This is a genomic window from Streptomyces sp. NPDC026575, from assembly GCF_055567415.1.
The window spans coordinates 55938-112103 of record NZ_JBVHQM010000006.1; the positions used below are offsets into that span (position 1 = coordinate 55938).

General features: G+C 73.7%; 51 protein-coding genes (2 of these 51 running past the window's edge). 20 read left to right on the forward strand and 31 right to left on the reverse strand.

Features of this window, described 5'->3' with window-relative positions; genetic code table 11:
* The 4 genes from ACZ4NB_RS10075 to ACZ4NB_RS10090 all read right to left on the reverse strand — a co-directional run.
* Nucleotides 1-1057: the 5' portion of a dipeptidase gene (locus ACZ4NB_RS10075; RefSeq protein WP_467659906.1), read on the reverse strand. The gene continues 344 nt to the left of window position 1, outside the view; only the first 1057 of its 1401 coding nucleotides appear in the window; it begins with the start codon at nt 1055-1057; its stop codon lies off the left edge, out of view.
* A 10-nt stretch (nt 1058-1067) separates the two neighbouring features.
* Nucleotides 1068-4775, reverse strand: a complete 3708-nt coding sequence (locus tag ACZ4NB_RS10080; RefSeq protein ID WP_467659908.1) for a UvrD-helicase domain-containing protein — start codon at nt 4773-4775, stop codon at nt 1068-1070.
* 90 nt (nt 4776-4865) lie between these two features.
* The gene (locus ACZ4NB_RS10085) at nt 4866-8342 is read right to left on the reverse strand and encodes an ATP-dependent helicase (RefSeq protein WP_467659910.1); all 3477 of its coding nucleotides are present in this window, start codon (nt 8340-8342) and stop codon (nt 4866-4868) included.
* Nucleotides 8343-8557: 215 nt separating this feature from the next.
* Entirely contained in the window at nt 8558-9025 is a 468-nt protein-coding gene (locus ACZ4NB_RS10090; protein WP_467659912.1) for an MGMT family protein, read from the reverse strand.
* A 221-nt stretch (nt 9026-9246) separates the two neighbouring features.
* Here ACZ4NB_RS10090 and ACZ4NB_RS10095 point away from each other — a divergent pair, with 221 nt between their 5' ends.
* Nucleotides 9247-12270 carry a lysylphosphatidylglycerol synthase domain-containing protein gene (locus ACZ4NB_RS10095; protein ID WP_467659914.1) on the forward strand — a complete coding sequence of 1008 codons (3024 nt, stop codon included), beginning with the start codon at nt 9247-9249 and terminating at the stop codon, nt 12268-12270.
* A gap of 88 nt (nt 12271-12358) precedes the next feature.
* Here ACZ4NB_RS10095 and moeZ read toward each other — a convergent pair whose 3' ends face one another.
* The 8 genes from moeZ to ACZ4NB_RS10135 form a co-directional block, all read right to left on the reverse strand.
* Nucleotides 12359-13537, reverse strand: a complete 1179-nt coding sequence (gene moeZ, locus ACZ4NB_RS10100; protein ID WP_467659916.1) for an adenylyltransferase/sulfurtransferase MoeZ — start codon at nt 13535-13537, stop codon at nt 12359-12361.
* Nucleotides 13538-13611: 74 nt separating this feature from the next.
* The gene (locus ACZ4NB_RS10105) at nt 13612-14379 is read right to left on the reverse strand and encodes a spherulation-specific family 4 protein (RefSeq protein ID WP_467659918.1); all 768 of its coding nucleotides are present in this window, start codon (nt 14377-14379) and stop codon (nt 13612-13614) included.
* Nucleotides 14367-15323: an NAD-dependent epimerase/dehydratase family protein gene (locus tag ACZ4NB_RS10110; protein WP_407287844.1), complete on the reverse strand. Its 957-nt coding sequence runs from the start codon at nt 15321-15323 to the stop codon at nt 14367-14369. The genes ACZ4NB_RS10105 and ACZ4NB_RS10110 overlap by 13 nt, the downstream gene beginning before the upstream one ends.
* A 256-nt stretch (nt 15324-15579) precedes the next feature.
* On the reverse strand, nt 15580-16788 hold the full coding sequence (locus ACZ4NB_RS10115) for a hypothetical protein (protein WP_467659920.1): 1209 nt from the start codon (nt 16786-16788) through the stop codon (nt 15580-15582).
* A complete protein-coding gene (locus ACZ4NB_RS10120; protein WP_467659921.1) occupies nt 16785-17030 on the reverse strand; it encodes a hypothetical protein in 246 nt (81 codons plus the stop codon). Before ACZ4NB_RS10120 ends, ACZ4NB_RS10115 begins: the two co-directional genes overlap by 4 nt.
* Nucleotides 17031-17089: 59 nt before the next feature.
* Nucleotides 17090-18871, reverse strand: coding sequence for a DUF3492 domain-containing protein (locus ACZ4NB_RS10125; RefSeq protein ID WP_467659923.1), 1782 nt, complete (start codon nt 18869-18871; stop codon nt 17090-17092).
* A 232-nt stretch (nt 18872-19103) separates the two neighbouring features.
* Nucleotides 19104-20471, reverse strand: a complete 1368-nt coding sequence (locus ACZ4NB_RS10130) for a DUF3152 domain-containing protein (RefSeq protein ID WP_467659924.1) — start codon at nt 20469-20471, stop codon at nt 19104-19106.
* Between the two features lie 8 nt (nt 20472-20479).
* Nucleotides 20480-21514 carry an alpha/beta fold hydrolase gene (locus ACZ4NB_RS10135; RefSeq protein WP_467659925.1) on the reverse strand — a complete coding sequence of 345 codons (1035 nt, stop codon included), beginning with the start codon at nt 21512-21514 and terminating at the stop codon, nt 20480-20482.
* Nucleotides 21515-21698: 184 nt separating this feature from the next.
* Between ACZ4NB_RS10135 and ACZ4NB_RS10140 the strand changes: the two genes are divergently transcribed.
* The 4 genes from ACZ4NB_RS10140 (at nt 21699) to ACZ4NB_RS10155 (ending at nt 23675) form a co-directional block, all read left to right on the forward strand.
* The gene (locus ACZ4NB_RS10140) at nt 21699-21917 is read left to right on the forward strand and encodes a hypothetical protein (protein WP_467659927.1); all 219 of its coding nucleotides are present in this window, start codon (nt 21699-21701) and stop codon (nt 21915-21917) included.
* 148 nt (nt 21918-22065) lie between these two features.
* Entirely contained in the window at nt 22066-22707 is a 642-nt protein-coding gene (locus ACZ4NB_RS10145; protein WP_384439077.1) for a TetR/AcrR family transcriptional regulator, read from the forward strand.
* A gap of 140 nt (nt 22708-22847) precedes the next feature.
* Nucleotides 22848-23075 (forward strand): DUF3107 domain-containing protein, encoded by a 228-nt coding sequence (locus tag ACZ4NB_RS10150; RefSeq protein ID WP_467659929.1) that lies wholly within the window; start codon nt 22848-22850, stop codon nt 23073-23075.
* Nucleotides 23076-23384: 309 nt separating this feature from the next.
* Nucleotides 23385-23675 (forward strand): hypothetical protein, encoded by a 291-nt coding sequence (locus tag ACZ4NB_RS10155; protein WP_393489111.1) that lies wholly within the window; start codon nt 23385-23387, stop codon nt 23673-23675.
* A gap of 31 nt (nt 23676-23706) precedes the next feature.
* Here the strand turns inward: ACZ4NB_RS10155 and ACZ4NB_RS10160 are convergent, their stop codons facing one another.
* The gene (locus ACZ4NB_RS10160; RefSeq protein WP_467659930.1) at nt 23707-24444 is read right to left on the reverse strand and encodes a ferritin-like fold-containing protein; all 738 of its coding nucleotides are present in this window, start codon (nt 24442-24444) and stop codon (nt 23707-23709) included.
* A 210-nt stretch (nt 24445-24654) separates the two neighbouring features.
* Between ACZ4NB_RS10160 and ACZ4NB_RS10165 the strand changes: the two genes are divergently transcribed.
* On the forward strand, nt 24655-27111 hold the full coding sequence (locus ACZ4NB_RS10165; protein WP_467659932.1) for a DEAD/DEAH box helicase: 2457 nt from the start codon (nt 24655-24657) through the stop codon (nt 27109-27111).
* A 99-nt stretch (nt 27112-27210) separates the two neighbouring features.
* Entirely contained in the window at nt 27211-28077 is an 867-nt protein-coding gene (locus ACZ4NB_RS10170; protein ID WP_467659934.1) for an alpha/beta fold hydrolase, read from the forward strand.
* Between the two features lie 24 nt (nt 28078-28101).
* On the opposite strand, the gene ACZ4NB_RS10175 is transcribed toward ACZ4NB_RS10170, so the two are convergent.
* Nucleotides 28102-29268 carry a hypothetical protein gene (locus ACZ4NB_RS10175; RefSeq protein ID WP_467659935.1) on the reverse strand — a complete coding sequence of 389 codons (1167 nt, stop codon included), beginning with the start codon at nt 29266-29268 and terminating at the stop codon, nt 28102-28104.
* Between the two features lie 157 nt (nt 29269-29425).
* Between ACZ4NB_RS10175 and ACZ4NB_RS10180 the strand changes: the two genes are divergently transcribed.
* Complete coding sequence (locus ACZ4NB_RS10180) at nt 29426-29887, forward strand: SRPBCC family protein (protein ID WP_467659937.1); 462 nt, start codon at nt 29426-29428, stop codon at nt 29885-29887.
* Nucleotides 29888-29932: 45 nt separating this feature from the next.
* Here ACZ4NB_RS10180 and ACZ4NB_RS10185 read toward each other — a convergent pair whose 3' ends face one another.
* Nucleotides 29933-30862: an NYN domain-containing protein gene (locus ACZ4NB_RS10185; protein WP_467659939.1), complete on the reverse strand. Its 930-nt coding sequence runs from the start codon at nt 30860-30862 to the stop codon at nt 29933-29935.
* 202 nt (nt 30863-31064) lie between these two features.
* Between ACZ4NB_RS10185 and ACZ4NB_RS10190 the strand changes: the two genes are divergently transcribed.
* Nucleotides 31065-31217 (forward strand): hypothetical protein, encoded by a 153-nt coding sequence (locus ACZ4NB_RS10190; protein WP_099871903.1) that lies wholly within the window; start codon nt 31065-31067, stop codon nt 31215-31217.
* A gap of 88 nt (nt 31218-31305) precedes the next feature.
* On the opposite strand, the gene ACZ4NB_RS10195 is transcribed toward ACZ4NB_RS10190, so the two are convergent.
* From ACZ4NB_RS10195 to ACZ4NB_RS10205, 3 genes are all read right to left on the reverse strand, one after another.
* Nucleotides 31306-31911, reverse strand: a complete 606-nt coding sequence (locus ACZ4NB_RS10195; RefSeq protein ID WP_393489635.1) for a MarC family protein — start codon at nt 31909-31911, stop codon at nt 31306-31308.
* 115 nt (nt 31912-32026) lie between these two features.
* Complete coding sequence (locus ACZ4NB_RS10200; protein ID WP_467659941.1) at nt 32027-32881, reverse strand: PHP domain-containing protein; 855 nt, start codon at nt 32879-32881, stop codon at nt 32027-32029.
* A 157-nt stretch (nt 32882-33038) separates the two neighbouring features.
* The gene (locus tag ACZ4NB_RS10205) at nt 33039-33677 is read right to left on the reverse strand and encodes a DUF6758 family protein (protein ID WP_467659943.1); all 639 of its coding nucleotides are present in this window, start codon (nt 33675-33677) and stop codon (nt 33039-33041) included.
* Between the two features lie 253 nt (nt 33678-33930).
* On the opposite strand from ACZ4NB_RS10205, the gene ACZ4NB_RS10210 reads away from it, so the two are divergent.
* The gene (locus ACZ4NB_RS10210) at nt 33931-35187 is read left to right on the forward strand and encodes an MFS transporter (protein WP_467659945.1); all 1257 of its coding nucleotides are present in this window, start codon (nt 33931-33933) and stop codon (nt 35185-35187) included.
* A 101-nt stretch (nt 35188-35288) separates the two neighbouring features.
* On the opposite strand, the gene ACZ4NB_RS10215 is transcribed toward ACZ4NB_RS10210, so the two are convergent.
* On the reverse strand, nt 35289-35873 hold the full coding sequence (locus ACZ4NB_RS10215; RefSeq protein WP_467659947.1) for a suppressor of fused domain protein: 585 nt from the start codon (nt 35871-35873) through the stop codon (nt 35289-35291).
* Nucleotides 35874-36413: 540 nt separating this feature from the next.
* Here ACZ4NB_RS10215 and ACZ4NB_RS10220 point away from each other — a divergent pair.
* Together ACZ4NB_RS10220 and ACZ4NB_RS10225 are read left to right on the forward strand one after the other, a co-directional pair.
* Complete coding sequence (locus ACZ4NB_RS10220; RefSeq protein WP_467659949.1) at nt 36414-37544, forward strand: magnesium and cobalt transport protein CorA; 1131 nt, start codon at nt 36414-36416, stop codon at nt 37542-37544.
* Nucleotides 37545-37631: 87 nt separating this feature from the next.
* Nucleotides 37632-38174, forward strand: coding sequence for a hypothetical protein (locus ACZ4NB_RS10225; protein ID WP_467659951.1), 543 nt, complete (start codon nt 37632-37634; stop codon nt 38172-38174).
* A 20-nt stretch (nt 38175-38194) separates the two neighbouring features.
* Here ACZ4NB_RS10225 and ACZ4NB_RS10230 read toward each other — a convergent pair whose 3' ends face one another.
* Nucleotides 38195-38980: a hypothetical protein gene (locus ACZ4NB_RS10230; RefSeq protein ID WP_467659953.1), complete on the reverse strand. Its 786-nt coding sequence runs from the start codon at nt 38978-38980 to the stop codon at nt 38195-38197.
* Between the two features lie 197 nt (nt 38981-39177).
* On the opposite strand from ACZ4NB_RS10230, the gene ACZ4NB_RS10235 reads away from it, so the two are divergent.
* The 3 genes from ACZ4NB_RS10235 to ACZ4NB_RS10245 are packed head-to-tail and all read left to right on the forward strand — an operon-like array spanning nt 39178 to nt 42256.
* Nucleotides 39178-40485: a magnesium transporter MgtE N-terminal domain-containing protein gene (locus tag ACZ4NB_RS10235; protein ID WP_467659955.1), complete on the forward strand. Its 1308-nt coding sequence runs from the start codon at nt 39178-39180 to the stop codon at nt 40483-40485.
* Nucleotides 40475-41053 (forward strand): DUF1003 domain-containing protein, encoded by a 579-nt coding sequence (locus ACZ4NB_RS10240; protein WP_467659957.1) that lies wholly within the window; start codon nt 40475-40477, stop codon nt 41051-41053. The genes ACZ4NB_RS10235 and ACZ4NB_RS10240 overlap by 11 nt, the downstream gene beginning before the upstream one ends.
* Nucleotides 41054-41095: 42 nt before the next feature.
* Nucleotides 41096-42256 (forward strand): Mrp/NBP35 family ATP-binding protein, encoded by a 1161-nt coding sequence (locus ACZ4NB_RS10245; protein WP_467659959.1) that lies wholly within the window; start codon nt 41096-41098, stop codon nt 42254-42256.
* A 201-nt stretch (nt 42257-42457) separates the two neighbouring features.
* Here the strand turns inward: ACZ4NB_RS10245 and ACZ4NB_RS10250 are convergent, their stop codons facing one another.
* From ACZ4NB_RS10250 to sigE, 5 genes are all read right to left on the reverse strand, one after another.
* Nucleotides 42458-43102 (reverse strand): hypothetical protein, encoded by a 645-nt coding sequence (locus ACZ4NB_RS10250; RefSeq protein ID WP_393489152.1) that lies wholly within the window; start codon nt 43100-43102, stop codon nt 42458-42460.
* Between the two features lie 121 nt (nt 43103-43223).
* The gene (locus ACZ4NB_RS10255; RefSeq protein WP_467659961.1) at nt 43224-43706 is read right to left on the reverse strand and encodes a sec-independent translocase; all 483 of its coding nucleotides are present in this window, start codon (nt 43704-43706) and stop codon (nt 43224-43226) included.
* 116 nt (nt 43707-43822) lie between these two features.
* Nucleotides 43823-46009 (reverse strand): S1C family serine protease, encoded by a 2187-nt coding sequence (locus ACZ4NB_RS10260; RefSeq protein ID WP_467659963.1) that lies wholly within the window; start codon nt 46007-46009, stop codon nt 43823-43825.
* A 123-nt stretch (nt 46010-46132) separates the two neighbouring features.
* Nucleotides 46133-47089, reverse strand: coding sequence for an anti-sigma factor family protein (locus tag ACZ4NB_RS10265; RefSeq protein WP_467659965.1), 957 nt, complete (start codon nt 47087-47089; stop codon nt 46133-46135).
* The gene (gene sigE / locus ACZ4NB_RS10270) at nt 47086-47781 is read right to left on the reverse strand and encodes an RNA polymerase sigma factor SigE (protein WP_467659966.1); all 696 of its coding nucleotides are present in this window, start codon (nt 47779-47781) and stop codon (nt 47086-47088) included. Before sigE ends, ACZ4NB_RS10265 begins: the two co-directional genes overlap by 4 nt.
* A 286-nt stretch (nt 47782-48067) precedes the next feature.
* Between sigE and ACZ4NB_RS10275 the strand changes: the two genes are divergently transcribed.
* Nucleotides 48068-48751 (forward strand): O-methyltransferase, encoded by a 684-nt coding sequence (locus ACZ4NB_RS10275; RefSeq protein ID WP_467659968.1) that lies wholly within the window; start codon nt 48068-48070, stop codon nt 48749-48751.
* Between the two features lie 153 nt (nt 48752-48904).
* Here ACZ4NB_RS10275 and ACZ4NB_RS10280 read toward each other — a convergent pair whose 3' ends face one another.
* A complete protein-coding gene (locus tag ACZ4NB_RS10280; protein ID WP_003985072.1) occupies nt 48905-49072 on the reverse strand; it encodes a DUF3117 domain-containing protein in 168 nt (55 codons plus the stop codon).
* Between the two features lie 334 nt (nt 49073-49406).
* On the opposite strand from ACZ4NB_RS10280, the gene chcB reads away from it, so the two are divergent.
* Nucleotides 49407-50207 (forward strand): 2-cyclohexenylcarbonyl CoA isomerase, encoded by an 801-nt coding sequence (gene chcB, locus ACZ4NB_RS10285; RefSeq protein ID WP_467659970.1) that lies wholly within the window; start codon nt 49407-49409, stop codon nt 50205-50207.
* A gap of 51 nt (nt 50208-50258) precedes the next feature.
* Here chcB and ACZ4NB_RS10290 read toward each other — a convergent pair whose 3' ends face one another.
* Together ACZ4NB_RS10290 and ACZ4NB_RS10295 are read right to left on the reverse strand one after the other, a co-directional pair.
* A complete protein-coding gene (locus tag ACZ4NB_RS10290; RefSeq protein WP_467659972.1) occupies nt 50259-50864 on the reverse strand; it encodes a DNA-3-methyladenine glycosylase I in 606 nt (201 codons plus the stop codon).
* Nucleotides 50861-51301 (reverse strand): DivIVA domain-containing protein, encoded by a 441-nt coding sequence (locus tag ACZ4NB_RS10295; protein ID WP_467659973.1) that lies wholly within the window; start codon nt 51299-51301, stop codon nt 50861-50863. Before ACZ4NB_RS10295 ends, ACZ4NB_RS10290 begins: the two co-directional genes overlap by 4 nt.
* 92 nt (nt 51302-51393) lie before the next feature.
* Here ACZ4NB_RS10295 and folP point away from each other — a divergent pair, with 92 nt between their 5' ends.
* Nucleotides 51394-52254, forward strand: a complete 861-nt coding sequence (gene folP / locus ACZ4NB_RS10300; protein ID WP_467659975.1) for a dihydropteroate synthase — start codon at nt 51394-51396, stop codon at nt 52252-52254.
* Between the two features lie 55 nt (nt 52255-52309).
* Here the strand turns inward: folP and ACZ4NB_RS10305 are convergent, their stop codons facing one another.
* Together ACZ4NB_RS10305 and dapE are read right to left on the reverse strand one after the other, a co-directional pair.
* Nucleotides 52310-53059, reverse strand: coding sequence for an LOG family protein (locus ACZ4NB_RS10305; protein WP_467659977.1), 750 nt, complete (start codon nt 53057-53059; stop codon nt 52310-52312).
* Nucleotides 53060-53183: 124 nt separating this feature from the next.
* Nucleotides 53184-54275: a succinyl-diaminopimelate desuccinylase gene (dapE, locus tag ACZ4NB_RS10310; RefSeq protein WP_467659979.1), complete on the reverse strand. Its 1092-nt coding sequence runs from the start codon at nt 54273-54275 to the stop codon at nt 53184-53186.
* Nucleotides 54276-54315: 40 nt separating this feature from the next.
* Here dapE and ACZ4NB_RS10315 point away from each other — a divergent pair, with 40 nt between their 5' ends.
* Nucleotides 54316-55245, forward strand: coding sequence for a VldE C-terminal domain-containing protein (locus tag ACZ4NB_RS10315; protein ID WP_467659981.1), 930 nt, complete (start codon nt 54316-54318; stop codon nt 55243-55245).
* A 310-nt stretch (nt 55246-55555) separates the two neighbouring features.
* Nucleotides 55556-55990, forward strand: coding sequence for an ATP-binding protein (locus tag ACZ4NB_RS10320; RefSeq protein WP_467659983.1), 435 nt, complete (start codon nt 55556-55558; stop codon nt 55988-55990).
* A 79-nt stretch (nt 55991-56069) separates the two neighbouring features.
* On the opposite strand, the gene dapC is transcribed toward ACZ4NB_RS10320, so the two are convergent.
* Nucleotides 56070-56166, reverse strand: partial view of a succinyldiaminopimelate transaminase gene (gene dapC / locus ACZ4NB_RS10325; protein WP_467659984.1) — the 3' end only. It continues 1037 nt past the right edge of the window; 97 of the gene's 1134 nt are visible here — the last part of the coding sequence; the start codon falls outside the window, past its right edge — the gene reads right to left on this strand; it ends in the stop codon at nt 56070-56072.

A 56166-nucleotide genomic window follows, 5' to 3' on the forward strand; every position in this document is an offset into this window, starting at 1 on the left:
AGTCGCGCACGGACTGCTGGACGGCGGCGGCGTCCTGCCCCGCGACCAGCCGGAAGGAGAGCTTCAGCTGCGCGGAGGACGGGACGATGGTCTTGCCGCCGGGGCCCTGATAGCCGCCGCCGATGCCGTTGACCTCGGCGGTGGGGCGGGCCCAGATGCGCTCCAGGGTCGTACTGCCGGCCTCGCCGAGCGCGGCGTGGGAGTGCGCGGTGCGCAGCCACTCCGCCTCGTCGAAGGGCAGCTCGGCGAAGAGCTCGCGCTCGCGGTCGGTGAGCTCGATCACACCGTCGTAGAAGCCGGGCACGGCGACGCGGCGGTCGTCGTCGTGCAGCGCGGCGGCCAGCCGGGCGGCCTCGGTGGCGGGGTTGGGCACCGCGCCGCCGAACGAGCCGGAGTGGATGTCCTGGTCCGGGCCGTGGAGATCGATCTGGCAGTCCGTCAGTCCGCGCATGCCGGTGCAGACCGTGGGGGTGTCCCGGGACCACATGCCGGTGTCGGAGACGATCACCGCGTCGCAGGCGAGGCGGTCGGCCTGCTTGTCGATCAGGGCCGGGAAGTTCGGGGAGCCGGACTCCTCCTCCCCCTCGATCAGCAACTTGAGGTTGACGGCGGGGGCGGTGCGGCCGGTCGCGGCCAGATGCGCGCGCACGCCCAGGGTGTGGAAGAACACCTGGCCCTTGTCGTCGGCGGCGCCGCGGGCGTAGAGCCTGCCGTCGATGGTCTGCGGTGAAAAGGGGTCGGTGTGCCAGCCGTCCTCGCGGGCGGCGGGCTGGACGTCGTGGTGGCCGTAGACGAGCACGGTCGGCGCCGCGGGGTCGCCGGAGGGCCACTCGGCGAAGACCGCGGGCAGGCCGTCGGTCTCCCAGATCTCGGTGGTCGGGAAGCCGGTGTCGGTGAGCTTCGCGGCGAGCCATTCGGCGCTGCGCCGCACATCGCCGGCGCGCTCCGGGTCGGCGGACACCGAAGGGATCCGCAGCCAGTCGGCGAGGTCGTCGAGGAAGGCTTCGCGGTGGTCGGTGAGGTACGCGCGGACGGCGTTGTCCGGGGTTGTGCTCATACGGCCGAGCCTATCGGCCTTCCGGGGGAGGCCGGTCGGCGGTCTCACCGAGCAGGATCCGTTCGAGACCGGCCCGGCCGGGCAGACGGGCGGGTCTGACCAGCTCGCCGCTGCGGACGTAGAGGAAGGCGGCGCCGACGGCGGACGGGGGCAGGCCGTAGCGCTCGGCCCAGGCGAGGCGGTAGACGGCCAGCTGGAGGGGGTCTGCGGTCCGGTCGCGGCCGGTCTTCCAGTCGATGATCTCGAAGCGGTCGCCGTCGGGGCCGCGCTCCTTGTAGACGGCGTCGATGCGGCCGCGGATCACCCGTCCGGCGAGCATCAGCTGGAAGGGGGCCTCGATGCGGAACGGCGTGCGGTGGGCGTACGGGGTGCGGGCGAATGCCTCCTTCAGGGCTTCCAGGTCCCGTTCGTCGGCGATCGGGGCTTCCTCGCCCTCCTCGGCACCGGGGAGTTCGTCGGGGCCGAGCAGCGGGAGGGTCAGCTCCTCGAAACGGGACTCGACCCAGGCGTGGAAGCGGGTACCGCGGCGGGCGCCGGGCTGGGGCGGGCGCGGCATGGGACGGGCCAGCTCCCGGGCGAAGCCGTCCGGGTCGGCGGCGAGGCGGAGCAGCTGGGTGGCGCTGAGCGCGGCGGGCAGCGGCACCTCGCGGACGGTCGCGCGCGAGCGGCGCAGCTCGGCGGCGAGCGCGTCCAGATCGCGGTCCCAGGAGCCGAGGATGCGGCGCTCCTCGGGGAGGAGGGTGTGCGGCGACGCACCGCCGCCGCCGGGGGCGGGGACGCCGGGTCCGACGGGGGCGGGTTCGGTGCGGGCGGGCTCGTCGGGATCCGGTTCGGCGCGGCCGGGCGGCTCGGTGCGATCGGGCTCGGCGGAGCGTTGGGCGACGATGCGGGGGCGGGGCGGGGCGGCATCGGCGCCGGGGGCGCCGAACGGCGGAGCCCCGTCGAACGGGTCCGCTTCGAGGGGCCCGCCGGACGGGTCGGTGTCGAGGGGCTCGTCATACGGGTCGGCGTCGAACGGGTCGGCTTCGGGAGCCTCGTCGTACGGCGGGAGCTCGTCGAACGGGTCGGGCTCGGGCAGCTCGTCGTACGGGTCGCCGCTCTCCTCCGCCACGTCGTGAGCCGGGGGCGGCGGCCACTCCGGGTCGTGCGCGGCGAGCGGTGCGGGCGCGGAAGCGGGGGCGGGTGCCGACGGGCCGGCACGGCGCGCCAGATGGGCGCGCACCCTGGCCGCGGCCTCGCGGCGGCGGGCCATGGCGGTGGGGTCGAGGGGCAGCGGCCATGCCTGTTCCGCGGCGGCCTCGGCGAGGGCGGGGTTCTCGGCACCGTCCTCGGGGGGCTCGGCCCAGAACTCGATCTCGCCGTGCCCCGCCTCGCAGTGCTCGCGCAGCGCCTCCAGGAACGCCGACGGACCGCGGGGGCGCTTCTGATGGGGGCCCCACCAGTGGCCGGAGCCGAGCAGCAGGGAGCGGGGGCGGGTGAAGGTGACATAGCCGAGGCGGAGTTCCTCGGTCTCCTGGTGGTGCTTCATCGCCTCTTTGAAGTCCTTCAGGCCGCGGGCGTCCCACTCCTCGACGTCCGGGAGGGTGGCGGCGTCGCCGCGCAGGGCGTGCGGCAGGACCTTGGCGCGGGCGGTCCAGGACTCGCGGGCCTGTTCGCTGGGGAACTGCTTGGCCACCAGGCCGGGGACGGCGACCACGTCCCACTCCAGGCCCTTGGACTTGTGGGCGGTGAGCACCTTGACGGTGTTGTCGCCTCCGGGGAGGGAGCTGTCCAGGCCCTTCTCGTACTGGACGGCGGTGCGCAGGAAGCCGAGGAAGGCCAGGAGGGAGGCGTCGCCGTCGAGGGATTCGCCCCCCTGCTTGGCGGCGAAGCCCGCGGCGATGTCGAGGAACGCCCCGAGCGTCTCGCGGCGGCGGGCGGCGAGGGCGTGCGGCGACGCGGAGAGCTCGACCTCCAGGCCGGTGACGGCGAGGATCCGATGGAGGACGTCCATGAGCGGATCGCCCAGGGAGCGCCGCAGGTCGCGCAGCTCGGTGGCGAGGTAGGCGAAGCGCACCCGCGCCTCGGCGGAGAACGGGAGGCCGTCGTCCGGCCCGTCGGCCTCCAGGAACGTGTCGAGGGCGTCGGCGAGCGAGACGGTCTCGGCCGGGTCGACGCCCTCGACGGCCTCGGCGAGGCGCTGTGCGGGATCGTCGGACGGACCGCCGTGGTGGACGAGCGCGCGGGCGCGGCGGCCGAGCAGGGCCAGGTCGCGGGGGCCGATCCGCCAGCGCGGGCCGGTCAGCAGCCGGACCAGGGCGGCGTTGGCGGTGGGGTCCTGGAGGACCTCGCAGACGGCGACGAGGTCGGCGACCTCGGGCAGATGCAGCAGCCCGGAGAGGCCGACGACCTCCACGGGGATGTCCCGGGCGACCAGTTCGCCCTGGATGCGGGCGAAGTCGGCGGCGGTCCGGCACAGTACGGCGATCTCGCCGGGCGGGGTGCCGGTGCGGACGAGATGGGCGAGGGAGTCGGCGAGCCACCCCAGCTCCTCGGCGTGGGTGGGCAGCAGGGCGCAGCGCACGACGCCGTCGCGCTCGGCCCCGGGGGCGGGGCGCAGCGCCTCGACGCCCTCGTGCATCCCGCGCAGGGGCGCGGCGAGGCCGTTGGCGAGCGCGAGGAGGCGGCCGCCGCTGCGGCGGTTCTCGCTCAGGGCGTACCGGCGGGCGGGCGTGCCGTCCTCGAAGGGGAAGTGCTCGGGGAAGTCGTCCAGGTTGGCGACGGAGGCACCGCGCCAGCCGTAGATGGCCTGGCAGGGGTCGCCGACGGCGGTCACCGCATGGCCGGTGCCGGAGCCGAACAGGCCGGACAGCAGCAGCCGTTGGGCGACGGAGGTGTCCTGGTATTCGTCGAGCAGGACGACCCGGAAGGCGTCGCGCAGGATCCGGCCCACCTCGGGGCGGGTCGTGGCGAGGGTCGCCGACGAGGCGATCTGGTCGCCGAAGTCGAGCAGATCGCGGCGGCGCTTCTCGCTGCGGTAGGCGGCGACGAGGTCGAGCAGCTCCAGGCGGCCGCGGGCGGTCTCGGGGACCTTGCGCAGGTCGGCGTTGCTGAGCCTGGCCCCGTCGAGGGCGGCCAGGAGGGCGGTGTCGTACGCGCGCAGGCGGGCCGGGTCGACGAGGTGCTCGGCGAGCTCGGCGTCCAGGGCGAGGAGGTCCTCCACGAGGGAGGGCAGCGAGGTCGTGAGGGACGGATAGGGGCCGGGGGCGGCGCGCAGGGTGCGCGCGGCGAGCTGGAAGCGGGTGGCGTCGGCGAGCAGCCGGGCGCTGGGCTCCAGGCCGATGCGCAGGCCGTGGTCGGTCAGCAGCTGGCCGGCGAAGGCGTGGTACGTGGAGATCCGAGGCTCTCCGGGGGGCTGGTCGGCGGGGGCGCCGCCGTCCTGCGGGAGGGCGTCGGGGTCGGTGACGCCGGCGGCCAGCAGCGCGGCCCGCACCCGCTCGGCGAGCTCACCGGCCGCCTTGTTCGTGAACGTCAGCCCGAGGACCTGCTCGGGAGCGACCTGGCCGGTGCCGACCAGCCACACCACCCGCGCGGCCATGACCGTGGTCTTTCCGGAACCGGCTCCGGCCACGATGACCTGCGGGGCGGGCGGGGCGGTGATGCACGCCGTCTGCTCCGGTGTGAACGGGATGCCCAGCAGCTCCTTGAGCTGCTCGGGGTCGGTGATGCGGGCTGACACAGCGAAAACCGTAACGGGCGGCACTGACAATCGCCGCCGGCGGTGGCGTCCGCGCAGGTCACAGCCCGCTCCCCGGCGGCCGCGGCCGGCTCACTCCACCACGTGCCGGCCCTCCGGCTGCGCGCTGCACGAGGCGCGGAAGGTGCAGTGGGCGCAGTGCGTCCCGGTCGTGGGCGTGAACCGCTCCTCCAGCACCCGCCCGGCCGCGGTGGCGAGCAGCTCGCCGACCCACTCGCCGCTCTCGCCGTTCCCGCCGCTCTCGCCGTGCGCGGCGCCGCCGTCCAGCGGCGGCTGCGCCTGTACGGCCGGCAGCGCCTCGCCGCCCTCCTTCCGGGGCGCGCCGAGGCGCAAGTGCACCAGCTCGGCGCCGCCCGCCTCGGGGGTGCGCCCGTCGAAGACCTCGTCGACGGCGCCCTCCCGCACCGCGAGCTGGTAGACGGCGAGCTGGGGGTGGCGGGCGACCTCCGGCCCGGTCGGCTTCTGCTTGCCGGTCTTGAAGTCGACGACGTACGCCCTGCCCTGCGCGTCCCTGGAGACGTGGTCCATGCTGCCGCGGATGCGGACCTCGTAGGCGCCGGCCCGCAGGGCGACGTCGAAGCCGTGCTCGGTGGCGACGGTGTCGCGGCCGCGGGTCTCGCGCTCCATGACGTGCCAGCGCAGGAACCGCTCCAGGGCGGCGCGGGCGTTGTCCTTCTCCTGGCGGGACTTCCAGGGGGCGTCGAAGGCCAGCGCGTCCCATACGGAGTCCAGCCGCTCCATCAGGACTCCCAGGTCGGCGGGCGTGCGGCCGGAGGCGACCTCGTCGGCGAGCACATGCACGACGTTGCCGAAGCCCTGGGCGGCGGTGGCGGGGGCGTCCGCCTTGACCTCGCGGCCCAGGAACCACTGCAGGGAGCAGGTGTTGGCGAGCTGGTCGAGGGCGCTGCCGGACAGCACCACGGGCCGGTCGCGGTCGCGCAGCGGCACGGCGGCGCGGGTCGGCTCGGCAAGGCCCCACCAGTTGTCGGGGTGGGCGGCCGGCACCAGGGGCCGGTGGTCGTCGTCGTGCAGAGCGGCCAGCTTGGCGAGGCGCTCGGCGGCCGCCTCGCGCAGCGCGGGGCCGGCGGCGGGATCGACGGTGGTGGCGCGCAGCTCGGCGACGAGCGCGGCGACGGCCAGGGGGCGGCGCGGCCGGCCGGTGACGTCCTGGGGGGTGACGCCCAGCTCGGTGAGGAACCGGGAGGGCTGGTCGCCGTCGTCGGCGGCGGCCTTCACGGCGGTCACCACCAGGCGCTCGCGGGCCCGGGTGGCGGCCACGTAGAACAGCCGGCGTTCCTCGGCGAGCAGCGCGCCCGGGGTGAGCGGCTCGGCGAGGCCGTCGCGGCCGATCCGGTCGGCCTCCAGGAGCGAGCCGCGGCGGCGCAGGTCCGGCCAGAGCCCTTCCTGGACGCCGGCGACGACGACGAGCCGCCACTCCAGGCCCTTGGACCGGTGTGCGGTCATCAGCCGTACCGCGTCGGGCCGCACCGTGCGGCGGGTGAGGGTGTCGGCGGCGAAGTCCTGGGCGTCGAGCTCCTCCAGGAAGTTCAGGGCGCCGCGGCCGCCGGTGCGCTCCTCGGCGCGGGCCGCGGTCTCGAAGAGGGCGACCACCGCGTCGAGGTCCCGGTCGGCGTTGCGCCCGGCGGCGCCGCCGCGCAGGGCGGCCCGCTCCAGGCGCTGCGGCCAGGGGGTGCCGTCCCACAGCTCCCACAGCGCCTGCTCCGCGGTGCCGCCGCCGACGAGCAGCTCGACGGCCTTGCGCAGCAGCAGGCCGAGCCGCTGGGCGCCACGGGCGTACGCGGGGTCGTGGGCCACCAGGCGCTCGGGTTCGGCGAGCGCCCGGGCGATCAGCTCGTCGGAGGGGCGCGGCAGCGGCTGCCCGGCGGCGCGCTCCTCCTCGCGCAGGGCGCGGCCCAGGCGGCGCAGGTCGGTGGCGTCCATCCCGCCGAGCGGGGAGGTCAGCAGGTCGAGGGCGGTTTCGGCGTCGAGCCAGCGGGGGGCGGCGGCCTCTTCGGCGGCCGCGGCGACCCCGTCCCCGGTGGCGCCGGACCCCCCGGTGACGGTCCCCAGGGCCGCCCGCGCCGCCGCCCGCAGCGCCGTCAGCAGCGGGGCGACGGCCGGTTCGTGGCGCAGCGGCAGATCGTCGCCGTCGATGTCGAGCGGCACCCCGGCGGAGGTGAGCGCACGGCGCACGGCGGGGATCGAGCGCCCTCCGGCGCGTACGAGGACGGCCATCTCGCCCCAGGGCACGCCGTCCTCCAGGTGGGCGCGGCGCAGGATGTCGGCGACGTTGTCCAGCTCGGCGCCGGGCGTCGGGTACGTGAACACCTCCACCCGGCCGCCGTCGCGCACGGCGGCCGGCTCGCGGTGGGCGCGTACCTGCCGGGCCGGGAGGCGGGTGAGCGGCATCCGGCGGGTCAGCGACCGGGTGGCCGCGAGCAGCCCGGCGCCCGAACGCCGGGAGGTGCCCAGGACCGCCACCGGGGCGGGGGTGCCGTCGCCGCGGCGGAAGGACTCGGGGAAGTCGAGGATGCCGTTGACGTCCGCGCCCCGGAAGGCGTAGATCGACTGGTCGGGGTCGCCGAAGGCGATCAGCGTGCGGCCCGGGGAGCCCGGCCGCCCGGCCGCTCCGTGGTTGCCGGCGAGCGCCCGCAGCAGCCGTACCTGGGCCACGTCGGTGTCCTGGTACTCGTCGACGTACACGGCGTCGTAGGCGGCGGCCAGCTCGGCCGCGACGTCGGTGCGCCCGGCGAGCAGGACCGCGCGGTGCACCAGCTCGGCGTAGTCCAGGACGCCCTGGCCGTCCAGGACGTCGAGGTACTCGGCGAGGAAGTCCGCCGCGGCGCTCCAGTCGGGGCGTCCCGTGCGCCGGGCGAAGTCGCCCAGGGCGTCCGGGCCCAGGCCCAGTTCGCGGCTGCGGGCGAGCACCGCGCGGACCTCGTCGGCGAAGCCGCGGGTGGTCAGGCAGGCCCGCAGCTCGTCCGGCCAGCCGATCCGGCCGCGGCCGGCGCCGGCCAGCTCCGCCTGCCCTTCGAGCAGCTCGCGGACGACCAGGTCCTGCTCGGGTCCGGACAGCAGCCGCAGGGGGTCGGCGAACAGGTCGGCGTCCTGATGGGCGCGGACCAGGGCGTAGCAGAACGAATGGAAGGTCGTGGCCTGCGGGATGCCCGCCCGTCGCCCACCACCGCCCTTCCCCGGAAGCCCGTCGGGCTGCCCCTCCAGATCGCACAGCCGCGCCGCGAGCCGGTCGCGGAGCGCCACCGCGGCCTTGCGGCTGAAGGTCAGGACGAGGATGCGCTCGGGGTCGCCGCCGGCCCGCACCCGGCGCACCACCGACTCCACCAGCGTCGTGGTCTTGCCGGTGCCCGGCCCGGCCAGCACCAGCAGCGGCCCTTGGCGGTGGTCAACCACAGCGCGCTGGTCTGCGTCCAAGGCAGGAGGATCCACCCGCCCCGGAGGCGTACGCACCAGTCGGTACGCGCCGGAGGCGTCCCGCCGCTGCGCCCGGTAGGGCTGCGTCGGCGGAACGGCCGAGAAGGAGGAACTCACGTGGATCGCCGGTCCTGAGGAGGGTGCTGGTCGTGGTGCGGATGCGGTGCGGGGCGCGCCGCGGTGCGGGGAGCCGGCCGTTCGGCCGGTCCGGCCCGGTGCCGTACGGCGGGGCGGCGGGGGCGGCCCGTGCCGTGGCGGCAGTGCCCGACGCTACGCCAGGAGCCGGGCGGACCGAAGTCCGTCCCCCGGCCCGGCGCCCGCTGCCGCCGGGGCTACGGTTCCCCGGCGCCGTCCCGCCCGTCCCACCGGGCGCGCCGGAGGTCGAGCCTCGGTATGTGGTCGTCGGCGGACCCGGGGGCCTCGCGCAGCGGCGTGGCCTCGTCCCGGTAGTGCGCGAGCGCGCGCAGTTCGCTGCCGGGCAGCAGTCGGCCGTCCGCGCGCACGACGCGCCACCAGGGCACCGCGCCGCCGTAGAGCGCCATCACCCTGCCGACCTGCCGCGGTCCTCCCACCCGTCGCCCACCACCACCCTTCCCCGGAAGCCCGTCGGGCTGCCCCTCTTCATGTCGCCCACCACCCCCCTCCCCCGGAAGCTCCTCGGGCTGCTCCTCTTCATGGAGCCACTCCGCGACATCGCCGTACGTCATCACCCGGCCCGCCGGGATCAGCTCGGCGACGGCCAGGACCCGCTCCGCGTACTCGGGCAGCTCACCCGCCACCCCATCTCCGGTCCCACTCATTCGGTCCATCCTGCCGCACGGCGCCGACAATGGGACCGGACACACGGTCCCGCACCACCCTGGAGGCCGGCGGCACGGTGCCGCCCGCCGCGGCACGGGCGGGGTGACACCCGCTCCCGGACGGCAGCGGGGGACGAGGTTCCGCTTCCCGTACCCCCGAAATGCACCCTGATGCCCTCCTCCACCGGTCGGTCGTGCCACCATCTTCCGGACGGTGACTGGTGATACGAGATCAAGAAGAGACGGCCGAGCAGGGTGCAGCGCCTCCACGGGAGGCGGGCGCCCCTGACGCTCTGCCCGTCGACGCCACCGACACCGCCCCCGACCCGGCCGCACCGACCGAGCGGCCGCAGCGGCGGCAGGTGGCACCGAAGGGGAAGCACCAACGGAGGCCGGCCACGGCTTCCGCTACCGAAAAGGCGAGCACGATCAAGAAGGCCGAACGACCCGGGGCGTCTGAGAGGCCACAAGGGCCCGCTGAGCCCGAACCACCCGAGGGGAACGAGGAGGAGCGGCAGACCGAGCAGCGAGCCGACCAGGACGAGCGGGTCGAGCACGGCAAGGACGCCGAACCGGTCTCCGGCGCGGCCCGGGCCAGGGCCCGTACGGGCTCGCACCGCGCCGATCTGAGCGCCGACGAGCACGGCGAGTTCCACGTCGACCGGGTCTCCGGCGACGAGCCGCTGCTGCCCGCCCGGGTCCACCGGCCCGCCGACCTGCTGCGGCTGCTGCTCGGCATCGCCGGGATCGCCCTGGTCCTCGGGCTCGCCACCTTCGCCCACGGCACCACCGCGGGCCTGGCGCGGGACATCGGCACCGGCGCCAAGGCGGCGCCGCCCCTGCTGATCAATCTGGCCGGGCTGGCCTCCAGTGTCCTGGTGCTGATCGTTCCGGTGGCGTTCGCCGTCGAGCGGCTGATCAAGCGGGACGGGCTGCGGATCGCCGACGGGGTGCTCGCCGCCGTCCTCGCCCACGGGGTGTCGCTCGCCACCGACCTGTGGGTGGCCGAGTCCGCCCCCGCCTCCATCCGGGTCGCGCTGACCCAGCCGCTGGCGAACGGTTCGCTCTCCGCCCCGGTGCACAGCTATCTGGCGCCGGTGATCGCCTATATGACGGCGGTGGGGATGTCGCGGCGGCCGCGCTGGCGGGTCGCGATGTGGGTCGTGGTGCTGCTGGACGTCGTCGCGGTGCTGGTCGGCCGGTACACCACCCCGTTCGCGATCATCACCACGGTGCTGATCGGCTGGACCGTCGCCTACGGCACCCTCTACGCCGTCGGCTCCCCCAACGTCCGCCCCACCGGCCAGAACCTCCTCGCCGGGCTGCGCCGGGTCGGCTTCCACCCGGTCAGCGCGATGCGCGCGGAGGACGCCCACCACGCCGACCAGACCGAGCAGAGCGACCGCGGCCGCCGCTACATCGTCACCCTGGAGGACGGCCCGCCGATCGACGTCACCGTCGTCGACCGCGAGCAGCAGGCCCAGGGGTTCTTCTACCGGGTCTGGCGGCGGCTGTCGCTGCGCGGCATCAACCAGCGCCGCAGCCTGCAGTCGCTGCGCCAGGCGCTGGAGCAGGAGGCGCTGCTGGCGTACGCGGCCATCGCGGCCGGCGCCAACGCGCCGAGGCTGATCGCCACCTCCGAACTCGGCCCGGACGCGGTGATGCTGGTCTACGAGCACATCGGGGGCCGCACCTTCGACTCGCTGGCCGACGAGGAGATCACCGACGCGCTGATGCACAGCGCCTGGCGGCAGGTCGAGGCGTTGCAGTCGCGGCGGATCGCACACCGTCGGCTGGTCGGCGACGCCCTACTGGTGGATCGTTCCGGCAGCATCGTGCTGACCGAGCTGCGCGGCGGGGAGATCGCGGCCGGCGATCTCGTCCTGCGGATGGACATCGCCCAGCTGCTGGCCACCTGCGGGCTGCGGGTGGGCGCCGAGCGCGCGGTGGCCGCGGCCGTCGAGGTGCTCGGTCCGGACGCGGTCGCCGACAGCCTGCCGCTGCTGCAGCCGATCGCGCTCAGCCGCACCACCCGCGCCACCCTGCGCCAGCTGGCCCGGGAGCGCTCCAAGCGGGAGCGGGAGGCGGTGCTGGCCGCGTCGCAGGCCGCCAAGGAGGCGCGGGAGGCACGCGAGGCGGAGGGCCCGAAGGACCGCAAGGCGATACGGGCCGAGCGGCATGCGGAGAAGAACGCCGAGAAGCGGGCCCTGGACGAGGCGTCCGAGGAGGCCCGCGAGGAGGATCTGCTCGCCCAGATCCGCCGGCAGGTACTGCTGATCCGCCCCACCGCGGTGATCGAACCGGCGAAGCTGGAGCGGCTCAGCCCGCGGATCCTGATCAGCTGGATCGCCGGGGCGTTCGCCGCGTATCTGCTGCTGTCGCAGCTGACGCACTTCAACCTCGACGACGTCTTCAGCAAGGCCCAGTGGTGGTGGGTGCTGGTGGCGATGTTCTTCTCGGCGCTGACGTACATCGCGGCGGCGATGAGCCTGCTGGGCTTCGTCACCGAGAAGGTCGGCTTCGTCAAGACCGTCGTCGCGCAGATCGCCGGCAACTTCGTGAAGCTGGTGGCGCCCGCGGCGATCGGCGGCGTCGCGCTCAACACCCGCTTCCTGCAGCGCGCCGGGGTCCGGCCGGGCCTGGCGGTGGCGAGCGTGGGCGCCTCCCAGCTGTTCGGCCTGGGCAGCCACATCCTGCTGCTGCTGACCTTCGGCTATCTGACCGGCATGCAGAGCAGACAGGACCAGTTGTCGCCGTCCCGTACGGTCATCGCCGGTCTGCTGACGGTGGCGGTGCTGGTGCTGGTGGTGACGGCGGTGCCGGTGCTGCGGAAGTTCGTGGTGACACGGCTGCGGTCGCTGTTTGCCGGTGTGGTGCCGCGGATGCTGGACATCCTGCAGCGCCCGGGGAAGCTGATCACCGGCATCGGCGGAATGCTGCTGCTGACGGCCGCGAACGTGATGTGCCTGGACGCCTCGATCCGCGCGTTCGGCGGCGGCGACCAGCTCAGTTACGCCAGCATCGCGGTGGCCTTCCTCGCCGGCAACGCGCTGGGGTCGGCGGCGCCGACACCGGGCGGTCTGGGCGCGGTCGAGAGTGCGCTCATCACGGCGCTGACGCTGGGCGGCCTGGGCGGCGACATCGCCTTCCCCGCGGTGCTGCTGTTCCGCCTGATGACGTTCTGGCTGCCGGTGCTGCCGGGCTGGCTGGCCTTCACCCACCTGACGCGCAAGGGCGAGATCTGAGGCGGCCGCGGGCGGCGAGTTGCGCGCACCGCGAAGGCGCCGGTCCGTACCGCACGGACCGGCGCCTCGATGCTTGCGTGGCAGGGGTCTAGTAGACCGGCTTCTCCGGCTCGACCGTGTTGACCCAGCCGATGACGCCGCCGCCGACGTGGACCGCGTCGGCGAAGCCGGCGGACTTCAGCACGGCCAGTACCTCGGCCGAGCGGACGCCGGTCTTGCAGTGCAGGACGATCTTCTTGTCCTGCGGGAGGTCCTGGAGGGCGGTGCCCATCAGGAACTCGTTCTTCGGGATCAGGCGCGCGCCGGGGATGGAGACGATCTCGAACTCGTTCGGCTCGCGGACGTCGATGATGTCGATCTTCTCGTCGGCGTCGATCCACTCCTTGAGCTGCCGGGGAGTGATCGTCGAGCCGGCCGCCGCCTCCTGGGCCTCCTCGGACACGACGCCGCAGAACGCCTCGTAGTCGATGAGTTCGGTGACGGTCGGGTTCTCGCCGCAGACCGCGCAGTCGGGGTCCTTGCGGACCTTGACCTGGCGGTAGGTCATCTCCAGTGCGTCATAGATCATCAGACGGCCGACCAGCGGATCGCCGATGCCGGCGAGCAGCTTGATGGCCTCGTTGACCTGGATGGAGCCGATGGAGGCGCACAGCACGCCCAGGACGCCGCCCTCGGCGCAGGAAGGCACCATGCCCGGCGGCGGGGGCTCGGGGTACAGGCAGCGGTAGCAGGGGCCGTGCTCGGACCAGAAGACCGATGCCTGGCCGTCGAAGCGGTAGATCGAGCCCCAGACGTACGGCTTGTTCAGCAGCACGCAGGCGTCGTTGACCAGATAGCGGGTGGCGAAGTTGTCCGTGCCGTCCACGATCAGGTCGTACTGGCTGAAGATGTCCATCACGTTGTCGGCTTCGAGCCGCTCCTCGTGAAGGACCACGTTCACGTACGGGTTGATGCCCTTGACGCTGTCCCGCGCGGACTCGGCCTTGGAGCGGCCGATGTCCGACTGGCTGTGGATGATCTGGCGCTGGAGGTTCGACTCGTCGACCTCGTCGAACTCCACGATGCCGAGCGTCCCCACGCCCGCCGCGGCCAGATACATCAGCGCGGGCGAGCCCAGGCCGCCGGCGCCGACACACAGCACCTTGGCGTTCTTCAGCCGCTTCTGCCCGTCCATCCCGACATCGGGGATGATCAGGTGGCGGGAGTACCTGCGGACCTCGTCGACGGTGAGCTCCGGAGCGGGCTCGACCAGGGGTGGCAGCGACACGGATGACCTCAACAAGGGGGTTGGTCGGTATCTGAGGACTGACTTGTCTTCCCGTAACACTGCCACGCCCCTGTTCATTCCGAGACACCCGGTCCGATGCGCGAGACGATTTCGTCCCAGTAGCCGGGCAGCGACGCCCAGGCGTCCGCGGCCTCGCCGGCCCCCGCGGCGGCCCGGCGGTCGGTGAAGCAGACCGTGCCCGCCCCCTGCCAGCGGGCGATCCGCAGCGCCTCGTCCAGGTGCGTGCGCGGCACGCCGTGGACGAGGTGGCAGAACCGCTCCGGAGCGTAGTCGGCCGTCCACTCGGCCACCTGCGACCAGCGGTAGTCGGCCCAGCGGCCGGAGAACGTGACGAGCTGGTCGGCGGACTCGGCGTAGCCGGGGTGGGGGTGGGTGCCGTGCCCGAAGACGAGGTGACCGCGGTCGCACAGGGTACGCAGGGCACCGGCGAGCCGCCGGGTGGCGGGCAGCAGCGCCCGGTCGGTGGGGCAGTTCGCCAGCCAGAAGCCGTCGGTGCGGTACCACTCCAGATAGCGGTGCGCGTCGGAGATCAGCTCCGCGAAGGGGCGCGCCCCCAGGCGCAGGTCCAGGTGTCCCAGCACTCGGACACCCGTCTCACGCAGCCGGGCGGCGGCCGGCAGGCAGTGCGGGTCGGGACGGGTCCCGGGGCCGTGGGACACATCGAGCACCGCCCAGTGCACCAGCCCCGGGGGGCAGCGCAGCAGCCCGGCCCATTCGGTGGCCGCCAGCAGCGGATGGGCCAGGCCCGGGACGCCGACGCCGAGCGGCGCGGGCCCGGTCGGGGCGCGGGTGGCGCCGGCCGGAGTGATCAGATACGACATGCGGCCTCCATCCAGATGTCGGCGAGGGACTCCTCCAGACCGATCCGGGGGCGCCAGCCGAGCCGGTCGCGGGCGGTGCGCACGTCCGCCTGCTGCCAGGTGCCGCAGCCGTCGGGGTAGGGGTAGGTGGCCGGCGGCGAGCCGGCCGGGTGCTCGGCGGTCGGCGCGGGGATGACCAGCCGGGCCGGCGGGGAGTCCAGTTCGTGCAGCGCTCCGCCGAAGCCGGCGACCCGGGCGAGTACGGAGGCCGCCTCGCGCAGCCGTACGGCGCGGCCGGTGCCGATGTTGACCACGCCCTGCGCGGCCGACAACGAGGCGGCGTGCACCGCCCGGGCGACATCCCGGACGTCGACGAAGTCCCGCTGCACCCCGAGCCCGCCGAGCTTGAGTTCGCTGTCCCCGGACTGCATGGCGCGGCGCATCGCCTCGGCGAGCCGGCCGAGCGGCGAGCCGGCCGGGGTGCCGGGGCCGACCGGGGAGAAGACCCGCAGGACGACCGCGTCGAGCCCGGAGCCCAGGACCAGTTCGGTGGCGGCCAGTTTGCTGACGCCGTACGGCCCTCCGGGGCGCGGCACCGCGTCCTCGGCGGTCGAGGAGCCGGGCTGGGAGGGCCCGTATTCGGAGGCGCAGCCCAGGTGGACGAGCCGGGCCCCGCAGCCGCTACGGCGCAGCGATTCGCAGATGGTGGCGACCGCGACGGTGTTGTGCCGGGTCAGCTCGCGGGCGCCGCCGCGGGTGGCGCCCGCGCAGTTGACGACCACCCCGGGGTGCACCGCGTCCAGGAAGCGGGTGAGCGCCCCGGGGCTGCCGGTGGCGAGGTCGAAGCGGACGTCCGCGTCGTCGCCCCGCCCGAGGGCGGTGAGCTGGACGGCGGGGTCGGCGAGCAGGCGGTCGGCGACATAGCGGCCCAGGTAGCCGTTGGCACCGATGAGCAGCACCCTCATCGTGCGACCCCCCGGTCCGCGGTACGTGTGGTCGGGTGGACGTTCATGTGTCGCGCTCCTAAAGCGGATCGAGGGAAGTGCGTCGACTTCGGCCGCGGGGACGGCCTCCGCCCCGGGGGCGGCGGCCACGTGGGGGTGGGGGTCCGCGGCGAACCGTCCGAAGGGGCCGTTTCGGGGTGCCTCTTCGGGGGTGGTGCGTGGGTGGGATGCCCGCGTGGGGGTGCGGGGAGACGGGCGCCCGGCGTGGGCCGAAGGGTCACGGCCGAGGTGGCCTTGCCGGTCCGGCGGGGCCGGGCGAGTGCGCGCAGGCCCCGGTGAGCGCCCGCAGCCCGTAGGCGAGGAGGCCCAGGGCGGCGGCCGTACAGGCCACGGCGGGTACCGCGGCCGGTCCCGCGGGGGCGGTCAGCGCCTCCACCGGGGCGACGAGCGGGGCCAGGCCGGGGAGCCGCGCGATCAGCACCAGGGCCGGGGCGAGCGCCTCCAGGGCGGCGGCCGAGGCCAGGCCGGCGGCGGCCGCCTCGGGGAAGCCGTGGACGGCGAGCAGCCGGGCGAGGAAGAGCAGCACGCCCAGCGCGGCCGCCGCGGCCACCGCGGCCGCACCGCCGCTCGCGAAGACCGCCCCCGCGCCCAGCAGCAGCGCGACCAGCGCGCCCAGGAAGAGCGCCGTGGCGGCGAGCAGCAACGGCCGGGTGCGGGCGGCGAGCTCCCCCAGGCCGCGGCTGGCGGCCAGGCCGCGCCGCCCGCGTACCGCGAACCACCGGGCGCAGCCGGCCGCGGGCAGGACGGCGCAGGAGAGCGCCACGGCGGTGGCGACGGCGGGCCGCGGGTGCGCGTACGGCAGGTCGGGGCCGTTGGCCAGCAGCTCCGCGAGCAGCCGGTCGCCGAACACCGCGTACCCGACCGTCCAGCAGACCCACAGGCCCGCGGTGCGCGATCCGGCGCCCTGGTGGCGCGCCCGCAGCGGCCCGGACCGTACGGCCAGCCGGACGGCGAGGGCCAGCAGCACGACGCCGGCGGCGGCGACGGCCATACGGGAGGCGGGGGCCGCCGTCTCCCCCACCGAGGCCAGCGCGGCGACGGCCGCGCCGCAGACGGCGCCGGGGAGCAGCTGCAGTACGGCGCCGCAGCGCCCGCCCCACCCCCGGCCCCGCCCCGCGCCCGCCTCCGGCGTGCCCTGCTCCGCGCGCGGCACCCGGGCGTAGAGCTCCTCGGCGAGCGAGAAGACGTCGCGGTGCCGGAAGCGGGCGGCGGTGCGGTCGGTGACGCCGTGCGCCTCCAGGCCGGCGGCGATCTCCAGCGCGTCGACGGCGTGTGCGCACAGCTTCTGGTGGCGGTGCATCAGGGCGCGTACGGGGTCGGCGGGGCCGCGGCGGGCGGGGCGGGCGGTGGCCCGGTCGCCCGTGGCGGGGCGGTCCTCCCCCGTGGTCGCGGGGGCGCGGGTGGTGCCCCCTTCGGGCGCGGTCATGCTCCGTCCCCCTTCGCCGGGGCCTGCGTACCGGCGCCCTGTCCGGCGGGCTCCCGGGACGGGCGGCCGGGGGCGGCCGCGGCGGTGCGCTCCCGCGCGTACGCCGGACGGCCCGGGCGGTCGCGGCGCCGGAGCCCGTCGCGGTTGCCGGCGTGCGCCACATCGGCCATGCCGGTGACCAGTGCCACGCCCACCACACCCATCGCACACATCACGTCCAGCACACCCATCACCACTGCCATCTCCCTCACGCTGATCTCGCCTGCCTCATCGCCCTTCGCTCCCCGTCTCACCGGCTGTCTCATGTCTCGGACATCACCGGAACACCGGCCGGCCGCTTCCCGTCCGGCACCGCCCAGCTCGGCGTGCGGCCGGCCGGCGCGTCCGCCTTGGCGGCGGTGGTCGCGGCCCAGCGGCCGGGGACATGGGACTCGGCGGGGCGGGCGAAGGGCTGCGGTACGCCCTGGGCGTCCAGCGCGCGGTGGTCGGCCGGGCGGGCCGGGGTGCGCGAGATCAGCTCCAGGTAGATGCCGCGGAACGCCGCGATGTTCTGCTCCACGGTGAACAGTTCGAGCGCCCGCGCCCGGGCCGCCGCGCCCAGCCGGGCCCTGCGGTCCGGGTCGCCGAGCAGCGCCCGGCACGCCTCGGCGAGGGCGCGGGGGTTGCGCGGCGGGACGACCAGTCCGGTGCCGCCGATGACTTCGCACACCGCGCCGGCATCGGTCGACACCGTGGCCCGGCCGCAGAACATCGCCTCCACCAGGGAGCGCGGAAAGCCCTCGACGACGCTGGAGAGCACCACCACCGCGCCCGAGGCGTAGGCGTCGGCCAGGCTCGGCACCTCGGGGCTGCCGATCTCCTCGAAGCTGACCGGGTTCTCGCCGACGGTCCGGGCGTCGGCCGCCTCGTCGGGGAAGAGCTGGGCGGCCAGCGCCCGGCACTGCTGGAGGTAGCCGGGCGCCTGCGGATCGCGGCCCACCCCGCCGATGATCCGGAGCGTCGCCTCCGGCTCGGCCCTGCGGACCTCGGCGAACGCGTGCAGCAGCGCCACCAGGTCCTTCGCGGGCTCGACGGCGCCGACCCACACCAGCGTCTTGGAGTCGTCGGCCGGGGCGTCGGCCACCGCGGCGAAGGGGGCGGCGTCCATGCCCGGGTAGACCGTGCGCAGCCGGGCCCGGTCGGCGCCGCAGTGCTCCTGCCAGCGGCGGACGTGGGTGTTGCCGGGCGTGATCAGGGCGGCCTGGGCGTAGGTCTCGGCGGCCAGCGCGCCCTGGAAGGCGGCCAGCAGCGCGCGCACCGGAGCGCTCAGCGGCGCCGCGGCACGGGCCAGGTAGTGCTCGCGCAGCCGTACGCCGCACTCCGTGACCAGCAGCGGAGTACCGAAGAAGCGTTTGGCCAACAGCCCGGGGAGGGCGGCCGCACCGCCGGAGGTGGCGTGGCAGAGGTCCACCCCGTCGAGGCCGGGGGTGTCCCGGTCGCCGTACCAGTCCAACGACAGCGGGCGCAGCGCGAGTTCGAGCTGTGCGACGACCGCCAGCAGATCGTTGACCTGTGCGCCGTGGCCGGCCGGCAGCGCGCGGGGGCCGTGGCAGGCGGCCTCCAGGGTGCGTACTGCGTCCTCGGAGCGGAGCAGGGCGGGCAGTCCGCCGTGCTCCCGGGCACGTTCGGCGAGCCCGTAGAGACCGCTGGCGAAACGGTCCGCCTTGCTGGTCAGAGAGTTCTCGGCGGTGCCCTCGGAGTCCGGTTGCCGGTCACCGGACGGGGCCGTGGCGAAGGCCGTCACCAGATCGCCGAAGTGCTCGGCGAAGCGGCGCCTTTCGCGCCGGCCGGGCGCGCGGCCCCGGCGCTCGTCCGCGCCCCGGAGGTGCTCGGCGGGGAAGTCGCCCCACAGGGGCGCACCGCGCACCAGCCGTACGTGATCCGGAAGGGCGGGTCTCTCCCCCGCCTCCTGCCGCGGCTGCGTACTCAGGGCGTAGACCTCGAAGTCATGGCCGGTGAGCCCGCACACGAGCCGGTCGCACCACGCGTGCGATCCACCGGACGCATACGGATAGCCACCCTCGGTGAGCAGTCCAACGCGCACGACTGCACCCCCGTCCTCCCATATCGACGACCCCGGCGCGACGGCAGGGCCGTCACCTGGCAGGAATGAAGCTATGCAAAAGGGCCGGTGGCGCGATGGACGGTTGTCCGTCGCGCCACCGGAAGGGGTGAAAGCACGTAACTTTCCCCCCACAAGGGCGTTTCGCCGCGCTATGTGATCGCTACGCCACGGCGCGTAGCGCACGGGCCGGCAGTGCGGCACCGCGGTCCGGTCAGCGCTGGGTGGGGAACGGCCAGGAGTTGGGGCGGCAGGTCGCGCCGTCCGTCGTCAGGAACTTCGTCTGCTGCATCATCACCGGGGCCAGCGCGCCCTGCCGGGAGCATGCCTCGTGGTCGTGGCCGAGCCGGTGGCCGACCTCGTGGTTGATCAGCATCTGGCGGTAGGCGAGCATCTTGTCGGGCCCGTAGGTCTTGGCGCCCTGCGCCCAGCGGTAGGCGTTGATCATGACCCGGTCGGTCGCCGCCGAGTCGCAGGAGACGTTGTCCTCGGTGGTGTCGAGACCGGACTTGGCGCACCACTTCGCGGTGGTCCCCGGGCTCGCCAGCGTGATCACGAAGTCGGCGGTGCCGGACGCCACCCGCTGGAAGGTCCGCTGCCCGCCGTGCGCCCAACTGCGGTCGTCGTTGAGGGTCTTGTGCACCGCCTCGGCGAACAGCCCGCCGTCCAGCGGCAGTCCCTCCTCGACGTCGACGCGGTAGCGCAGCACCTTGCCGCGGCCCGGCGCCTTGGCGTCGCCGCCGGTCGGCTTGAACCGCCCGCTGCCCGTCAGGTCCGCGGCCAGCGGGAAGACCTGCGTCATCTTCTCGTCGTAACCGGCCGGCTTGGCGTCCTGGGTGGGCCTGGTCTGCGACCGGGATGCCTCGTCGCCGACGCCGTCGGTGCGGTCGTTGCCGCTGCTGGCCTGCGGGTCGCCGCCGTCCTTGTGCTGTTCGGCGACCTGGCCGGCGATGACGACGGCGAGCACGGTGGTCACCGCCGCGGCCGCGGCCCCGGTGAACGTCCGGCCCTTGCCGCCCTTCTTGGCGCCGTCCGGCTCCCGCTCCTCGGGCGCGTCGTCGAACTCCTCCTCCGGGCCCGGGCCGTCGGGGCCGCCGAGCGCGTCGCCCGGTGCGCCCGCCGCGTCGCTCCCGTCGCGCTCGAAGACCACCGAGCGCCCGGTGAACCGGCCGCCGGGCGGCGCACCGCGTCCGCCGGGCGCCCCCGCCCGGAACACGTCGTCGTCGGCCTCGTACGGGCCCTGCGCGTCGAAGGCGTCCAGATACTCGCGGCGCGGTGCCGCGGCGCGGCCCGGTACGGCCATCGGCTGCGTACCGGACATCTCCGCGCGCGGCCGGGGAATCCTGGGCGCGGCCGCTCCGGGCGCCATCGGGGAGGCCGGCGCGGCGGGGAACGCGCCCCAGCCGCCGCCCGGCTCGCGCTGCTCGGGGTGCCCGCCGCGCACCGTGTCGCCCTCGGCCGGCTCGCGTCTGCGGCGGCCGGAGCCCGGCCCCGGCGGGGGCGTTCGGCCGCTACCGGGCGGCGCGGCCGTCGGCGAAGGTGCTTCGGTCTCCGGCCGGCTACGGCGGCTATGGCGTCCCACGGGGCGTGTCAGCTCCTGCCCGCTTCGGCGGTCACATCGGTCACTTCACAGTCGAGCAGGTCGCGGACGGCCCGCGCGACCGCCTCCGGGTACTCCATCATCGCCACGTGACCCGCCTCCGGAAGCGTCAGCAGTCGCGAACCACGGAACGCCGCGGCCGCCCGCCGCGCCATCCGGAAGGACACCAGGCGGTCGCGTCCACCGTAGACGAGAAGCGTCGGGGCGAGCACGCGCTCTGCCTGACGCCACAAATTGTGCTGCCCGCCGAGCGTGTAGGAGTTCACCAGGGCCCGCGCCGAGCGCTCCATCACCTCCCAGAAGTAAGGGAGTTCGAGCCGCCGGGCGAATTCGTCGACCGCGGAGTTGAAGCCCTCCGGGCTGACCCGTCCGGGGTCGCCGTAGCAGAGCGCCAGCACCTCGCGGGTGCGGCGCTCGGGGGTCCAGTCCCGGGTGAGCCGGCCGAAGAGCCGGCCGGTGCCGGGGACGGCGAGCAGCGCCGTCGGCACCGCGGCCAGCTGCGGGCGCAGCTCGGGCAGCGCCGGCGAGATCAGGGTCAGGGTGCGGACCAGGTCCGGGCGCGCCGCCGCGACCCGGGTCGCCACGGCGCCGCCCATGGAGTTGCCGATGAGGTGCACGGGGCCGCGCCCGGCCGCGTCGAGGTAGCGGATGACCACCCGCGCCTGCGCGGAGACGGAGTAGTTGCCGTCGGCGGGCGGCGGCGACTGCCCGAAGCCGGGCAGATCGATCGCCTCGCCGTCGACGCGGTCGGCGAGCAGCGGCATCAGACCGGACCAGTTGAGCGAGGAGCCGCCGAGGCCGTGGACGAACAGCGCCGGCTCGCGGCCGGGCCCGGCACCGTCCTCGCCGGCGCCGTCCGCGTCGCCGTCCCGTCCCGCGGGCCGTCCGACCGGCGCCCGCACGGTCAGCGTCAGGCCCGTCAGGGTCACGGTGCGCACCGTCTCCGCCGCGCCGCGCCGACCGGGGCCGGCCGGGGGCACCGGGAGGGCTGCGGTCGCGGTGTCCGGCGACTCGGTCGAAGACATGGAGTCGATGTTACGAGACGATCACGCCCCCGATTGTGTGTTCGCGGTCACACACCGCATCGCGCTGCCGCGGCGGCTCTCCTAGGCTCGTAGGCAAGGGCAGTCGCCCCGAGGCCCTGCTGTCACATCCGGCACCGGCCGACGAAGCGAGTCCACGAGGAAGTCCGCGAGAAAGGGAGCCACCATGCGCGTCGACCCGACAGACCCGGACACTTTCGAGGACGAGGGAGCCGCCACCGAAATTGACGTGGAGGCTCCGGAAGCGGACGCCGCGGAGCAGTACACCGACCTCTCGCCGCACCGCGACGACCCGCTGACCGGCGCCGACCCGGACGCGGCGAACGAGGCGGACCGCGCCGAACAGGCCCGCGTCGTGGAACTCAACGAAGACGAATACCGATGACCTGGGGCGTTATGTCGGGTTGCGGAAGTCGTGCCGGACAGAAATTCTCACCCCGGACCGCGCACAGCCGGGTTACCCAAAAGTACGATGGCGGGCGCGGTGCACCACCTTGTACGGACCGCGTACGGAACGATTTCTGGGAGGCAGCGTGAGCGCCATCGAGCAGACCGAGGCGGCGCGCCCGCGGGGCACACGCCTGCCACGCCGAGCCCGGCGCAACCAGCTTCTGGGCGCGGCACAGGAGGTGTTCGTCGCCCAGGGCTACCACGCGGCCGCCATGGACGACATCGCCGAGCGGGCGGGCGTCAGCAAGCCGGTGCTCTACCAGCACTTCCCGGGCAAGCTGGACCTGTACCTGGCGCTGCTGGACCAGCACTGCGAGGCGCTGCTGCAGTCGGTGCGCTCGGCGCTGGCCTCGACGACCGACAACAAGCAGCGCGTGGCGGCCACGATGGACGCCTACTTCGCCTACGTGGAGGATCCGGGCGGCGCCTTCCGGCTGGTCTTCGAATCGGACCTGACCAACGAGCCGGCCGTGCGCGAGCGGGTGGACAAGGTGTCCCTGGAGTGCGCGGAGGCCATAAGCGCGGTGATCGCCGAGGACACCGGCCTGTCGCAGGACGAGTCGATGCTGCTCGCCGTGGGACTGGGCGGGGTCTCCCAGGTGGTGGCGCGCTACTGGCTCTCCTCCGGCAGCCAGGTTCCGCGGGACACCGCGGTGCAGCTGCTGACCTCGCTCGCCTGGAAGGGCATCGCGGGCTTCCCGCTGCACGGCAGCGACACGCACTGACCGTGTTCGCTGCTGGCGTGGTGCGGGGCGTCCTGCGCGTCCCCGTACCGGGCTAATGTGTGCTGGGTACAGCGCGGTTTGCCGCGCATCCTCCCCCAGCTGACGCTGGGGACCCCCAGACCGTCGGAGGGACAAAAGCCGTGGAGGTCAAGATCGGCGTGCAGCACGCGCCCCGCGAGATCGTTCTGGAGAGCGGGCAGTCTGCCGAAGAGGTCGAGCGTGCGGTGTCCGACGCGCTGGCCGGCAAGTCGGAGCTGCTGAAGCTGGTGGACGAACACGGCCGCAAGGTGCTGGTCCCGGCGGACCGGCTGGCCTACGTGGAGCTCGGCGAGCCGGCCGGCCGCAGGGTCGGGTTCGGCGCGCTCTGACCCGCGGGGCGCCGGCAGCGGCGTCCGTGAGCGAAGAGACAGCAAGGGGGCGGTGGCCCGGAGGTTCTCCGGGCGCCGTCCCCTTGTCCGTTTGGGTTCCAGGCCGGTTCCGTTTCCGGTTCCGGTTCCGGGTTTCCGCAGATCAGGCTGTTCGGGGCGCCCCGGCTGCGCTGATCAGGCAGGGGACCTGCGACGGGAGGGTTGCTGCCGCCGCCCCCTGGGTACGACCGCCTACGACCGATTTGTTCGTCCGATCGGCACCGCGCCCACGAGTGTGGGCACGCACACCGGCACGCGGGAGGGAACAGCATGATCTGGGAAGCGCTCGGAGCCGTGTTCATCGGCCTGGCCATCGCCCTGTCCGCCGTGCGCTGGCTGCCCGACCGCTTCCCCGCGCGCACCCTCACGCTGGCGACGGGACCGGTGGCGGCGCTGCTCGGCGCCCTGCTGACCCGCTCGATCCTCGGCCCCGGGTACCCCGTACAGGTGCTCCTCGCCGCGGTCGCGGTGGGTGCGGCGCTGCTCTCGGTCGTGGCGCGTCCGCCGCGCCACCGTCTTCGGCGGCCGGCCGCGCCGCTGAAGGGGCACCGGACGGCCTGAGCCGCCCGGCGCCGCCGTTCGGCGGGTCGAGTCAGGCCGCGAGCCCCAGCGCCGCCATCCGCTTGGTGTGCGCCTCGGTGATCCGGGAGAACATCCGGCCCACCTCGGCCAGGTCGAAGCCGTCGGCCACCCCGCCCACGAGCATCGTGGAGAGCGAGTCCCGCTCCGCGACCACCCGCTGCGCCTGCGAGAGCGCCTCGCCCATCAGCCGCCGCGCCCACAGCGCCAGCCGCCCGCCGACCCGCGGTTCGGCCTCGATGGCCGCGCGCACCTTCTCGACGGCGAAGGACGCGTGCCCGGTGTCGTCCAATACGGCCAGCACCAGATCGCGGGTGTCGGAGTCGAGCCTCGCCGCGACCTCGCGGTAGAAGTCACTGGCGATCGAATCGCCGACGTACGCCTTGACCAGGCCCTCCAGCCAGTCCGACGGCGCCGTCTGGCGGTGGAACTCGTCCAGGGCGGCGGCGAACGGCTCCATGGCCTCGTTCGGCTCCGCCTCGATCTGCGCGAGCCGCTCCCGCAGCCGCTCGAAGTGGTGGAACTCGGCCGAGGCCATCTTGGCCAGTTCGGCCTTGTCGTCCATCGTCGGCGCGAGCTTGGCGTCCTCCGCCAGGCGCTCGAAGGCGGACAGCTCGCCGTATGCGAGCGCGCCGAGCAGGTCGATCACGGCGGCCCGGTACTGCGGGTCGGCGGAGGCCCGCACCCAGTTCTGGGCGGCGATCCCGGTGAGTTCTTGCGCGTCAGCCGCGGCGTTGTCAGGCGTTCCCATGACCGGCACAATAGCCCGCCCGACGGCCGGGGGAAGGCCCCTGGTCAGCCACTTCCGTCCGGCTGTGGGAACGTCGTGCGGACCGCGGGCGGGCGCCGCGCCCCGGCGTGATGTATTCCTCACTCATACAAGCCTTCGGATGGGTACGCGATATCCGGGGTACAGTGGTATTGGACCTGCCGGTAACCGGTGGGTCGTTCCACGAAGCGGATGCCCGGTCGGTGGCCCGATCGGCTCCAAACCGACCGCCCTCCCCGCGGCGCGTACGAGATATACGCACAGCAGGAGGGACACCGCTCGCGGCAGGAGTGCCTGAGCGTTGGCAGTGGTCCCGCTCCATCGGCCGTCATCAGGTCGACCCGTACGACCCCGTACGACGGAGCGGTACGACCCCCTTCGCCGCCTCACGCCGCGTCTCACAGAAGAGGCAAGATTCTGTCTACGTTCCGAGACCTCGGGATTTTCCCCGAGACGGCCGAGGCCCTGGAGGCCGTCGGCATCATCTCCCCCTTTCCCATCCAGGAGCTGACGCTCCCCGTCGCCCTCTCCGGCAACGACGTCATCGGCCAGGCCAAGACCGGCACGGGCAAGACCCTGGGCTTCGGCCTGCCGCTCATCGAGCGCGTCACGGTCCCCGCGGACGTCGAGGCGGGCCGCTCGCAGCCCGAGCAGCTGACCGAGGCGCCGCAGGCCCTCGTCGTCGTCCCCACCCGCGAGCTGTGCCAGCAGGTCACCAACGACCTGCTCACCGCCGGCAAGGTACGTAATGTCCGGGTCCTGGCGATCTACGGCGGCCGGGCCTACGAGCCGCAGGTCGAGGCGCTGAAGAAGGGCGTCGACGTGGTCGTCGGCACCCCCGGCCGGCTGCTGGACCTGGCGGGCCAGAAGAAGCTCAACCTCTCGCAGGTCAAGAGCCTGGTCCTGGACGAGGCCGACGAGATGCTCGACCTGGGCTTCCTGCCCGACGTCGAGAAGATCATCCAGCTGCTGCCGGCCAAGCGGCAGACCATGCTGTTCTCCGCGACCATGCCCGGCCAGGTCATCTCGCTGGCCCGCCGCTACATGTCGCAGCCCACGCACATCCGTGCCACCGCGCCGGACGACGAGGGCCAGACCGTCGCCAACATCTCCCAGCACGTCTTCCGCGCGCACTCCATGGACAAGCCGGAGTTGGTCTCGCGGATCCTGCAGGCCGAGGGCCGCGGTCTGGCGATGGTGTTCTGCCGTACGAAGCGGACCGCCGCCGACATCGCCGACCAGCTCGCCCGGCGCGGCTTCGCGTCCGGCGCGGTGCACGGCGACCTCGGCCAGGGCGCCCGCGAGCAGGCGCTGCGCGCCTTCCGCAACGGCAAGGTCGACGTCCTGGTCTGCACCGACGTCGCCGCCCGCGGTATCGACGTCGAGGGCGTGACGCACGTCGTCAACTACCAGTCCCCCGAGGACGAGAAGACCTACCTGCACCGCATCGGCCGTACGGGCCGGGCGGGCAACAAGGGCACCGCGGTCACCCTCGTCGACTGGGACGACATCCCGCGCTGGAAGCTGATCAACAAGGCGCTGGACCTGTCGTTCGACGAGCCGGAGGAGACCTACTCCACCTCGCCGCACCTGTACGAGCAGCTGAACATCCCCGCGGGCACCAAGGGCGTACTGCCGCGCGCCGAGCGCACCCGGGCCGGGCTCGCGGCGGAAGAGGTCGAGGACCTGGGCGAGACCGGCGGCCGCGGCCGCGGCGCCCGCCGGGGCGGTGCCGTGACGGAGGAGCGTCCGCCGCGCACCCGTACCCCGCGTCAGCGTCGCCGTACCCGCGGCGGCGCACCGCTGGACGGCCCGGCCGCTCCTGAGGCTCAGGAGACCGGGTCGCCGGCCGCCGAGGACGCCCCGGCCGCCGAGGCGCCGCGTCAGCCGCGCCGGCGCCGGCGTACGCGCGGCAGCCAGACCGCCGTGGCGGCATCCGTACCGGCCCCGGCCACCGAGGCCGTGGACGCCGCCGCCGTGGTGACCGAGGCTCCGGCCGAGCCCGCCAAGCCGCGCCGGCGCCGCACCCGTGCCGCCCGTCCGGTGGAGACGGAGACCTTCCAGACCGTCGAGACCGCGGCGCTCGCGCTCGCGGCGGCGGAGGGCGCGGCGGTCGCCGCCGAGGCCGCCGAGGTGGCGGAGACCGTCGAGGCACCCGCCGCACCGCGCCGCCGTACCCGCAGCACCGCCAAGGCCGCCGCCGAGACGGCTCCGGCCGTGCTGACCGAGACCGCGGACGCCGTGGTGGACGCGGCACCGGCCAAGCCGAGGCGGACCCGGAAGACGGCCGCCGCCAAGGCCGCCGAGGCCGCGGTGGACACCGCCGAAGGCACCGCCGACGCACCGGCCAAGCCCAAGCGCACCCGCAAGGCCGCCGCGGCCAAGCCCGCCACGGAGGCCACCGCGGATACCGCCGAGGCGCCCGCCAAGCCCAAGCGCACCCGGAAGACGGCCGCCGCCAAGGCCGCCGAGGCCGCGGTGGACACCGCCGAAGGCACCGCCGACGCACCGGCCAAGCCCAAGCGCACCCGCAAGGCCGCCGCGGCCAAGCCCGCCGCCGAGGCCACCGCGGACACCGCCGAGGCCAAGCCGGTCCGCCGCCGGACCCGTGCCAAGGCGGCCGCCGCCGAGGCGACGCCCGAGAGCTGACGCTCGATTCCCCCCGACGACCCGGCCCCGCTCCCCGCGGGTGCCGGGTCGTCGGCGTCCCGGCCGGGTTTCGCGGCCGGGCCCGGATAACCTCGTGGCATGAGCAGGCCGCCGACCCTCACACTGCCCCCGTGCGCCCGCGCGTACCGACTCGACACCGAGCGCGGGGCGTTCGCCGTACACGACGCCCGCCCCGACGGCGCACCGATCGGGACGGCCTTGCTGGTGCCCGGGTTCACCGGCAGCAAGGAGGACTTCATCGCCCTGCTCGCGCCGCTGGCCGCGGCGGGGTTCCGGGCGGTCGCGGTGGACGGCCGCGGCCAGCACGAGTCCCCCGGCCCGCGCGAGGAACGGGCTTATGCGCAAAGGGAGTTGGCCCTTGACGTGCTGGCCCAGGCGCGAGCCGTGCACGGCCCCGGCAGCGGCCCGCTGCATCTGCTGGGGCACTCGCTGGGCGGGCTGATCACCCGGGCCGCCGTGCTCCTGGACGCCTCCCCGTTCCGCTCGCTGACCGTGCTCAGCTCCGGGCCCGCGGCCATCGAGGCCACCCAGCAGGCCCGGGTGCGGCTGCTGATCCAGGCGCTGGGCGCGCTCGACATGGAGAGCGTCTGGCGGGCGATGCGCGAGCTGGATCCTCCGGAGGCCGCGGACGCCGCCACGCCCCCGGAGATCGGCGCGTTCCTGCACCGCCGCTGGCTGAACACGCTCCCCGAGCAGCTGATCGCGACCGGCCGTCAGATGCTGGAGGAGCCCGACCGGGTGGCCGAGCTGGCCGGCACGGGGCTGGCCACCCATGTGGTCTCCGGGTCCGTCGACTACGCCTGGCCGGTGCCGTGGATGGACGCGATGGCCGAACGGCTCGCCGCCCACCGCAGCGTCATCGAGGGCGCCGAGCACTCCCCCAACGCCGAGCGCCCGGAGAAGACGGCCGAGGCGCTGACGGGGTTCTGGAGCGGAGTGGGCTAGGGCGCGGGCGTGTGCGGACACGCCCTATCCGGTCGGCCCGGCCGCGGGCCCGGGGTTGGCGGACGGCGATGCCGTGCCCGGCCCGCGGACGCCGGCCAGCAGCGCCTGCCCCTGTTTGTCGACGAACTGCGTGAAGACCTGCTGCGAATAGCCGAAGACGATGGCCCAGGCGATGATCTGGGCCGACGAGTCCAGGGCGGTCAGACCGGGGACGAACCCGCCGCGCATCAGCAGCAGCCCGAGCACCGCCGTCAGCGCACCGGTCGGCAGCTTCAGCCACGCCAGGGCCACCGGCACGTTGTAGGGGGTGGCGGTGCCGCTGATACGGCGCAGCGCCGAGGCCGCGGCGATGGCCGCGGCCAGCAGTCCGACGATCTCCAGGACCAGGTAGTTGGCCTCGATCGCGGGCAGCTCCGCGATGCTGCCGGGCACCTCGGCCGCTTTGAGGCCGCTGAGGCTGGTCACCGGGCAGACGGCGGTGAACGTACGGCCTCTGCCGCCCGCGCCGGCCGGTGTCTCCGGTGTGAAGCACGGGGGCACCACGGTCGGGAAGAGGAAGCCGAGCACGGCGACGAGCACCGCGAGAAACCCCAGCGCGGCCGACACGTACTTCACGATGCGCACGAAGCTGCCGACGCGCAGCCGGTCGCGCAGCGCCTGGAGCCGGGCGACGTTCACCGCGTCGATGATCGCCTCGACGTCCGCCTGGGTCGGCGGGCGCTTGGCGGTCTCCTTCCAGATGTCCTCGGCCTTCATCCGCCGGGGGTCCTTCACCTGCAGCTGCTCCCGGACGAGTGCGATCAGCCCCGGCAGGAGCGGGGTGACCTCTTCCGGTTCGATCATGCGCAGGAGCAGGTCGCGGGCCGAGTCGAGATGGATCTGCGCCACGCTCAGATGCGCTCCGACCAGGTGGCCGGGGTGCTGCGCGTGGCTGAGCTTCTCCCGCGCCTCGTCGAGTTCGGCGCGGACGTCGTCGGCGAGCCGCGCCTTGTCGGGCTGGAGCGGCTTGGTCTCCAGCAGCGCTTCGAGCTCGTTGACACCGGCGCGGATCACCTCGCGCAGCTCCCAGGAGCCCTCCTCCCACTTCATCTCCCGGCAGCGCCGCCGCCGGCCGTGCCACCACTCGACGGGATGCCGGAAGAGGGAGACCCCGGACTCGAAGCGGGGTGCGGGCGGCTGCCGATCGTTCATGCAGACGACCGTCGCAGCTGCCGGCGCGGTGCGCCCGGCAGGGATGCGCCGACCGGGCTAGCGCATGTCGTGGGCGCGGGCCGGTTCGGCGAGCATCGCAGCAGGCGGGCGGCCACCGGCGTCCGGCCGGCACCGGCTTCGCACGAAGGGCCCGACCATGACCGACACCTCCGGGGACGACCCGCACGGCATCGCGCTCAACCGGACCTTCGACGCCCCGCGCGAGCTGGTCTTCGAGGCATGGACGCGGCCGGAGCACTTCGCGTACTGGTTCGGCGGCGAACTGCCGGTGCCCGCCGACCGGGTGGCGATGGATGTCCGGCCGGGCGGGGCCTGGAGCCTGGTGATGCGCACTCCGGACGGCGGTGAGCTGCCGTTCTCCGGGGTGTACCGCGAGGTCGTACCGCCCGAGCGGCTGGAGTTCACGCTCAAGGACGCGACCGCGCCGCGCCGCGCGGAGGGCGAACTCGTACGGGTGACCCTGACCGACGCCGGGGACCGTACGGAGATGGCCTTCCGGCAGCTCGGCGGCAACCTCACCAGCGAGCAGTACCAGCAGGCCGAGGCGGGCTGGTCGGGGTTCTTCGACCGGCTGGCCGAACTCCTCGCCGGGGCCTGAGCGGCCTGGGGGCCGAGGCCGGACCGGGGTCCCGGCGGTGTCCGGCTAGAACTGGGCCTGGACGTGCTCCCAGAAGCCGTCCCGCAGCACCCGGCGCAGATCGGCGTGGCCGCGCAGGGAGTGCCGCAGCAGCGCCTCCGCGGCGGTCAGCAGTTCCTGGTCGACGGTGCCGGGCAGATACGGATGGCCGGGCAGGAGTTCGGCCACCCGGTCGCGGCCGCGCTCCGACAGCCACTGCGCGGCGACCCGGGCCCCGACGAAGCGGACCTCCTCGCGGCTGGGCGTCGGCCCCTCGGCCGCGGTCTGCTCCAGATATTCGGCGCCGGTCCGGCGGGTGACGTACGGCTTGCAGAAGTCCAGGTCGAAGATGCGGGCGCTGTCGACCTCCCACAGCAGCGGCTCGGCCTGGTTGCGGCCGCCCGGCGCCTCGATCCCCCACAGGTGCACCCGCGCGCCGTAGCCCTGCGCCGCCTCGACCGCGGAGACCAGGTCCTCGTCGCCGCCGATGAGCACCGCGTCGCTGATCGCGCGGTGCCGGGCCAGCGACTCCAGGTCCGAGCGGATCAGCGAGTCCACGCCCTTCTGCTGGTTGTTGGCGTTGAGGTTGCCGAGCCTGACCTTCACATCCGGCAGCTCGGCGATCCGCTGCTGGTCCTGGGTGTGCAGGCGGCGGCGGGCGCCGTCGTACCAGTAGACCCGCAGCAGCCGGCTGTCCGGGAAGATCGTCCGGGCCTTGTCGATGAACGCATCGATGATCCCTTCGGCGTCCAGCTCGAAGCCCTTGCGGTCCTCCGTACCCGCGACGAGCCTGCCCGCCGCCGCGTAGACATAGCCCGCGTCCACGAACGCGGCATGGGTCGACGGGGTGGTGGCGGTGGCCTGGGCGAGCACCCGGGAGAGCAGCTCGTTGGTGCGCTCGATCCCTGCGGCGAGCGCGGCGAGGTCGGTGGGGCCCGCGGGCCGGACGTCGTTCATACGGGACCCATTGTCCGGGCGGCCGGACGGCGGACACAAGCGCGCTCCGCACCAGTACTTAGAGCGTCAAAATTTTTCTTTAGCGTAGGGAATGATTGCACGGTGCGGGTCGTTGTACCCATACGGAACGCCTGGCAGCGAAGCCACGCGAGCCACGCCATTTCAGTTCTCCGCAGGAGGATCAGACGAAGGGAGAAGCCGTATGCGCTTCGAGATCATGCGCCTGGACGATGTCGACGGCACCGCCGTGGACAGCACCGTCGTGGACGCCGCCTCCGTCAACCGGATCGTGCAGCAGGCCGCCGCCATAGGCCAGCGCATCTACATCCGCCCGGCCGACACCGCCGCCCGTTAACACCGACGCCCGCCGATACGCACACGGCGGCGGCCCCGTACGAACACGTCGTACGGGGGCGCCGCCGCGTCCGGAAGGCCCCGGGGGCTCAGGCGCCCTCGATGACCTGCAGCACGCCGTTGATGATCTGCTGCACGGCGAGCGCGGAGAGCATCATGCCCGCCAGCCGGGTCACCAGGACCACCCCGCCGTCCTTGATCACGCGGATGATCACCAACGAGAACCGCATCACCAGATACAGCACGACGTGGATCGCCGCGATCGCCGCCCACACGGACAGCTGCGCCGCGAACCCGTGCGCGTGCTGCACCGCGAGGATCACCGACACGATCGCGCCGGGCCCGGCCAGCAGCGGCATGCCCAGCGGCACCAGCGCCACATTGACGTCCTTGGTCTGGGTCGGCTCCTCCGACTTGCCGGTCAGCAGGTCCAGGGCGACCAGCAGGAGCAGCAGCCCGCCCGCGATCATCAGCGCGGGCGTCGAGATGTGCAGCCGGCCCAGGATCTGGCGGCCGAAGAGACCGAAGACGGCGATGACGCAGAAGGCGACGGTCGCCGCCTGCCAGGCCATCCGGCGCTGCACCTTGGCCGGCCGGCCGGAGGTCAGGGCCAGGAAGATCGGGGTGATCCCCGGAGGGTCCATGATCACGAAAAGCGTGACAAAGAGGGTACTGAACACAGCGATGTCGAACACGGTGAAGCCTTGCGGAAGGTGGTACGGACGAGCGGACAGCGGGCCGGCGCGGCGCGCACGGGCCCGGGTGGGGAAGGTGCACACGGGCCCGTAGGGGAAAGGGAGCGGGCCGCCCTCAGCCGCCCGCGCCGGGAACGGGGAAGGCGCCGGTCGCACGGCGCACGATCTCGCCGTAGATCTCCGGGTCGGTGGTGCAGTCGCCCAGGCCGCAGGTCTTGCGGCTGCCGTGGTAGTCGCTGGAGCCGGTGGTCAGCAGACCCAGGTCGGCGCCGAGCGCGCGCAGTCGCGCCCGGGTCGGCTCGTCGTGGTCCATGTGGTCGACCTCGATGCCGTCGAGGCCGGCCGCGGCCAGCTCGGCTATCGCGCCCTCGGGGACGCAGTGGCCGCGCTTGACGGCCAGCGGGTGCGCGAAGACGGTGACCCCGCCCGCGGCCTTGACCAGCCGGATCGCGTCGAACGGGTCGAGTTCGTGCTTCTCCACGTACGCCCGGCCGTCGTTGGCGAGCCACTGCGGGGTGAAGGCGTCGGAGACGGAGCCGACGACGCCGAGGTCGACGAGGGCGGTGGCGATATGCGGCCGCCCCACGGCGCCGTCCCCGGCGATCCGCGCGACCTGCTCCCAGGTGATGGGCACTCCGAGGTCGCGCAGCTTGGCGACCATGCCCTGGGCGCGCGGCACCCGGTCGTCGCGCACCAGCTCCCGCTCGCGGGCGAGTTCCGGCTCCTCGGGGTCGAAGAGGTAGGCGAGCATGTGCAGGCTCACCCCGTCGAGTCGGCAGGAGAGTTCCGCGCCGGTGACCAGCGTCAGCCCGGCGGGCAGCGCCGCCCGCGCCGCGGCGTGGCCGGCGACGGTGTCGTGGTCGGTCAGCGCGACGACGTCCAGTCCGGCGGCGGCCGCGTTGCGCACCAGCTCGGCGGGGGTGTCCGTACCGTCGGAGGCCGTGGAGTGGGTGTGCAGATCGATGCGCACGACGCGGACTCCAGACTGCTGCGGGACGGGCGCGGGGCCGTGGCCCGGGAGGATCACCGGACGCGAGGACACCGCAGGGGACCTCAGAAGGATAACCGGGCGGCCGGACGGTTCCGGCGCCCGAGCGCGGGCGGGGCGGCTCGGCGGGGCCGCGGCCTCAGCCCAGGATCCGCGGCGACAGCGCCCCGCACGGCAGCAGGTCGACCTCCGCGCCCGCCTCGCGCAGATCGGTCAGCACCAACTCGTCGTACATCAGCATCCCGGCCTGCTCGGGCCAGGCGATCGCCCACAGCCACAGCCCGCGCGCCTCGCCGGCGAAGACCGCGCGGTCCGCCGGCGCACCGTCGACGTGCCACAGCGGCGTCGGCCGACCGGCCGCGAGCACCTTGCCGTGCGGCGTCTGGTCCACGCGCATATGGGGGCCGGGGTCCGGGCCGTCGATACCGGCATAGCGCGCGCCCAGGCCGACGCCCAGTTCCTCGGCGATCAAAAGGAGTTCGCCGGGTCCGCCGAGCGGTCCGGGGCCCGTGCAGGCCACCGCGGTCGCCCTGCCGCCGCTGCGGTCGTCGCCCGCGCACGCCACGCCGGTGAACAGCCAGCCCACCGGCAGCGGCCAGGGCATCCACACGGGCACCTGCGCACGGTGCACGACAACGCCGAGCGCCTCGACGCTCGGCGGGACGACCGGCTGGAGCGGATGCACGGTGCCGTGTGCGGCGCACTGCCAGGTGTCGGAGAAGAGACCGGGCGCCCGCACCCGGCCTCCGCACTTCGGGCAACTGGGTTCGCCCCTCATAAGGACCAACGGTCCTCCTGGCCCGCCGTCGCGTCAAGGACGATCACTCGACCGGTGTGCCCCGAATCACGTACCCGGCCCCGCAATTGACCGCATCGTGAGACCCGCCCGCCCCACCGGACAAGTAGTTGCTCCTTGCACCCTTTAGCTGGACTAACTTAATATGTGTAAACGTCAACGATCTCGCGCCGACTGTCCGCCGTCCGGGGCGGACCGGGGGCGGACAACCGGCGACGGAGAGGGGAACCGCGATATGAGCGGCACGAAGAGCGGCGGCGGTGCACAGGATCCGTCCCAGGAGGGCGCCCCGTCCCTGCTGCGCCAGCCGAAGGCCGTATGGGCCACGGCGGGCGCCTCGGTCGTGGCCTTCATGGGCATCGGCCTGGTCGACCCGATCCTGCCCTCGATCGCCCGGGGCCTGCGGGCCACCCCCAGCCAGGTCTCCCTCCTGTTCACCTCCTACTTCCTGATCACCGCGGTCGCGATGCTGATCACCGGCTTCGTCTCCAGCCGCATCGGCGGCCGCCGGACGCTGCTCGCCGGCCTGGCGCTGGTGGTGGTCTTCGCGGCGCTCTCCGGGATGTCCGGGTCGGTCGGCGAACTGGTCGGCTTCCGGGCCGGCTGGGGCCTGGGCAACGCCCTGTTCGTCTCCACGTCGCTGGCGGTCATCGTGGGCGCGGCGACGGGCGGGTCCACCGCGGCGATCCTGCTGTACGAGTCCGCCCTCGGCCTCGGAATGGCCTGCGGCCCGCTGCTCGGCGCGGTCCTCGGCGACCTGAAGTGGCGCTACCCGTTCTTCGGCACCGCGGCCCTGATGGCCGTCGGTTTCCTCGCCATCGCGGCCTTCCTCAAGGAGCAGCCCGGACCGGCCCGGAAGACCGGGCTCCTCGACCCCCTGCGGGCGCTCGGCCACGGCGGTCTCGCCTCCGCCGCCGCCGCGGCCTTCTGCTACAACTACGCCTTCTTCACGGTGCTGGCCTTCACCCCGTTCGTGCTGGACATGTCCCCCTACGGGGCGGGGGGCGTCTTCTTCGCCTGGGGTGCGCTGCTCGCGGTGTTCTCGGTGCTCGTGGCGCCCCGGCTCCAGCACCGCTTCGGCTCGCTGAGGGTGCTGGGCGCCTCGCTGGTCCTGTTCGCCGTCGACCTGATCGTGCTGGGCTACGGCGACCACACCACCGCCCTCGCCTGCACGGTCCTGTCCGGTGCCCTCATCGGCCTGAACAACACCGTGTTCACCGAACTGGCGCTGGGCGTCTCGCCCGTGCCGCGCCCGGTGGCCAGCGCCGGCTACAACTTCGTGCGGTGGTTCGCCGCGGCGGCCGCGCCGTTCCTCGCGCCCAGGATCGAGGAGTGGACCGACGTCCACCTCCCCTTCGTGTGCGCGGCCGCCGCGGCGCTGGCCGGCGCCGGCGTCGTCGCCGTCCGCCGACGGGCGCTGACGGTCGGGACCGCGGAGCCCCGGCCCCGGCACACCGCGCAGGACGGGACGACCGCGACCGTCGCCGGCTGAGGCGAGCCGCCGGGCCATCGGGCTTCCGGCGGAAGGAAACTGACGCCCCGTCGGCGTCCGGCGGGGCGGCGGGACAAATCCCCGCCCCGCCGCCCACCGGGTCAGTCGAGCGGTACGCCGCTGCGCAGCGGGTCCCGCAGGTCCGTGCCGTGCCTCAGCCAGCGCTCCCGGAGGGCCTCGGCGCCGTGCACCCGCTTCCAGGCGGCCTCGTTGGGCGTCATCGGCAGCAGCGGCAGGAAGCGCACCGGCTCCATCGGCTCGTCCAGTTCCAGGTCCTCGATCAGGCCACCGGGCTCGGCCACCAGCACCGAGGTGAACACCGCTCCCGGCCACAGCGGCTCCCCCACGTCCAGCGAGGCGCCGGGAGCCACCACCACCCCTTCGACCTGCGGGGACGCGGCGAGCACGGCGAGCGGCCGGAGCACCTTGTCGGTGTCCGCGCGGCCGCCCCGTACGGACAGCACGAGTTCGGCGCGCGGGCCGCGCAGCGGGTCGGCCAGCACGGCCGTGGGGTCGGCCATCGGCTGGGCGGACATCCCGAGCGTGGCATACCTCACCACCCCGTCGTCCGCGAAGCGGAGCACCTCGATGCGGTCGGTCCCCAGGAACGTGACCGCGGCACGCGCGTCCGGCTCGCCCAGGCTCGTACGCAACCGGGCTTCGACCAGCTCAAGAACGTCAGACATGCCGCGAGCATAGGGCCGGCCCCTCACCTGGCCCGCGCCGCGCCCGGCACTCCATCGGCGCAAAGCGGGAGTCCGGCACCACCGGCGGACGGCCGCGCCACGGCTCAACGGTTCGTATCGAACAGGCAAAACGGCGCCGGAACGCTTCAGGCGGCTGATAGCCTGGCCGTCTGGTCAGGGAATGACGTCGTCCCCCAACGGGGACCGGCCGGAGGAGGTGGGGCTGCGGTGGATCCGAGTCGACCGTGCAGTACCGATAGTTCTCCCGTCATCCCCTCGCGCAGCGCATCTCCTGATCCGAGAGCTTCCGTACCCCGCCGCTGAACGGCGAAACCCAGGAAGCGCCTTTGCGCCGGATGTAGATGACGGAAGAGCGCCTTCGACTCTCTGTTCCGTGTCTCTGCGAACTGCCGTCACTGTTCCGCACGGAGCGCCGCCCGCTTTGCGGACGTACGACCAACGGAGTCTCGTACGTCCACGTTCCGGGCAGCGTTGCGCCCCGCGCCCCCAGTTGACGGCCGGCCCGTGAAGGAGCCTGCCATGTCGATGATCCGCGACCTGCGCGCCGCCGTACGCCCGTCCCGGCGCCGCGGTGACTCCCCCTACCACTACGAGAGCTCCACCCCGGCCTGCGCGAACAGCGCCATCGTCGACTGCGGTGTCTACCGCGAGGGACGCCGGGTGAGCGAGCACGTCAGCCCGGCCGAGGCGATGGCCGGGGTGCGGGCCGACGGCGGCTTCGCCTGGATCGGTCTGCACGAGCCCACCGAGGCCGAATTCGCCGGTATCGCCAAGGAGTTCGGGCTGCACCCGCTCGCCGTCGAGGACGCCGTGCACGCCCACCAGCGGCCCAAGCTGGAGCGCTACGACGAGACCCTGTTCACCGTCTTCAAGACGGTCCACTACGTCGAGCACGCCGAGCTGACCGCCACCAGCGAGGTGGTGGAGACCGGCGAGGTGATGTGCTTCACCGGACGGGACTTCATCGTGACCGTGCGGCACGGCGGCCAGGGCTCGCTGCGCGCCCTGCGGCACCGGCTCCAGGACGACCCGGAGCTGCTGGCCAAGGGGCCGTCCGCGGTGCTGCACGCCATCGCCGACCAGGTGGTCGACGGCTACATGGCGGTGGCCGGCGCGGTGCAGGACGACATCGACGAGGTGGAGATCGACGTCTTCAGCTCGGGCACCAACGGCAAGGGCTCCGGCGGCAAGGCGGGCTCCGCCAGGGGCGGCGACGCCGGGCGGATCTACCAACTCAAGCGCGAGGTACTGGAGTTCAAGCGCGCGGTGTCGCCGCTGCTGCGGCCGATGCAGCTGCTGAGCGAGCGGCCGATGCGGCAGGTCGACTCCGACATCCAGAAGTACTTCCGCGATGTCGCCGACCACCTGGCGCGGGTCAGCGAGCAGGTGCTGTCCTTCGACGATCTGCTCAACTCCATCCTGCAGGCCAACCTCGCCCAGGCGGCGGTCGCGCAGAACGAGGACATGCGCAAGATCACGGCCTGGGCGGCGATCTTCGCCGTACCGACGATGATCGCCGGGATCTACGGCATGAACTTCGACTTCATGCCGGAGACCCACTGGGAGTACGGCTACCCGGCGGTGCTGGTGGTGACGGCCGTGATCTGCTTCGGCATCCACCGCGGCTTCAAGCGCAACGGCTGGCTGTGACCGGGGCGGTGCCGCGGCGCGGTACGGCCCGTCTCAGGCCCTGGGCGGGCCCGGGCGCCCGCCTCCGGGCCCATTAGGCTGAGCCGTATGACGGAGACCGTGTCGCAGGCCCTGCAGGATCGGGCGCTCATCGAAGAGGCCACGAAGAAGTCCGGCCTCATCTGGGTGCGGGGGACGGCGGGCCCGTCCCGTGCGCTGTGGCACGTGTGGCACGACGGTGCCGCCTGCCTCGTCGGCGGCGGGGCCGGTGAGCAGCCGCTGGCCGACCTCGGGCTCGCCGACGGCGCCACGGCCACGGTCACCGTCCGCAGCAAGGACAAGGGCGGCCGGCTGGTCGCCTGGCAGGCCCGCGTCGTCGAGCCGGCGCCGCGCAGCGAGGACTGGCTGGCCGCGGTCGAGGAGCTGAAGGGCAAGCGGCTCAACGCGCCGGACGCGGAGCGGATCACCGAGCGCTGGGCGGAGGAGTGCCGGGTGCTGCGGCTGGAGCCGACCGGTCAGGAGGCGCAGCAGCGGCCCGGCACGATGCCGGACGTCTCGCACGCCGCGCCGCCGCTGGCCTCCGCCGCGATCACCCGGCGGCCCGTCCCGGCCGCGCTGCCCAAGCTGCTGCGCCGGGGCCGCAAGGGCTGAGGGGCGAAGCCCCGCGGGGCTCAGCCCTTGCCGGAGATCTGCGTGCCGTAGTCCACGACCTGGTCCTTGGGCGGCGCCTTGAGGTCCACGCTCCTGCCCCAGTCGGCGAGCCGGACCACGCCCGCATCGCCGGCGCGCCGCAGCCGCAGCGGGTAGGGCGTGCCCTCCAGCGACACGTCCAGGGTGCCGCCGGAGCCCGCGGCGGCGGACAGCCGGATGGTGCGGACGCCGTCGACGTCGCCGCGGTCGCCGGCCGTCAGCTTGCCGTGCAGCCCGAGCAGTCCGGCCAGCAGGGTGTCCTTGTCGGTGAAGCCGCTGAAGCGCTTGTGGACCGGGTCGGCGGCGGGCACCTTGACGTACTTGCCGCCGAGCTTGCGCGCCGCGGCCTGGTCGGGCGCACCGGACGAGCCGCTCTTCTCACCGGCCCAGAACGCCGCGTCCGCCTTCAGGTAGAGCGCCTTGCCGACCCGCAGCAGCTGGAAGGCGGCCGCATTCGTGGTCAGCTCGCCCTTGGCGCCGTTCTTCGCCAGGCTCATGTTGAGCTTGTACGTACGGCCGTGGCTGACGACGCTGCCGGACAGGCGCACCGTGTCGGCCTGCCGGGCCGCGGCCAGCGCCTTGGACTCGATCTTGGCGGGCGGCAGCTTCCCGACGCCGTTGGTACCGGCGTCCGGGTCCTCCCCCGCGCAGCCCGCCAGCGTCGCGGCCAGTGCCACGCAGGCCGCCCCCGCGAGCGCGGTCCGGCCCGTGCGGCGGGCCCCTCCGGCCAGGGGTCGGGGGCCGGCCCCCCGGGGGATTGCGCTCACGTCGGCTCTGCCTCCTGATGCGGGTGACCTCGACAGCCAGTACGGCAGCGTACCTGGGCCACAGGGCCTCGTAGGCGGGGTGCGTGGCGGTCACCCTACGGCCTCCTTCACCAGGGCGGCGCGGGTCCGGGCGGGTTAGCCTGAACCCGAATTCTTGCCTTATTTCTGGCATCACGGGAGAAAGGGAGGCGCTCTGCATGGCAGTGGTGACCCCCCGGGTCTTCGTCTCCCACCTCTCCGGCATCGCCGTCTTCGACCCCAACGGCGACCAGGTCGGCCGGCTGCGGGACCTCGTCGCACTGCTGCGGGTCGGCAAGCGCCCGCCGCGGCTGCTCGGGCTGGTCGTCGAGGTGATCAGCCGGCGCCGGATCTTCCTGCCGATGACCCGGGTGACCGGCGTGGAGTCGGGCCAGATCATCACCACCGGCGTGGTGAACATGCGCCGCTTCGAGCAGCGGACGACCGAGACGCTGGTCTTCGGCGAGCTGCTGGACCGCCGGGTGCGGCTGGTGGAGACCGGCGAGGAGGTCACCGTCCTGGACATCGGCATCAGCCAGCTGCCGGCCCGCCGCGACTGGGAGATCGACAAGGTCTTCGTGCGCAAGGGCAAGAGCGGGGCGCTGCGCCGCAAGGGCGAGACGCTGACGGTGGAGTGGTCGGCGGTGACCGGCTTCTCCTTGGAGGAGCACGGGCAGGGCGCCGAGAGCCTGCTGGCCACGTTCGAGCAGCTGCGCCCGGCCGACCTCGCCGGTGTGCTGCACCACCTCTCCCCCAAGCGCCGCGCGGAGGTCGCCGCGGCCCTCGACGACGACCGGCTCGCCGATGTGATGGAGGAGCTGCCGGAGGACGACCAGATCGAGATCATCGGCAAGCTGAAGGAGGAGCGGGCCGCCGACGTCCTGGAGGCGATGGACCCCGACGACGCCGCCGACCTGCTCGGCGAGCTGCCGGAGGAGGAGGTGGAGCGGCTGCTGGAGCTGATGCGGCCGGAGGAGGCCGCCGATGTGCGGCGGCTGATGTCCTACGAGGAGCGCACCGCGGGCGGCCTGATGACCACCGACCCGATCGTGCTGCGCCCGGACGCCACCGTCGCCTATGCGCTGGCCCGGGTGCGCGACCCGGACCTCTCCCCCGCGCTGGCCGCCCAGGTCTACGTCTGCCGGCCGCCGGACGAGACGCCCACCGGGAAGTACCTGGGCCTGGTGCACTTCCAACGGCTGCTGCGGGACCCGCCGTTCACCCTCGTCAGCTCCATCGCCGACACCGACCTGCCCCCGCTGCCGCCGGACACCCCGCTGCCGGAGGTGACCCGCTATCTGGCCGCGTACAACATGGTGGCCGCGCCGGTCGTGGACGAGAGCAGCGCGCTGCTGGGCGCGGTCACCGTCGACGACGTACTGGACCATCTGCTGCCGGAGGACTGGCGGGAGGCCGAGCTGCACGGCGAGGGGGCGGCCGGGCTGACCGGCGCCGGGCGCCTGGGGAAGGCCGCGGATGGGCGCTGAGGAACGGGAGGGCAGGGAGCGCTCGCGGGCGAACGGCGCCTCGGCGGTGCGGCGGGGCGCCGCCGAGCGGGCCCGGGTGCGCCTGGACCTGCCGCGCGCACCGCGCCGTACGTTCCTGCCCGAGTACGACCCGGAGGCGTTCGGGCGGCTGTCGGAGAAGATCGCCCGGTTCCTGGGGACCGGGCGCTTCATCGTCTGGATGACCGTCGCCATCATCCTGTGGATCGCCTGGAACATCGCCGCGCCCGGCGCCCTGAAGTTCGACGGGTACCCGTTCATCTTCCTGACCCTGGCGCTGTCGCTGCAGGCGTCGTACGCGGCGCCGCTGATCCTGCTGGCGCAGAACCGCCAGGCCGACCGCGACCGGGTCACCCAGGAGCAGGACCGCAAGCAGAACGAGCGCTCCATCGCCGACACCGAGTACCTGACCCGGGAGATCGCGGCGCTGCGGCTGGGCCTGGGCGAGGTCGCCACCCGCGACTGGATCCGCGACGAGCTGCAGGACCTGCTGCGGGACCTGGAGCTGCGGCAGATGGTCGAGGCGGAGAGTGACGAACACGACCGCTGACAGCCTTTCCGGAGGCCGCCTCACGCGCCGTACCATCAGGACATGGCTACCGAGACGTCACCAGGCGCCGCCCCGAGCGAGGACGCGATCCGCGCCGCGCTCGCGACGGTCAACGACCCCGAGATCCACCGCCCCATCACCGAGCTGGGGATGGTCAAATCGGTGGACATCGCGGCGGACGGCACGGTGGCGGTCGTGGTCTACCTCACCGTCTCCGGCTGCCCGATGCGCGAGACGATCACCAACAACGTGCGCGACGCGGTCGCCGGGGTCGAGGGCGTGACCGGCGTCCGGGTCGATCTGGAAGTGATGAGCGACGAGCAGCGCAAGGAGCTGGCGACGTCGCTGCGCGGCGGGACCGCCGAGCGCGAGGTGCCGTTCGCCCAGCCCGGTTCGCTGACCCGGGTCTACGCCGTCGCCTCCGGCAAGGGCGGTGTCGGCAAGTCGTCGGTCACCGTGAACCTCGCCGCGGCGATGGCGGCCGACGGCCTGAAGGTCGGTGTGGTCGACGCGGACATCTACGGCCACTCCGTGCCGCGGATGCTGGGCGCCGACGGCAAGCCCACCCAGGTCGAGAACATGATCATGCCGCCGTCGGCCAACGGCGTGAAGGTCATCTCGATCGGCATGTTCACGCCGGGCAACACACCGGTCGTCTGGCGCGGCCCGATGCTGCACCGCGCGCTCCAGCAGTTCCTCGCCGATGTGTACTGGGGCGACCTGGACGTGCTGCTGCTGGACCTGCCCCCGGGCACCGGCGACATCGCGATCTCGGTGGCGCAGCTGGTGCCGAACGCCGAGATCCTGGTGGTCACCACCCCGCAGCAGGCCGCCGCCGAGGTCGCCGAGCGGGCCGGTTCGATCGCCGTGCAGACCCACCAGAAGATCGTCGGCGTGGTCGAGAACATGTCCGGGCTGCCCTGCCCGCACTGCGACGAGCTGGTCGACGTCTTCGGCACCGGCGGCGGCGAGCGGGTCGCCGAGGGCCTGACGAAGACCACCGGCACGCAGGTGCCGGTGCTCGGCGCCATCCCGATCGACGTGCGCCTGCGCGAGGGCGGCGACGAGGGCAAGCCGGTCGTGCTGACCGACCCGGACTCCCCCGCCGGCTCCGCCATCCGCGCGATCGCGGGCAAGCTGGGCGGCCGGCAGCGCGGTCTGTCCGGCATGTCGCTGGGGATCACCCCGCGCAACAAGTTCTGAGGGTGTGCGCCCGCGGCGACAGGGAAGCCCATAGGGCTCGTTGAGGCCGGTCGAGGCGAAAAGGGGGCGGGCCCCGTAAGGCCCGCCCCCTTTTGCCTGCGCCGGCGCGCTCAGCCCCGCCGTGCGCCCGGGATCCCGATCACCGAGGAGCCCGGGTGCCCACGCGGCCCCCGGCCCCTGGAAGGCGGCCGTCGGCGCTGCTCATCCCTCGTACGACGCGATGTCCTTGACGACCGAGAAGCCCAGGCCGTAGGCGCTCATCCCGCGTCCGTAGGCGCCGATGTGCACCCCGTCGGGGTCCTCGCTCGCCGAGCCCGCCAGCACCCAGCCGTACTCCGACTCGCGGTAGGCGAACGAGGTCGGCACCCCGTCCACCGGCAGCATCAGCTCGCTCCAGGCGCCGCCGCCGAGGTCGTCGGCCAGCTCCCAGGCGAGCGTCGTCTGCTGGTCCAGCCAGTCCTGGCGCAGCGTGCGGTCCATCTGGGTCGGCCAGGTGTGGGCCAGCAGGCCCGAGCCGGCGAGCCAGGCGGCCGTGGAGACCGAGGTGGCCTCCAGTACACCGGTGCCGTCCGCGCTGCGCCGTACGGGGCGGCTGGCGACCGTCACGACGACCGCGAAGCGCTCGTCCTGCGGCGACTCCGCCTTGATGGTGGGCCCCTCCCCATGGCCGGTGGCACCGTGCTCGACGGTGCCGTCCGCGGCCGCCCCGACCTGCATCAGCCAGCGCGGACCGGTGAACGCCTCGTCGAGGCCGTACCACGGGAACGCGGCCAGCAGATATCCGTCCACCTTCCGGCCGACCCCGGCCGACGCCTGTTGTTCCGCTGTCCGACTCGTCGTCTCCATCTGCGCGGAAGCCTCCTTGTTGCCCTGCGTCGTGGGCGGCCCGCCCCCCTCAGGCGACCAAACCCCGGACACCCGGAGCATAGCTATAGGGGTCAACACAGCCCGGGCATACCGGAGTGTGTCAGGTGGCGTCGGCGTCGAACGGCGGACGCTCGCCCGGCTCCGCGATTCCGGTCTTCTTGACCAGGTCAGGACGGCCGGAGGCGGCCGGGGACTCCTTGGACAGGCTAAGCCCTGAGCCGTTCGAGGGCATGGCGGAGGAGGCGCTCTCGCGGCCGTGCACGGCGTCGGTGACCTCGGCCATCTCCTGCTTCAGATCGAAGCCGTTACGGATCTCCTGGAGGTCCTTGAGGCCGTACTCGTCCTTCTCCAGGACGTGCTTGCGCACGAAGTTCTTGGGCTTGAGGTCCTCGAACTCGAAGTCCTTGAACTCCGGCCCCAGCTCATTGCGGATGTCTTCCTTGGCGCTGTCGGAGAACTCGCGGATCTTCCGGATGACGCCCATGACGTCCTGGATGACCTTGGGGAGCTTGTCCGGCCCGAAGACGAGTACGGCAAGGACGACGATCGCTACCAGTTCGAGGGGTCCTATGTCGAAGAACACCTAGCAGCTCCTTGGGTCATCCGCGGCCTTCGTTGGCCTAGGGGCCAGGCCGACTATCACGGTACCTGGCCCCGTAGGTCGGGCGGGAGTCGCCCGTGCCAACACGATGCAAACGATCATCCGGCGGTGGAGGAACCCAGCCTGAGCCGTATGGACTGCTCCTTGCCCTCCCTTTGGAGGGTCAGCATCAGCGTGTCGCCGGGCCGGTGGCTGCGGATCTTCACGATCAGCTCCTCGCCGCTGTGCACCGGTGCACCGTCCACCTTGGTGATCACATCGCCCGGCTTGATCCCGGCCTTGGCGCCGGGCCCGCCCGCGATCACCGCCGGCTTGCCGTCCTTGGTGTGGTCGCCCACGCGGGCGCCGTCGCCGGCGTACTCCATCTCCAGCGTGACGCCGATCACCGGGTGCGTCGCCCGGCCGGTGTTGATCAGCTCCTCGGCCACCCGCCTGGCCTGATTGATCGGAATGGCGAAGCCCAGCCCTATGCTGCCGCCCTGGCCGGCGCCGTCCAGGCCGCTGCCGCTGTCGGCCGCGCGGATGGCGCTGTTGATGCCGATCACCCGCGCCTTGGCGTCCACCAGCGGGCCGCCGGAGTTGCCCGGGTTGATGGGCGCATCGGTCTGCAGCGCGTCCACGTAGCTGACGTCGCTGCCGTCGCCCTTCTCGCCGCCCGCGGTGATCGGGCGCTGCTTGGCGCTGATGATCCCGGAGGTGACGGTGTTGGCGAGGTCGTAGGGCGCGCCGATCGCGACGACGGGGTCGCCGACCCGTACCGAGTCGGAGTTGCCGAGCGTGAGCGGCCGCAGGCCCGTGACGCCCTCGACCTGCACCACGGCGAGGTCGTAGCCGCCGTCCCGGCCGATGACCTTGGCCTTGGCCGTCTGGCCGCCGCTGAACGTCACCGATATCTCGCCGCCGGAGCCGGCCGGTTCGACGACGTGGTTGTTGGTGAGGATGTGGCCCTGCCGGTCGAGGACGAAGCCGGTGCCGGTGCCCTGTTCGGCGTTGCCCCGTACGTGGAGGGTGACCACCCCGGGCAGCGCGGTCTGCGCGATCCCGGCGACGCTGTCGGGCTCGCGTCCGCCCGCGTCGCCGGCCGCCTGCGGCAGCTTGATGTCGTTGATCCCGCCGTACCGCTCGACATAGGCGCCGATGCCGCCCCCGACGCCGCCGGCGAGCAGCGCCAGCGCGACCGCGCCGACGACCAGCGCGCCGCGGCGGCTGCGCCCGGAGCCCTGCGGGGGCACGGCGAGAGGCCCGCCCTGCAGGGGCGCGCTCCAGGGGTCGTACTGGTGCCAGGCGCCGTGCGGGGCGGGCGCGTGGTCGTGGGCCGGGGCGGGGCCGTGCGACCCGGCGGGCGGCGCTGGGTGCGGCTGCGCCTGGGGCGCGTCGGCCGGGCTCCCCGGCTGCTGGGGGTCGGGCTTGTGGAGCACCGGCCGCGCGGGCCCGCCGGATTCGGTGGCGGCCCTGGCGTGCCCGGCCTCGTCCGTACGCTCCGGGAGTCGTTGATCACCGCCCGGTGCGGCCGGTGCGCGGTCCTCGGCGGCCGGCGACGGAGCGGCCGGTGCGGCGGGGGCGCTGCCGTGCGCCGCCTGCGGTGCGGCCGGCGGCGACTGCGGGGGGCCGGGGTAGCCCGCCGCCTGGGCCGGCGCTCCGTACGGGGGCAGCGGCCCGGCCGACGGCGGCAGGGAGGTGCCCTGCGCGGGGGTCGCGCCAGGGTGTCCGGGGGCCCAGCCCATCGCGGTGGGACGGGGCTCCGGCCGCTGCACGGGCGGCGCCGGGGCCCACGGTCCGGGGCCGCCGTACGGAGGGGTGCCGTACGGGTCCTCGGGGTGCAGCGGCCGCGGCGGCGCGGCGGGCGCGTCGACGGACACGGCTGCGGTCGCGGCTGCGGTCGCGGTGGGCGGCGCGGGCGGCTCGGCGGCGGTGCGCTCCGCCGACCCGGCCGCCGCCGCGACCGCCAACTCCTCGCCGGCGCCGGACACTTCACCCCTCCCGGACACTTCACCGGAGCCGGGCACCTCGCCCGTCCCGGCCGCTTCCCGCGCCGCGGCGGCGGTCGCCTCCGGAGCGGCGGCCGGCGCCGCGCTCCGCTGCGGCGGACGCACGATCCAGTCCCCCGACTCCTCCGCGTCGGGCACACCGGATATGCCGGACGTGTCGGCCGCCGGCGGCCTTGCCGGGCCGTCGGCGGGCGGCACCGCCTGCGGACCGGCCTCGGCGGACGGCTGCGTGCCCGGGGTGCGTCCCGGGCGGCTCCACCACTTCAGCTTCGACCCGGCGGCCTTACCGTCGTCCATGCTCTCCCCAGAATTCGCCCGCGCTCATGCGGGCCACCACCACCTCGCGGACCGCGCCCGCTGAAAGGGTGCGCCGCCTGGCAGCGATTCAACCAGTTCCGCCCGGGGATGCGCAGGGGACGGTCAGCGCGGGGCGGTGGACGTGCCCTGGGAGGCGGCGCCGGCCGCGGCCGCGGAGCCGATCAGCGGGCGCTTGGGCTCCAGGGGCGGGAGCGCGGGCGGATGCTGGCGCACCGGGGTGTTGCCGGTCGCGACGGCGAGCGGCGAGGGGTGGTACGCGGACGCCGGACCGGTCGCGGCTATCAGCGGCGAGAGGCCGAAGCGGCCGGCCGGGGCGGCGGGGCCGGCGGGCGGCGCCGCCGCGGAGGGGGCGCCGGGGCCCTGCAGGGCCATCGCGCTGGGGGCCGGGACCGGCGTCGGGCCGCCCGACGCGGGCCAGGTGCCCGGCTGGGAGTTACCGGCCGAAAGGAACTGCCCCGTACGCAGCAGGGAGCCGCTGTCGGCGGCGGGGCTGGCGCTGAGCGGAGTGGCGGCCGTGCCACCGCCGTCCGTGCGCGGGCCGGTCACATCGACGGCCGCCTCCAGCGGGAGGGCGCCGCCGAGCGCGAAGGCCGCGAGCGAGACCGCACCGGCCGCCGCGAAGGCGAACCGGCGCCGCTGTGCGGGCCGCACGACATCCTGGGCACGAAAGCCGCGCCCGCGGGACTGAGCGGGCATCGCCGCCATCGCATGGCCGGAGTGGTCGCCGGAGGGGACATAGCGGAACGAGCCGCCGCCCCGGGCGAACTCACCGGAGCCGAGGCCGCCGCTGCCGAGCCGGCTGCCGGGACCGCCGGCGTCGCCGCCGGGCAGCTGCTGCAGGCGCGCCAGCAGCCCCGCGGACGGGCCGGGGGGCGCCGCCTCGGCGAACACGCTCTTGAGCCGACGCTGGGCGTCGGCCTCCGCCTTGCACTTCGCGCAGGTCGCAAGATGCGCGAGCACCCGCTCGCGCGCGTCATGCCCCAACTCGCCGTCGACCAGGGCCGCGAGGCGGTCGCCGAGATGCTGCTCGGCGGGGGACGGACCGCCACTGAGGCTCACGCGATCCCTACCTCCCCCGTGGGCACCACGGCCAGCGAACGGCGCCGCTCGCGCTCCTCGCCGCGCGTGGCCGGAGCGCGGTGCTTGAGCGCCTTGCGCAGATGGGAGCGGCCGCGGTGGATCCGGCTGCGGACCGTGCCGAGCTTGACGCCGAGCGTCGCGGCGATCTCCTCGTACGACAGGCCCTCGATGTCGCACAGGACGACGGCGGCGCGGAACTCCGGCGCGAGGGTGTCCAGCGCATGCTGCACATCGGCGTCGAAGTGGGTGTCGTCGAAGTGCTGCTGCGGCGCGGGCTCCCGGCTGGGCAGCTTCTCGGCCGCATCGTCACCGAGCGCGTCGAAGCGAATACGCTGCCGGCGGCGGACCATGTCCAGGAAGAGGTTGGTGGTGATGCGGTGCAGCCAGCCCTCGAACGTGCCGGGGGTGTACGTCGACAGCGAGCGGAAGACGCGGACGAACACCTCCTGGGTGAGGTCCTCGGCGTCGTGCTGATTGCCGGTGAGGCGGTAGGCGAGGCGGTAGACCCGTGCGCTGTGCGTGCTGACGATCTCCTCCCAGGTGGGCGGAGTCCACGCCTGCACATCCGCGTCCGCGGCGAAGGTCGCGCTGGGTGCGGAGTCGGCCTTGGCGGTCCCCCCGCTCGAACGAAGTCGAGAGTGGGGGAGGAATCGGTCAGCGGTGTTTGTCACGGATTTCGGCTCGACGAACGACCTCTTCAAGCGCCTCAGCACTCCTCGGTCACCCGCCGCAGCCGCACCTCCCCTGGTGGCTCTGGTGGTGTCCAGTAGAGCCCCTACCATATCCACCTCGCCCGTTAGCTCCGGATAAGCAGATTTGACCTGCATTTGGTCCTGCTTCTCGCCTTGATTCGATTCTCGCGCGGTCTTCACCACTGCGTCCCCCCGTCTGCTCCCTCCCCCTCCATAACGCCCGGTCCCATCTGCGGGTTCCCGCGCACAGCGGATACAGTCACGGTTGCGTCAACTACGGGGACAGGAGAGGGCCATTACCGGCAACCGGCAGACGAGCTTGGCATTCGCCGAGGCGTACGGCGCCGGGACCATCGACGACAGCGCCGAGGCCGCCCTGCGCTGGTCCCGCGACCGCGCCCGGGAAGCCGGCATCCGTACGGTGACGACCGGTACCGGCGCGGCCCTGCGCATGCTCGCCGCCACCGCCGACGCCAAGGCCGTCGCCGAGATCGGCACCGGCACGGGCGTGTCGGGCATCTACCTCCTGCACGGCATGCGGCCCGACGGCGTGCTGACCACCGTGGATCCCGAGCCCGAGCGGCAGACCTTCGCCAAGCAGGCGTTCCGTTCGGCCGGCTTCGCCGGGAACCGCGCCCGTTTCATCCCCGGCCGGGCGCTGGACGTCCTCCCCCGGCTCGCGGACGGCGGATACGACCTCGTCTTCTGCGACGGCGACCTGATGGAGTGCCTGGAGTACCTCGCTGAATCGTTGCGTCTGCTGCGCCCGGGCGGCCTGGTGTGCTTCGAGGGCGTCTTCGCGGACGGCCGTACGGTCGATTCGGCGGTGCAGCCATCGGAGGTGCTCCGGCTGCGGGAGCTGCTGCGGGCCATCCGGGAGAGCACCTCGCTGGTGCCGTCCCTGCTGCCGGTCGGCGACGGGCTGCTCTGCGCGGTCAAGCGCGGCTGAGCCGCCCCCTCGTGCCGCCCGGGCGGCACGTTCCGCGGACCAAACGGCCCCGGCACGCGGCGCGCCTTTCGTGCGCGCCGCGTGCCGGGGCCGGGGTATGTCGGCTGGTGGTACCGGGTCAGGCCCGGGAATCCGCCGGTTTCTCCGCCCTTGTCAGACGGTGACCTTCTCCAGGGCCTCACCCAGGGCCTTGGCTTCGTCGGGGGTCAGCTCGACGACGAGCCGCCCGCCGCCTTCGAGCGGAACGCGCATGACGATGCCCCGCCCCTCCTTGGTCACCTCGAGCGGGCCGTCGCCCGTCCGCGGCTTCATGGCCGCCATGCTCGTTCCCCTTCCTGAAACCAGCTCAAAACCAGCTCATCTCAGCCGACGGCCCGAATAGGCACGTGTCACCGGCATCGAACACATTGCTTCCAGGCCATTATCCCGCATCGAACGACCCGATGACCAACATCGGGGAGCATCCCTTCGGCAACGCGCTCTCTCAAACCCACCCAATTCGGGGAGGGGGCTGCGATACTCCTCCACCCGCCACTGTCCGACGCGCCCGCTTTCTTTGATGTACGTCACATGCGCACCGCCGATGATCTCCGGCATCCTGAGCGCTGACTGCCGCTGCCGAGCAGTCCGAGCCGCGACGGAGGGGACTCCCACTATGGCCGACACCGTGCTCTACGACGTGACCGACGGACTCGCGACGATCACGCTCAACCGCCCCGACGCGATGAACGCGCTGAACATCGAGGCGAAGGTCCTGCTGCGGGACACCCTGCGGGAGGCCGCCGCCGACCCCGCCGTACGCGCCGTGCTGCTCACCGCCACCGGGCGCGCCTTCTGCGTCGGCCAGGACCTCAAGGAGCACATCGGCCTGCTGGCGCAGGACCACGCCAACGGCACCGGCGGCACCATGAACACCGTGCGTGAGCACTACAACCCGATCGTGACGGCGCTGACCGAGATGCCCAAGCCCGTGGTCGCGGGCGTCAACGGGGTCGCCGCGGGCGCCGGCGCGGGCTTCGCGCTCGCCGCCGACTACCGCGTCGTCGCCGACTCCGCGTCCTTCAACACCTCCTTCGCCGGCGTCGCGCTGACCGCCGACTCCGGGATGTCCTGGACGCTGCCCCGGCTGATCGGCCACGGCCGGGCCGCCGATCTGCTGCTCTTCCCGCGCAGCATCAGCGCCCAGGAGGCACACGAACTGGGTATCGCCAACAAGGTCGTACCGGCCGACGAGCTGGCGCAGGAGGCCGCGGCCGTGGCCCGCCGGCTGGCCCAGGGGCCGACCGCCGCCTACGCCGCGATCAAGGAATCGCTGGCCTACGGCGCCGGGCACTCGCTCGCCGAGACCCTCGGCAAGGAGGACGAACTCCAGGTCCGGGCCGGGGCGTCGGAGGACCACCGGATCGCGGTCGAGGCGTTCGTGAAGAAGGAGAAGCCGGTCTACCTGGGCCGCTGAGCCCGCCGGGCGCTCCGGCCGGCTGACGCGGGTCGGCCGGCCGGCCCGGGGTCAGCCGGCCGCCGATTCCACGGCCCGGCGCACATGGCAGGCCGCCAGATGGTCGTTGACCAGGCCGCACGCCTGCATCATCGCGTAGGCGGTGGTCGGGCCGACGAAGCGGAAGCCGCGCTTCTTGAGCTCCTTGGCGAGCGCCTTCGACTCCGGGGTCACCGGCTCGACGTCCGCGAGGGTGCGCGGCACGGGCCGGCCGGCCCGGTCGGGGGCGTAGGACCAGATCAGCTCGTCCAGTTCGCCGGGGTCCAGCTCGGCGGCGACCTGGGCGTTGTTGATCGTCGCGGCGATCTTGGCGCGGTTGCGGATGATGCCGGGGTCGGCGAGCAGCCGCTCGGCGTCCGCCTCGGTGAACCGCGCCACCTCCGCGATCCGGAAGCCGGCGAACGCGGCGCGGAATCCGGGGCGGCGGCGCAGGATCGTGATCCAGGAGAGCCCGGACTGGAATGCCTCCAGGGTCATCCGCTCGAAGAGCGCGTCATCGCCGTGGACCGGCAGGCCCCACTCCGTGTCGTGGTAGGCGCGGTAGTCGGCCATCTTCTCCGACTCCATGCCCCAGGGGCAGCGCGCGATGCCGTCCGGTTCGGTCACCACACCGCTCATGCCTGCTCCTCGCCTTCCGTACGCCGGGGCGCCTCGGGGGCACCGGCGGTCTCCGGGCCGCCGGCCGCGGGCCGCGGCTTCGGCTCCGTCCCGCGCGGCTGCCCGCCGTCCTCGATGAGCCCCGGGCCGCCCATCGCCGCCGCATGGGCGCCGGCCAGGGCCGCCTCCAGCTCGGCGATCCGGGCGTCGCGCTCGGCCAGCTCGGCGCCCAGGCGGTCCAGGACGTCGTCGACGTCGTTCATCCGATAGCCGCGGACGGTCACCGCGATCCGTACGGCCTCCACATCGGCGCGGGCGACCGAGCGGTCCCCCGGCAGCGGGTCGAACAGCCGGTCCGGCTCGGAATCCCGCAGCCCACCGCCGTCACCACCGCCGACGACCACGAGCGTGACCGCGGCCACCACCACGACCATCGCGATCAGCAAGAACCAGAACACGACCAACTCCCCGGACTATGTGCCTGCCTCGATCGTGCCATGCGGGTCCGACAGTTAGGGTCGCTCCCGGACCACGGAGAGGAAGTCAGGGAATGCTGCGGCTGGGGAAACGCGAGTTCGAGGCGCATGAGCCGGTGATCATGGCCATCGTCAACAGGACCCCGGACTCGTTCTACGACCAGGGCGCCACCTTCCATGACGAGCCGGCGCTCGCCCGCGTGGAGCAGGCGGTGGCCGACGGCGCCGCGATCATCGACATCGGCGGCGTCAAGGCCGGCCCCGGCGAGGAGGTCGACGCCGAGGAGGAGGCCCGCCGCACGGTCGGCTTCGTCGCCGAGGTCCGCAGGCGCTTCCCCGACGTGGTGATCAGCGTGGACACCTGGCGGCACGAGGTCGGCGAGGCGGTCTGCGAGGCCGGCGCGGACCTGCTCAACGACGCCTGGGGCGGCGTCGATCCGCGGCTCGCCGAGGTCGCGGCGCGGTACGACGTCGGCCTGGTGTGCACCCACGCCGGCGGCGTCGAGCCGCGCACCCGCCCGCATCGGGTGACCTACGACGACGTGATGGCGGACATCCTGCGGGTGACGCTCGGACTGGCGGAGCGGGCCGCGGAGTTGGGCGTCCGGCGCGACGCGATCCTGATCGACCCGGGGCACGACTTCGGCAAGAACACCCGGCACAGCCTGGAGGCGACCCGCCGGCTGGGCGAGATGACCGACACCGGCTGGCCGGTGCTGGTCTCGCTGTCCAACAAGGACTTCGTCGGCGAGACGCTCGACAAGCCGGTCAAGGAGCGGGTGCTGGGCACGCTGGCGACCACCGCCGTGTCGGCCTGGCTGGGCGCCCAGGTCTACCGCGTCCACGAGGTCGCCGAGACCCGGCAGGTGCTGGAAATGGTGGCCTCCATCGCCGGCCACCGGCCACCGGCGGTCGCCCGCCGGGGACTGGCCTGAGCCGCCGGGTACCGGCCCCGGGCCGCCTGCGTGCGGTCCAGGGCCACCGGGGCCTTCAGATCCCGACCTCCTTGGTCACCAGCGCGATCGCCTCGTCCACGTCGTCGCTGAGGTGGAACAGCTCCAGATCGTGCATCGATGCCTTGCCCTCGGCGATGACGGTGTCGCGCAGCCAGTCGATCAGGCCGCTCCAGTAGGCCGTGCCGAACAGCACGATCGGGAAGCGGGTGACCTTGCGGGTCTGGACGAGGGTGAGCGCCTCGAAGAGCTCGTCGAGCGTGCCGAGGCCCCCGGGGAGCACCACGAACCCCCGGGCGTACTTCACAAAGCACGTCTTGCGGACGAAGAAGTACCGGAAGTCGACGCCGAGGTTCACATAGTCGTTCATGCCCTGCTCGAAGGGCAGCTCGATGCCCAGCCCGACCGAGGTCCCGCCCGCCTCGCTGGCGCCCTTGTTGGCGGCCTCCATGGCGCCGGGGCCGCCACCGGTGATCACCGCGAACCCGGCTTCGACCAGCGCCCGCCCGATCCGCACGCCGGCGTCGTACTCCTTGGAGTCGCGCGGCGTACGGGCCGAGCCGAAGACGCTGACGGCCGGGCCCAGCTCGGCCAGCGCACCGAAGCCCTCGACGAACTCGGACTGGATGCGCATCACGCGCCAGGGATCGGTGTGCACCCACTCGGAGGGGCCTTCGGAGTCCAGCAGCCGCTGGTCCGTGGTGCCCGCCTGCACCTGGTCGTGACGGCGCAGGACGGGACCCAGCCGCTGCTCCTCGGGGACCGGCGCTCCCTCGGGACTGGCCATGACGTACTCCCTCCGCAGACAGATCGTTTGCCGTTTCAGACTAGATCCGCCGGAGTGCACGGCAAGGGAATTCGGCTCGTACGAGATCGGTCGGCGGCCGGTCCCCGGGGTGCCGGGCGGGCGGTCAGGCCGTCAGCCAGGTGCGCAGCCGCTCCTCGCAGTGCGCGATGCGCTCGATCTCGACCCGCTCGTCCTTCTTGTGCGCGAGCAGGGGGGCACCGGGACCGTAGTTGACGGCCGGGACGCCCAGGGCGCTGAAACGGGACACATCGGTCCAGCCGAACTTGGGCATCGCCCGGCCGCCGACGGACTCCATGAACGCCTTGGCGGCTGGGTGGGAGAGCCCCGGGAGCGCGCCCGGCGAGTGGTCGTCGACGATGAACTCGTCCACCGGGCAGTCCGCGAAGACCTCGCGGACGTGCGCGAGCGCCTCGTCGGGGGTGCGGTCGGGCGCGTAGCGGAAGTTGACGGTGACCGTGCAGGCGTCGGGGATGACGTTGCCCGCCACACCGGCCTCGACGCGTACGGCGTTGAGGCCCTCGCGGTATTCGAGGCCGTCGATCACGGGGCGGCGCGGCTCGTAGGCGGCGAGCTTCGCCAGGATCGGGGCGGCCGCGTGGACCGCGTTGGCGCCCATCCAGCTGCGGGCGGAGTGCGCGCGCTCCCCGGTGGTGCGCAGCAGGACCCGCAAGGTGCCCTGGCAGCCGCCCTCCACCTGGCCGTCGGAGGGCTCCAGGAGGACGGCGAAGTCCCCGGCGAGCCAGTCGGGGTGCGCCTCGGCGACCTTGCCGAGGCCGTTGAGGTGCGCGGCGACCTCTTCGTTGTCGTAGAAGACGAAGGTCAGGTCGCGGTTGGGCTCCGGGACCGTGGCGGCCATCCGCAGCTGGACGGCGACGCCGGACTTCATATCGCAGGTGCCGCAGCCCCACAGGACGCCGTCCGCGTCGAGCCGGGAGGGGACGTTGTCCGCGATCGGGACGGTGTCGAGGTGTCCGGCGAGCACCACCCGCTCGGCACGGCCCAGCTGCGTACGGGCCACGACGTTGTTGCCGTACCGGTCGACGGTCAGATGCGGCAGTGCGCGCAGGGCGTTCTCGACGGCGTCGGCCAGGTCCGCCTCCTCGCCGCTGACGGAGGGGAAGTCGACGAGCTGCGCGGTGAGCTGCGCGGCGTCCAGCGACAGGTCGAGGGCGGGGTGGTGTGTGGAGCGCTCCATGGGGCCGACCCTATCCGCAGCACTCCAGTACGGTGGGCTCGTGTCCGCCCAGCCCTCAGCCCCCCACCGCCGCAAGCGCCTCTGGCGTACCGCCGCCGCCTTCGCCGTCCTGCTGGGACTCGCCTGCTATCTGGTGGTGCAGTACGTGACCGGCGGACCGGGCGCGCCGCGCTGCACGGTGCGCGCCCAGGGCGACGAGAAGGACTACGAGCTCTCCCCCGAGCAGGCCGCCAACGCCGCGACCATCTCGGCGGTGGCGTCCTCGCGCGGGCTGCCGGAGCGGGCGGTGACCATCGCGCTGGCGACCGCGATGCAGGAGTCGGGGCTGCGCAACATCGACTTCGGCGACCGGGACTCGGTCGGGCTCTTCCAGCAGCGGCCGTCCCAGGACTGGGGCACCGTGAAGCAGATCATGGACCCGGTGTACTCGGCCGGGGAGTTCTACCGGCATCTGGCGAAGGTCCCCGGCTACTCCCGGCTGCCGCTGACCGTCGCCGCGCAGAAGGTGCAGCGCAGCGGCTATCCGCAGGCGTACGCGAAGCACGAGGCGGACGCCGCCCGGCTGACCGGGGCGCTGACCGGCCGCGACGGGGGTGCGATGACCTGCACCGAGAGCCGCCCGGTGGACAGCAAGGCGGGCGGCGCCGCCAAGGTGCGCGAGAAGCTGGTGCGGGAGTTCGGGCCCGAGGTGCTGCCGCGGACGGAGAGCGCGGCCGGGCGCGGTGCGGGCGGCGAGCGCGGCCTGACGGTGCCGGTGCGGCCGGTCGGGCCGGTGGCGGCGGGCGACGCCTCGCGGCGCGGCTGGGAGCTGGCCGTGTGGGCGATGGCGCACTCCGCGGAGCTGCGCATCGAACAGATCTCTTATGCCGGCCGGACGTGGTCCGCGGCCGATGCGGACAAGGGCTGGCAGCACAAGCCGGCCGGCTCGGCAAAGAACGAGCGCGACGTTCGTATTATCACCGCGAAATAGCCCGCCGGGCGCCCTTGAGTGCGCCACCAATCGGACGGCGGTAATTCCCCATGTGGTAAGGGGAATTGAGGTCGCAAAGGTCGTGCGTCCCGCCAATTCCCTTGCGCCATAAGGGCGGTGGCGTTTCCACCCCTCGGGCCGCGCACGCATATCGACCCCCTTCCGGCGCGACCGAATATGTGTCGCGTTACCAATTCTTTACCTTAATTCACCGCAACCTTCGGGGTTCTGAAGCGGTAGTCAGTGCGTCCGCCCGGCGGACATGGCACATCTGTCAGAAGTACGAGTCCTTCTCCGTAAAAGGAGCACCATGTCCCTCCCCGTTACGCGTCGGATCGCCCGAGCCGCCCTGCTCGTCGCAGCAGGTGCCGCTCCTGTGGTCGGTGCGGCCGGTTCCGCCAGCGCCGCGGCACTGCCCGACAAGGCGCCCGGCCTGGGCAGGCTGACCGCGCCCCTGGACTCCCGCAACACCAACAAGGCCCTCGACCACGCCGCGCACGACGGCGCCGGCATGCTGAACACGACCGGCAAGAAGGCGGTGACCAAGCTCGCCCCGGCGCTGGTCGAGACCGCGGCCCCCGCCGTCAAGAAGGTCCTGCCGGTCACCCAGGGTGCCGCGCAGCAGGCCGAGGGCACGGCCCGTCCGTTCACCAAGGACGGCATCACGACCAACAAGCTGCCGGTCGACGCCGCCATGGGCCTCGCCGGCCAGGCCCTGCTCGGCGGGCTCCCGCTCGGCGGCTGACCGCCCCACCGAACGTAACGCGTGCGCGGGGGCCCGGGGAGTTCGCTCTCCCCGGGCCCCCGCGCCTGCGCGAGCCGCCCTACTCCGCCAGGCGGCGCACCGCGGCGTCGACCCGCTCGTCGGTGGCGGTGAAGGCGATCCGTACGAACCGCTCCCCCGCCGAGCCGTAGAACTCG

What these genes read in the sequence shown, in the direction of transcription:
- ACZ4NB_RS10245 (WP_467659959.1), top strand. Translation starts at nt 41,096, where the DNA reads ATGGCTACCGAGACGTCACCAGGCGCCGCCCCGAGCGAGGACGCGATC.
- ACZ4NB_RS10205 (WP_467659943.1), bottom strand. Translation starts at nt 33,677, where the DNA reads ATGAGGGGCGAACCCAGTTGCCCGAAGTGCGGAGGCCGGGTGCGGGCG.
- ACZ4NB_RS10105 (WP_467659918.1), bottom strand. Translation starts at nt 14,379, where the DNA reads ATGTCGTATCTGATCACTCCGGCCGGCGCCACCCGCGCCCCGACCGGG.
- ACZ4NB_RS10220 (WP_467659949.1), top strand. Translation starts at nt 36,414, where the DNA reads ATGTCGATGATCCGCGACCTGCGCGCCGCCGTACGCCCGTCCCGGCGC.
- ACZ4NB_RS10225 (WP_467659951.1), top strand. Translation starts at nt 37,632, where the DNA reads ATGACGGAGACCGTGTCGCAGGCCCTGCAGGATCGGGCGCTCATCGAA.
- ACZ4NB_RS10155 (WP_393489111.1), top strand. Translation starts at nt 23,385, where the DNA reads ATGATCTGGGAAGCGCTCGGAGCCGTGTTCATCGGCCTGGCCATCGCC.
- ACZ4NB_RS10160 (WP_467659930.1), bottom strand. Translation starts at nt 24,444, where the DNA reads ATGGGAACGCCTGACAACGCCGCGGCTGACGCGCAAGAACTCACCGGG.
- ACZ4NB_RS10135 (WP_467659925.1), bottom strand. Translation starts at nt 21,514, where the DNA reads ATGTCTTCGACCGAGTCGCCGGACACCGCGACCGCAGCCCTCCCGGTG.
- ACZ4NB_RS10280 (WP_003985072.1), bottom strand. Translation starts at nt 49,072, where the DNA reads ATGGCGGCCATGAAGCCGCGGACGGGCGACGGCCCGCTCGAGGTGACC.
- ACZ4NB_RS10180 (WP_467659937.1), top strand. Translation starts at nt 29,426, where the DNA reads ATGACCGACACCTCCGGGGACGACCCGCACGGCATCGCGCTCAACCGG.
- ACZ4NB_RS10210 (WP_467659945.1), top strand. Translation starts at nt 33,931, where the DNA reads ATGAGCGGCACGAAGAGCGGCGGCGGTGCACAGGATCCGTCCCAGGAG.
- chcB (WP_467659970.1), top strand. Translation starts at nt 49,407, where the DNA reads ATGGCCGACACCGTGCTCTACGACGTGACCGACGGACTCGCGACGATC.
- ACZ4NB_RS10235 (WP_467659955.1), top strand. Translation starts at nt 39,178, where the DNA reads ATGGCAGTGGTGACCCCCCGGGTCTTCGTCTCCCACCTCTCCGGCATC.
- ACZ4NB_RS10250 (WP_393489152.1), bottom strand. Translation starts at nt 43,102, where the DNA reads ATGGAGACGACGAGTCGGACAGCGGAACAACAGGCGTCGGCCGGGGTC.
- ACZ4NB_RS10320 (WP_467659983.1), top strand. Translation starts at nt 55,556, where the DNA reads ATGTCCCTCCCCGTTACGCGTCGGATCGCCCGAGCCGCCCTGCTCGTC.
- ACZ4NB_RS10260 (WP_467659963.1), bottom strand. Translation starts at nt 46,009, where the DNA reads ATGGACGACGGTAAGGCCGCCGGGTCGAAGCTGAAGTGGTGGAGCCGC.
- ACZ4NB_RS10115 (WP_467659920.1), bottom strand. Translation starts at nt 16,788, where the DNA reads ATGACCGCGCCCGAAGGGGGCACCACCCGCGCCCCCGCGACCACGGGG.
- ACZ4NB_RS10290 (WP_467659972.1), bottom strand. Translation starts at nt 50,864, where the DNA reads ATGAGCGGTGTGGTGACCGAACCGGACGGCATCGCGCGCTGCCCCTGG.
- ACZ4NB_RS10185 (WP_467659939.1), bottom strand. Translation starts at nt 30,862, where the DNA reads ATGAACGACGTCCGGCCCGCGGGCCCCACCGACCTCGCCGCGCTCGCC.
- ACZ4NB_RS10120 (WP_467659921.1), bottom strand. Translation starts at nt 17,030, where the DNA reads ATGGCAGTGGTGATGGGTGTGCTGGACGTGATGTGTGCGATGGGTGTG.
- ACZ4NB_RS10140 (WP_467659927.1), top strand. Translation starts at nt 21,699, where the DNA reads ATGCGCGTCGACCCGACAGACCCGGACACTTTCGAGGACGAGGGAGCC.
- ACZ4NB_RS10240 (WP_467659957.1), top strand. Translation starts at nt 40,475, where the DNA reads ATGGGCGCTGAGGAACGGGAGGGCAGGGAGCGCTCGCGGGCGAACGGC.
- ACZ4NB_RS10165 (WP_467659932.1), top strand. Translation starts at nt 24,655, where the DNA reads ATGCCCGGTCGGTGGCCCGATCGGCTCCAAACCGACCGCCCTCCCCGC.
- ACZ4NB_RS10090 (WP_467659912.1), bottom strand. Translation starts at nt 9,025, where the DNA reads ATGAGTGGGACCGGAGATGGGGTGGCGGGTGAGCTGCCCGAGTACGCG.
- dapE (WP_467659979.1), bottom strand. Translation starts at nt 54,275, where the DNA reads ATGGAGCGCTCCACACACCACCCCGCCCTCGACCTGTCGCTGGACGCC.
- ACZ4NB_RS10110 (WP_407287844.1), bottom strand. Translation starts at nt 15,323, where the DNA reads ATGAGGGTGCTGCTCATCGGTGCCAACGGCTACCTGGGCCGCTATGTC.
- folP (WP_467659975.1), top strand. Translation starts at nt 51,394, where the DNA reads ATGCTGCGGCTGGGGAAACGCGAGTTCGAGGCGCATGAGCCGGTGATC.
- ACZ4NB_RS10305 (WP_467659977.1), bottom strand. Translation starts at nt 53,059, where the DNA reads ATGGCCAGTCCCGAGGGAGCGCCGGTCCCCGAGGAGCAGCGGCTGGGT.
- ACZ4NB_RS10215 (WP_467659947.1), bottom strand. Translation starts at nt 35,873, where the DNA reads ATGTCTGACGTTCTTGAGCTGGTCGAAGCCCGGTTGCGTACGAGCCTG.
- ACZ4NB_RS10170 (WP_467659934.1), top strand. Translation starts at nt 27,211, where the DNA reads ATGAGCAGGCCGCCGACCCTCACACTGCCCCCGTGCGCCCGCGCGTAC.
- ACZ4NB_RS10190 (WP_099871903.1), top strand. Translation starts at nt 31,065, where the DNA reads ATGCGCTTCGAGATCATGCGCCTGGACGATGTCGACGGCACCGCCGTG.
- ACZ4NB_RS10175 (WP_467659935.1), bottom strand. Translation starts at nt 29,268, where the DNA reads ATGAACGATCGGCAGCCGCCCGCACCCCGCTTCGAGTCCGGGGTCTCC.